The sequence below is a fragment of the Clostridium mucosae genome (assembly GCF_024622765.1).
In the GTDB taxonomy this organism is placed as follows: domain Bacteria; phylum Bacillota; class Clostridia; order Clostridiales; family Clostridiaceae; genus Clostridium.
The window spans coordinates 1-57,671 of record NZ_JANKAF010000004.1 but is presented as its reverse complement, the minus strand read 5'-3'; the positions used below and the strand labels follow the sequence as shown (position 1 = coordinate 57,671).

The window sequence follows — 57,671 nt, the reverse complement described above, 5'->3', positions numbered from 1 at the left end:
TCCACCAGATAAGTCAATTTCTTCATTATCAAACACTAATTTATAAGGTTTATCTGTTATAAAACCGCCTATAGCTGTATTGCTTATAACTCTTATGGATATAACATTTTTTCCTTCTTTAAGTACTTCATTATTTATTAAATATTTTCTTGGAGGATATCTGTACTCTGTTCTACCAACTAATACTCCATTTACATATGCTTGATCACTATCTATGATAGTTCCTAGATATAGTTTAGCATCATAATTGCTTAAATGCTTAGGTAAAAAGAATTCTTTTCTAAACCAAACTGCTCCATTTACTTTATCTAAAGAAGTATCTCTCCACATACCCGGAATAACAAACTCTTCCCATAATGAATCATCTATGTCTTTTGAATACCATTTATTTATTAATCCATTATCATTTAAATCTAAATCCTTATACCACTTATTAATTCTATCATCATCATCTTTTTGTTTACTTAATACATATTGTTTATTTTTGCAATTTGAAATTATCTCGTCAAATCTATTTAAATTTTTTAAGCTTTCTTCACTAATCCAAGATTCTATTGGTGTTCCACCAATTGCTGTTGCAATTAGACCTATAGGTACTTTGTATCTTTCATATAATTCTTTTGCAAAAAAATACCCAACAGCACTAAACTCTAGTGCTGTTTCTTGGTTCAAAGTTTTCCAAAAACCATATTCTAAATTCTCTTGTGGTCCTTCAAAATTATAATTTTTGCTTGCAAAGAATTGTCTTATATTGCTATTTGAATATTCCAAAACTTCATCTTCGTATAGTTCTAATATTCTTTCTATTTGCAATTCCATATTAGATTGTCCACTACATACCCAGACATCTCCAATTAAAATATCTTTAATTATTAATTCTTCATTTCCTCTTATCGTCATATTATAAGGTCCGCCAGCCTCCAAATGCCTTAATAAAACTGACCAATTTCCTTCATTATCTGAAATTGTTTCATATATTTCATTTAAAAACTCTATTTCTACTTTTATATTATTATCTGCTTTCCCACAAACTTTAGTTTTATCTCCACGTTGAAGAACCATTCCATCGCTTAATATGCTAGATAATCTAATACCATTCATATCTTTATATCCTTTCATAATTAAATATTATTATATTCAAACCATAAAAAATCAGCGTAGTTTTTACTTTTAACACCATTACTTGTAGCAAACATACCTATAGTACAGCCAACGAACCCACCTGCTACTTCTGTACTTAAATATCTAATATCAAAACCTTCTTCTAATAAATAATATTTAATGCCATCGTTGCTATAATAAAAATCTAATTTTAGGTCTCTACCAATGATTTTAAGAAACACATTCTCACTGTCTAAAAAAACTTGCTTAACTACTTCTTCTTTCCCATCTTTAAGTGCAATGATTCTAAGTACTTTATCTTTATTTACTATAGAATACTCAAATCTCAAATTATAATTATTACTTTGAATTATTGCTAACCCTGCACTTTCATGTTCATTTTTAGGTTCAAATTCAATCATCGTTGATGCTAAGAACTTATATTCTTCTTGCCTTAATCCTATATAAGCAGGATTTCCTAAGTCATTTAGATTTTCTTCTTTTAAATACAGTCTTAATGCACCTTTTCGTTCTGTTAAGGAATATAAATTATTGCTTGGATTTCTTAAAAATAAAAATCTATGGTCTAACCTATCTCCATAAAAATGATAACACTTTTCTTTATCTTCTATTTTAAATTCATTTGTTGGAATTTCTTGCTCTAATTGTAGTATACCTTTTCCTTTATTAATAATTGGCCATCCATCTTCCCAATCTACTTTAGCCAAAAATGTTTCTCTTCCCAAATTACAGTGCCCATCAACTTGTCGACTAGCAAGCATTACAATAAACCATTCATCATCTTTTGTTCTTACTAAATCCCCATGTCCAACATGTTTAATAGGATAGTCTTTTCCTAAATGTCTATGAGTAATTATTGGATTTCTAGGGTTATTTTCATATTCTCCATAGATAAATTTACTTCTTGCAATAGTAATACAATGATCTGGACCTGTTCCACCTTCTGCTATCATTAAATAATAATATCCATCTTTTTTATATAAGTGCGGTCCTTCAGGCCAAATAACATTTTTCATTGCCCCATTCCACACATCGTGGCTTTCTCCAACTAACTTCATATTTATTAAATCTATTTCTTGAATCCATATATACCAATCGCCATTGTATTTTACACCTTTTCTATTAGGTCTAGTTCCAATATAATAGGCTCTTCCATCTTCATCAAAAAATAAACTCGGATCGATCCCCTCTGCACCCTCGATTATATATGGATCTGACCATGGACCACTTGGATTTTGAGAAGTTACAATAAAATTTCCTCCACGAGTAACATTAGTTGTTATTAAATAATATGTTCCATTATTGTAACGTATAGTAGGAGCATAAATACCTTGTGAATGCTCTATATCATTTAAGTTTACTTGAGAATTTCTATCAAGAACATTACCTATTTGATTCCAATTGACTAAATCCTTGCTATGAAAAATTGGAACTCCAGGGAAATAAGCAAAAGTAGAATTAACAAGATAAAAATCCTCTTCAACTACGCATATTGATGGATCTGGATAAAATCCTTTTAGTATTGGATTTTTCATTAATGTGCTCATTTCATAACCTCACTTTTATTTATCACCAAATTTTATAATTTCCACTTAAAGCTAAAAAGGCAAATAAATATAGACAATTATCATAATATCTTCTTTCTCCCTTTCTTAATGGAGTATTCCAGAACTTATCTACACATTCTTTTTTATATTTACCTTTACTTGCTAAAGATGCCATTGCATTTGTTGCAATAATAGCAACTGGATGAAGCGCTTTTTCATTTATGATTGTTCCATCTATTTCATATATTAAGTCTTCTTTTCCTTTTACTGTTTCACAAAAAAATCTTTGAATATTATCAGCACAATCACTTTCCCACTCTGATGCTTTAAACCATTCATAATCTAGCCCTAAATTAGCAGCAACCCTATATGCATCACTATAATATCTTTCTCTATTATCTCTTCTAAATGGATCACCATTATAATGAGCATATTCTGGTGCTAAACCAGTAACAGGATGACATGCTTTTTTCAAATACTCTCTACTATTCTTTGCAGCTTCCTGCCAAAACTCTTTATCTTCTTCATAACACCAAAGGGAAAATAATTCATAAAAATGAGGTAAGTGATATGATGGATCAGTAAAATTACACCCTGGAACGAATTTTATTAATTTATTATTTGGCTCCCACATAGGATACCCATCATTATTTTCACCTTTATGAATACATGTATACAATAAATCTTTTGCTTCTTTTGAGTAATTATATATTCCTTCGCCATCTCCCCATCTATGAGAAGCAAAAAATAATGCCATTGCAAAATATTCTTCTCCATCTGGAGCTGGTCCGTCTGAATACTTAACTCCTTCTGGGCTTACTGACCATGCAAAGTACCCTGCATTAATACCCTCTTCAAGATACATATATTTTTTAGAGAAATTCCATAATGAATTAAATTCATTTTTCATATCTCTTTGGACACACATCATCATTGCATAGGACATTCCTTCTGTTCTTGCATCATTATTTCCAGTATCAATAAAACAAGCTGTATTCTCATCTAAAATATGATAAAATTTTTCTTCTTCATCATAAAAAATTGTTTGATATATTTCATCTAATCTTCTTTCTATTTCATTTGAAGAGTAACCATATTCTAAAAATAAATTTGTATATTCATTTTTAATACTCATTATTCCTTAACACCTCCAATAGTTAAACCAGATACAAAGTATTTTTGTAAAAATGGATATAAACATACTATTGGAAAGGCTGTAACAATTGTTATTGCAGCACGAAGAGATTTTGGAGTTACTAAATTACCTGCATTTTTCACCATTTCAGCTGTTCCAGTTCCACCTTGTTGTGTTGATGATGATAAAAGTTTCATTAATTCATATTGCAAGGTTGTAAGTTTAGGGTTTCCGGAAGCATATAACATAGCATCAAACCAAGAATTCCATTGACCTACTGCTATAAATAAAGCTACTGTTGCAAGAACTGGTTTACATAATGGAAGTATTATTTGCATAAAAATTCTAAGTTCTCCAGCTCCATCAATTTTGGCTGATTCTATTAAACTCTCAGGTAATCCGTTTATATATGTTCTAATTACTATCATATTAAAAGCACTAACTAGTCCAGGTAAAATATAAACTAAAAAGTTATTTAATAAACCTAATTCTTTAATTAAAATATAATTTGGAATCATTCCTCCATTAACATACATAGTTAACACATAAATAAATGATATTTGCTTTTTAAATACAAAATCCTTTCTACTTAAAACATAAGCTAACATAGCTGTTAAAAATACTTGTACAACAGTTGCAATTACTGTTCTTGAAACTGAAATAAATGCTGCTTGCATTAAGTTATTATTTCTAAAGACAGTTTGATAATTTTTTAATGTAAACATTCTAGGCCATAGATATACACCGCCTCTTACTGAGTCTATTCCATCATTAAAAGATATGGCTAGAGTATTTAATATTGGATATAAAGTTACTACTACGAAAAAAATCATAAATATGAATAAAATTATATTGAAAATTATATCACTCTTGCTTTTCCTCTTTAAATTTATATTTAACATAAATCCTCCCCCTTAGAATAATCTTTCTTCGCCCATTGATTTTGCAAACTTATTAGCTAAGAATATTAAGACTATACTTATTACACTTTTAAATATACCAGCTGCTGTTGCCAAAGAATAATTTCCTAGGCTTATTCCATACTTTAGAACAAAAATATCTATAGTTTGTGATACTTCTTGTATTAAACCATTTCCTAATAAATATTGAACTTCAAATCCAGCATTTAATATATTTCCTATATTTATCAGTAATAATATAAAAATCGTAGGTTTTATTCCTGGTAAGGTTACATGTAGCATCTTTTGAAATCTTCCTGCTCCATCTATTTCTGCTGCTTCATATAAGTCAGGGTTTATAGAAGTTATGGCAGATAAGTAAATTATACTTCCCCAACCTACTTCCTTCCATACATTAGCTGCGCCTACTATTCCCCAGAAATACTTAGTTTCTGCAAAGAAATTAATAGGTTTTTCTAATACATTAAACCAAACTAATAATTGATTAATTATTCCTGTTTCAGGTGATAAAACTTCAGCAACAATTCCTGTTACTATTATCCATGATAAGAAATGTGGTAAATATGATACTGTTTGCACAAATTTTTTGGCCAACATATTCTTCACTTCATTTAGTAGTAAAGCAAATCCTATGGAACAAACAAAACTTAACGTTAAGTTTATTAAGCTCATAGCTAAAGTATTTCTTATTACTTTTAAAAAAGTAGGGTCTGCAAATAAAAATTTAAATTGATCTAATCCAACCCATACTTGATTAAAAAGGCCTTTTGCAGGCTTAAAATTTTGAAATGCCATTACCCATCCGACAAGAGGAGCATAGCAAAAAATAAATACATATATTATAAATGGAATTGACATTAAAACTAGACTTTTCTGTTTCTTTATTGTATTCCATAAACTTTTGTTAGGTTTTTTTTCTACATTTAAAGTTGGTTTTTTAAGTTCTAATTGCATCCCAAAACTCTCCTTCTTAATTTTCTTAATTTCAAATAAGGGGGAAGCTTTTATACTTCCCCTATTTTTTATTTATTAAATAATTCTGCTCTTCTCTTAGCTTCTTTAGCTAATGCTTCTTCATAAGCTTTTACATCAGCTTGAGTTGTTAAAGTAGTTTGATATTCATTCCAAGTTGATTCAAAATCACTTGTTCCACTCATAACTACCTTTGGAAGCCATTGTTTCTTTATTTCATCCATTTTTTGCATTGCTATTCCAGCAGGTGTTTCCGCTGTTAAAGTACCTGCAAAGGAGTAAATTGGGAACCAAGGTTGATTCTTTTCAGCAGGTTCTGGCATAAAGTCTGTAAACTTTTTAAATCCATAAGCATCTAATATTTCTTTATCTACTGGTTTTAAAGAATCATAGAATTCTTTTGGTTGTTCGCTTGGTATTACTGAATTCTTTCCATCCTCTAATAATCCTTTAAATTGTGGCATATATGTGTACATGCATAAATTTTCATTAACCCAATCTTGATTTCTATTATTTTCTCTTTGTTCTTCTGTTCTGTAGAATAATCCGTCATCTCCAACCTTATAATCTACATCTTTTTCTCCCCAATATCTTAATATCATTACTTCATCACTTAGTAAATCATTAACTGCTTGTAAAGCACCTTCAACATCTTTACAGTTTACTGATATTCCAAGTCCACCACCAGCATTTATTGCTGATCTATTTCTGTAATTAGATGTTACGTTTGGATCTAAAGTTAATCCTAGAGGTACATAAGTTCTTTCGTCTAATCCTTGTTGTACTAATGATGCTTCAGCAGTTAGGAATTGCCATCCTTGATCTACCATTCCTAAAACTCTACCTGTTGAAAGTTTAGAAACATATTGGTCATAAGATGATGTAAATGTTTCTGGATCTATTATTCCTTTATTAAACATTTCATTAAGCTTTTCAAAATATTTTTTTGCTTCTGGTAAAGTATCATAACTCTTTACAGTTATTTTGTTTACATCTATAGATGTACCATCACCAGGTTTTGGATCTATAGCAGCTTTACCATCATTAGGATATCCTGCTAAGAATAGAGGTGGATTTTCTAAACAGAAATATCTCCAGTCGTCTGATAATATTTCAAATCCAATAGTAGGTTGTCCATTTATTTCTGGATTTGCTGCTTTATATTTTTCAATTAAATCAAAGTACTCATCAACAGTCTTAATTGTAGGATAATTAGCCCACTTTAGCACTGCTTTTTGAATCCAGAAGGCTTCATCATTGTGCTTAGTTTGCATATCCTTTCCTTTTATATTACCAAATTGAGGTATATAATAAATATGTCCATCTTCTTTTCTTACTTTATCCCAGTCACTTTCTGACCATAGATTCTTTATATTAGGATATTTATCTATATATTCATCTAGAGCTACTAAAGCACCTGCATCAACTAAAGCTTGTGTTCCATCTCCACCATCAATAAAATCTGGATACTCTCCACCAGCTATCATTACACCTATTCTTTCCTTTGCAGTTTGACCTGTAAGCCATGTTTCAGTAATTTTAGCTCCTATTTTCTCTGCTATAGCCTTTTTAAGCCTATTATCTGGAACTTCTTTACCTGCTGTTGCATAAAAAGCACTAAATTCTTTTATTCCATCCTTATTAACATTTGAATTTTCATCTGACCCTTTGCTAGAACATCCAGTAAAAATACTTAAAGCTACCATTGAAGTTAAAACCAAACTTAATAACTTTTTAGTTCTCATTATTCAAATCCCCTCACATTGTTTTCGTTTACATTGCGTGCACACAATTATTTTTAAGACTTAAATCTATTAATTAAATTTTATCATTTACCCTTTAAATAACAACCTTCCAAATTATAGTAAAAAATACCACAAATTATAGATTAATATATTTTTCTATTTTTATCATCACTTATTCCTGACATTCTATAAAAATAAGTATTAACTCTATCCCTCCATTCTCTAGCATTTTCTAATTGCTCATTAAACTTCAGTTTAAGATGTAAATATATATCTTCATTTATAAGTTCCTTTATTTCATCTAGTTTATCTATAAATTTTTCTACTAAATCATAACCTTCAAAATGTGAATCATATATATGCTGAATTACTGTTTTTCCACTTTTCAATAAATGAGTGTATTTAACATTATGGAAAAATAATAATAATTCATCTGGACATCTATTTATATCCTCATATATTTCTTTTAATGGTGATTTATATTGTTCTATATATCTTGTCCCATTTTTTATCGTTCTATCTATTCCTATACCATTACAATCTGCTCTATTATAGGTTCCCCATGGAGAATATTCATATCCATCAATATCAGGCCCATAATGATGCCCTGGTGAAACCATCCATCCAATTCCTAAAGGTGATGTATAATTCTCATAGCTTTTCCATGAATTTAATAGTATAAATTTAATATTCCTTAATACTATTTCATTATTTCCAAAAGTAAGATTAATCCATTCATTTACTATTTCTTCACTTGTTATTTTACTATTCCAGATTAATCTCCCATATCCATAAAGATTAGCTTGGGCTAAAAAATTTCCAGTCCAGTTTAAGTCATTACCAATATTAGATATAGCTGCCACACCTTTGATTCTTTCTTTAACACTTGAATCTCTATTGTTTGCATAAGTTTTAAAATCTAAAATTTCCTTCCACCATGGAACTAAAAAGCAAACATCTTTCTGTTGGCCTGTATATTCTTGAGTTATTTGAAGTTCCAATATTTTATTTGTATTATCCATTCCTCCAAATAAAGGTGAAATAGGCTCCCTTACTTGAAAATCCATAGGCCCATTTTTAATTTGTAAATATACATTATCTAAAAATTCTCCATCAAGTGGACCAAAACATTCAAAAGCTGCTTTAGCTCTATCTGTTGAATAATCACGCCAATCTTGCTTGCAGTTGTATACAAAACACCTCCAAATCAATATTCCTCCATATGACTTTAAAGGTTTTGCCAACATATTTGCACCATCAGCATGATTTCTTCCATAAGTAAAGGGTCCTGCTCTTCCTTCTGAATCAGCTTTCACCATAAACCCACCCAAGTTAGGTATATTGTCATAAACAAGTTTAACTCTTTCTTCCCACCATTTAATAACTTCCGTATCTAATGGATCTGAAGTATCTAATGCTTTCAAAGTTATAGGCGCAGCAAAATTAATACTAAGATATATTTTAATTCCCCATTTACTCATAATGTCACTAACTATTTTTATCATATCTATTTTATTATCAATAAAATAAGTTTCCTCTTTATGAACATTAGTATTATTTATAACTATTCCATTAACGCCTATAGATGCTAAAAGCCTAGCATAATCATTAATTCTATCTAAGTCGTCTGCAAGTTTATATTCATCATTAAATGCTTCTCTTATTAAATCACTACTAGCAGGTATACCTATAACCTTCATTATTTCCTTCATTTTATTTTTATTTCTTACGCTTTCATAAAATATAGAACTTCCAGCAAAGCCTCTTTCAACTGTTCCATCTATATTGTCCCATTGATTTATAAGCCTTAGTTCATTTTCTGGATTTTCTATTATAGGATCTTCAGTAAATTCCATGTTTTGTTCTAATAGTCTTAATAAATGAAATACTCCATATAAAATTCCACTTTCATCTGGTGATGAAACACTTATAAAGCTCTTATCTTCTAAAAAGTTTTGTTTAATTTCATAGCCATTTTTTCTTAATGTATTAATATTTTTAATTTCTAGTTTTATATACTTACTAGCTTGTATATCATTTTTATTTACATATAAACTTTGAGTTACCTTTTCATCATAAGCATGCTTTAATGCTTTTTCTAACTCTAATAAAGAATTTTTTATAATATCACTTGATTTGTAATCTACAAATATACATTTTAAATATTCCTTATAATTAGAATTTTTAATTTCTCTATGACTAAGCCAAGCTAAATACATATCATTATTTTTATCTATCATCTCAAATCCCCCTCATCAAAATATAATTGTTAAAATTGTATTTATATCAAAATATCCCCTTATAAACCAAAAAAATAAGCAAATAAATTTGCTTATTTAGTTTATACAATAAAATTTTATCATTTATAAATTTTCTTAACAACAATACATATTATAGAAAAAAATACTAATAATTTTAGTTTTAAGTAAAATTATTGGTATTTTTCATTTTATATTCTCATTTAATTTTATATTTCCTCGATATCAACTAACTTTGCTTTTTCTTCTTCCATTGTTATAGCAATCAATTTTCTTTTATATGAAAGCACTGCTAATATCATTATTCCAGATGAAATTAAAAATATAATTGGCACACTTATTTTATCAAAAAGGTATCCATACATCATATTACTTAATGGCATTGCAATCATACAGCCAGTTCCCATAACTGTCGATACCCTTCCCATAAAATCTAATGGAACAATATATTGAAAATTTGTATTTAAAAATGTATTTGCAAGTGCTATAAATAAACATATAGTAAAAGTTACTATTAACATTAATAAATATAAATATATTTTACTACCACTTATTGAAACTAAAGAATCAAAAGCTACAACAGCATATCCTGATAAAGCTATGGACGATATCATCAAACTGCTGTAAATGTTCTTTCCAACAGAATTCTTTTTAGAAAGCCATCCTACAAAAAAAGTTGCAACTATCATTCCTATTACTCCAATAGAATCTACTATCCCGTATTGAAAATCTGAAACTTTAAGGATACTTTTACTGATATAAATACTTCCTATAGTAAAAGCACCAAAAGAAAAATTTAAAATCATTGCTAAACTAATTATATTTATAATATCTTTTCTTTTTTTAATAAAGCCTATTCCTTCTTTAAATTCTCTAGTAAAGCTCTTTAAAGAAAGCTTACCTTTTTCCTTAATATTTTTAGGAATAACTAAAAAGATTTCTGAAATCGCTGAAATAAAAAATGAAATTGAATTTACTATAAAAACAGCCTCTAATCCAAAACCTCCATAAACTACTGCAGCAATAGCTGGTGATACTACATTTCCAATAGACATTAAAAGTGAGTTCAAAGCATTAGCTTCTACTAAATCTTCCTTTTTTGTTATGGTAGGAATTATTGTTTGAAGAGTTGGATTATCTATAGTAGAAATTAAAGAAAGTGTTATTACTAAAATATAAATATAACTTAATGGCATTTCCCCTGTAATAAAATACATGATAGCGAAAATTGTTACTACTGCTCCACTAACTAAATCTAAAATAATTAAAATTTTCTTTCTATCAAACCAATCAACTATTACTCCAGCAAATGGTGATAATATTAGCTCTGGAATTAAAGCAACAGAAAGTATAGATGCAAATTTAGATGCTGATCCCGTAGTGTTTAATACAAATAGTGATAATGCAAAACTTTGCATATATGACCCAATTAAAGATGTTATTTTTCCAAATATTAGAAGTGAAAAGTTTTTGTCTTTCAAAAGATTAATTTTCATTTTTCCCCCTTTTTATACTATAAAAATTCATAGTAGTATTGTTTCCCCAAATTTATTAGTTATTTTTATAGAACACTGGTATATTCAAAATATTATTTTAATATCTATACCAAATATATTTGCAAATAATAACTATAATACCATATTGCAGTAACATTATCTCGTTCGCAAACAACCTTTTCTAAATTTTAATACTTTTATATTCAAAAAGGTATAGAATACTTTTTCAATTCTATACCTTTCTACTATGTTTATAAATTCAATTAACTTAATGGCTTCGGTTTTTTATTTATAACTCTAAGTAATGTTAAAATAGCTCCAACTAAACAAATACATCCAATTCCAACAAATACAAATCTCATACCATATATAAAAGCATCTGCTCTTCCTTCTATGTACCCTGTAACTTTATATCCAATTTTACTACTCATTCTACTATATAAGAGGCTTGTTGAAAGAGCTATTCCAGTTGTTGTTCCTAAATTTCTTACTAATCCATTTATACTTCCAGCAATACCAAGCTTATTTTTGTCTACAGTTGACATTATCAATGAATTATTTGGTGATTGGAAAATTCCACTTCCAAAAGATAATAATCCTACAAATATTGCAACAACTATAAGTGATGTGAATTCTGTAAATATAGTTAAGCAAAATACACCTATTGTTAAAATACTTAATCCTAAAGCAGATATTTTTTCACTTCCAATTTTATCTGAAAGATGTCCACTTATAGGAGCTACAATAGCTAGTATTATTGGTGAAACTGTCATCATAAATCCTGCTGCACTTGGACTAAGCTTTAATACATCTTGATAATAAAATGGTAAAATTATATTTATTGCACCTATGGCTACAAAAGATGTAAATCCACAAAATATACTTAATGAAAATAACTTATTTTTAAATATACTTATATCTAACATAGGGCTTTGTATCTTTTGCTCTATCTTTATAAACATTAACAATAATATTAAAGAAAGTATAAGAACGCCTATAATCATAGGGTTAGTATATCCTAAACTTTGACCAAAGTTTATAGATGTAAATAATAATATTACTGCAAACATAAATAAAATAGTTCCTTTTATATCAAATGGAACTTTTTCTTTAACTTTTTCAAAGTTTAATACTTTTACTACACCAATATAAACTAAAATTCCTATAGGTATGTTTATTAAAAATATGTATTCCCAAGGTGCTACTGATACTATAAGTCCACCTAATGTTGGTCCTACCATAGTTCCTAAAGCTACTGCTGTTCCTGTCATTCCAAGAGCTCTTCCTCTTTCTGTAGGAGGAAATGTTTCTGTAATTATTCCTTGATTAGTTGCCATTGCTGCTGCTGCACCTATTGCTTGAATTATTCTAGATATAATAAGCATTATAAGGCTATTTGATAATCCACAAAGAAGTGAACCTAAAGTAAAAACTCCTATTCCAATTTTAAATACTTTACTTTTTCCAATTATATCTCCAAGTCTACCAAATAAAAGAATAGTTGCACATATTGTTATTAAATAACTTGTAACAACCCATTCAATACCAGCCATCGTTGTACCAAGATCTCTAGCCATTGTTGGTAGCGCTACATTTACAATACTACTATCAAGAGTAGTCATAAAAGTCATAGGTAATACTGTAAGAAGTATAGCCCACTCTTTTTTTATCTTCATATCGTTCATCTCCTAGTCTATCTATTACATTTAATCATTATATAATACTCCTATTTTTTTAAAATGAAAATCCATAAAAAAAAACGTAGGCTTAAACCTACGTTAATTCTCAAAAAATATCTTTAAAATCTTCATATTTTTATAAAAATTCTAATTAAATACAATTTTATTGTAATAAACCTTGAAATTCTCCTCTTTTTTTAAAATTTCTTGTGCTTCTATGTAAGGCTTCATTATTACTTCTTTACTTTCTTCTAAATAGAACTTAGCATAACCACCTTCACCATACTTTTCTACTAGATGTGAATAAACCCTTCTATATGTCTCTTCTTCATTCAAATCATTGTAATTCTTTCTTGAAAAGTTATAGCATCTTTCTATCATATCATATATATCTGTTGTTCTATCAGCATCTGAAACTATATATCCATATATACTTCTTGGCTTATGAGCATTTGATGCCCTATGATCTTCACATGCTTCCCCCATTAATATAAGTTCTTCTTTGGTAAACCATTTTTTTAGATTACTATCATTTATAAGCATATCCCTTGAATGTATTTGATGAGTTTTTCTATCTATACTCATTCCTAAATCATGATATATTGCAATAGTTAATACCATATTTTTATTTACTGGGAAATATTTTGACAATTTAATTGATGAATCTATTACAGTTGCTATATGATTTATACCATGTCCCTTATCAAAAGCTTTATAATTTTCTAAAATATCTTCTACTAGATATTTAAATAAATCCCTATCTATTTCATTATTTATTACTTCGTAACTTTCTTTGCTTATTCTTTCTTTTATTTCATTCAGATTTCTCATAAATACTTTAATAATAAATTTCAATATATATATGTTTCAATTAATTCTCTTCATCACTTTAGTGTTATATAATTAAAAGTTAATATTCTTATCTAAGTAAATTAGCAAAATTGAAAGCATATAATTATTTGAATTTTTATATAAGTTGGTAAAATAATTACTTTACTTAAATACCATCAATTATAAGTATAATTATATAAATGTCTGATATTTATTACAACTTATATATAATCTATTATTAATTCCTCCTCACTAAATGTATTTTTATTTCTGTTCAAAGCCAGTATCTTTAAATAATCACAAATTGCTATAATTATAACATAAAAAAGAGAAATCACAGAGAACTATTTACTCAAAAGTTAATAGCTTACTTTTATTAAGGACGTCGCGTAACGCGACTCCCTTTACACTTTCTTATTACTTTTCTAATGGGCTCGCGAAACGCGAGCCCATTTTAAGTTATTGATTTTCCTTACTTAAAAGAGTTTTTAATGAGATTTTTTTATCTATTATTTAAATATGCATAAAACTAAATATTTAATATTTTTAAAATCTTTACTATAAAAAAGCTACTTTAAATTAATATCTCTTTTATAAGCCTTATCTAAATATCCATAAGAATATGTCCTGTTAGTATATATCTTTCTAATTTCTTTACTTCGCATTTTTCCTTTTTATTAAATAATAAATAAATACACAACTAAAAATAGAAATTATAGTTCTTATGACACTACTAAATTTATCTAATCCATCTAATCCATACATTGGGCCAAAGCAAAGTAATATAAATGGTATAATTAATGAAAGATAAATATCTAACTTTGATATAATTATCATTAATACTATTAATATTAAATCAAGTATCCAAAATCCTAAAAATATTTTTAATAACTTCTTACTTTTCAACCAATTTGCTAGTAAAATAATTGCAGGCCAAAATAGTATATATACTATTGATACTATTATATTTTTAAACTTTACTGGTCCTCCCATTAAAAACTCATTAAAATTTAAGCATAAAGAGGTAATAATATTCAATATTCCTACAATGAGAATCCATACTTTTTTAATCTTTAGTTCCAATTTACTTTTAAGATTATCTTTCAAAATAACTCCTCTTATTAACTTTATCATTTTCTTATTTATTTCAATTCTATATCCTAATATTAATATCTTACATTTAAAAACTTACAAAAATCTCATTCTATTACTTAAATTTTTCTAACAAAATACATGTTATATATAGGTATTAGTTATTATCCTAAAAAAAGTAGAGCAACCTATTTTGTTGCTCTACTTTTCTATAAGCTACTACTATGCAATTTCTTCAATAGCTCTAACTTCTCTAAGTTTTTCTTCTACTAGCTCTATAAGCTTTTCTTTATCAGCTTCGTTATTTACTACATCCATATTATCCATATCTATTATTAAAACTTCTGATGCCTTGTAACAATTTTCTACCCACGCATCATAATCTTTCCATAGGAAGTGATAATATTCCTTTAAGCTTTCATCAATTTCAAATTCTCTTCCTCTTAATGCTATTCTATTTAAAACTGTTTCGAAAGAACCTTTTAAATATACCATTATATCTGGAGCTTTCTTAGGAAGTTCTTCTAATTCTTCTAGCATATTATGTAGAAGATCTTCATATATTTTCATTTCTAAGTCGTTAATTCTGCCAAGTTCCATGTTCTTCTTAGCAAAGTACCAATCTTCATAAATTGATCTATCTAAAACGTTATTATTATGTACTAATGCTTCTTTTATACTTTTAAATCTAGTGTTTAAAAAATAAAGTTGTAATAAAAATGGATATCTCTTCTTTTGGATTTCTTCTTCATTTTCACTATAAAACAAAGGTAAAATAGGGTTATCATCTACACTTTCATAAAATACATCTGATTTAAAGTGCTCCCCTAAAATTTCAGCTACAGAACTTTTCCCAAGACCTATCATACCACCAACAACTATCAACATGCTTCACCTATCCTTTACTTTTTGTCTTTCTCTATATTACATAATTTAAAATTCACTTTCAAGTCTTGACTTTTATTTTTATACCATATATAGTATTTATTCTATTCTTAAAACACCTTATATAGTAGTTATACTATTCTTAAAATCTATATATTCACATTTATTTGAATTATCAATAAGTTTTAATTTTATATGTAAATCATATTTAATTCAAGCTATTGGTTCATTAATGGACTATATTCAAGGCAAATATATTAAAATGTGCATTAAAAAAGCTGCTCTTACAAAGCAGCAAAAATAATCATCAAAACCATTAATAAAAATATTTATCGCATTATAATAAATATAGGCATATGAATTTTAATAAACAAAAAGTACTACATTACTTTATATTTTAATCCATCTATTATTCATAATTCCACTATTAATTAAACCAATATCACAATTAAATACATTCCTAATGGCATCTGCTAATAAATTGGTTATAGGATTTTTCTCTACTACATCATGCCAAATATCTCTATCTATGCTATAAAGAGATGCTCCAATTTTATAACAATTCTCTTCTTAATTCTTCTCCTGATTTTGGAGATAAATAGCTAAATGGGATATCTAGCACTGTACGTGCTCCTGTTTGCCCTTCTTTATGTAATCTATACACAGCTCTTGCATAAGATAATAGCACACAAGAAGTAAACTCTGGATTACTATCAAGCTTTAAACTAAATTCCATTCTTTGTTTTGTACCATCTCCTGTAATCCCTGTACGAATAACAAATCCCCCATGAGGCATACCCTTATGATTTTTATTCATTTCTTCTTCAGTTATAAAATTTACTGTTGTGTTATACTCTGAAAAATAATCAGGCATATTTATAATTTCATTTTTAATATAATCTAAATCTGCATCATCTTCTGGTACAACATAACAAATTCTTTCATGCTTTTCTCTAGCTGAAAAAACTTTATTATTTTCTGTACGAATCATTTCAATAGTACTTTCAATTGGTACAGTATATTGAACTCCATCCTTAACACCTTTAACTCTCCTAATAGCATTTGAATGTCCTTGACTTACACCCTTACCCCAAAAAGTATAATCTTTTCCATTTTTAAGTACTACCTGACCTAGAAGACGATTTAATGAAAATAAACCTGGATCCCAACCAACTGATATAAGTGAAATAGTACCAGCATTTTTAGTTACATTATCTAACACATTAAAATATTCTGGAATCTTTGCATGAGTATCAAAACTATCTACTGTATTAAACATTTTTGCTATCTCAGGTGTTTGCCTTGGTAAATCAGTAGCAGAACCCCCACAAAGAATCATAACATCTATTTTCCCCTTATAACTTTCAATCTCTGAAATATGTTCTACCTTTGAAGTAGTTACTAATTTCTTTGGATTTCTTCTTGTAAAAATAGCCTCTAATTGAATATCTGGATTTTGTTCTAAAGCTAATTCTACACCTTTACCAATATTTCCATAACCTACAATACCTATTCTAATCTTATTGCCCATATACTTCCTTGGCTCTAAAACCAAGCTCCCCCTTTTTATAGATTTTAAATTTACCTTTATAATAATATTACCATATCATTTAATTTTTTCCAAAAATTCTTTTCGTTTAATAATTTAGAATATTTGTAACATAAATTTCTTCTATGTACATTAATATCTACATTAATATCTACATTAATATCTACATTAATGATGATAATACTCTTTATATATAATTAGAGTATTTTAATAACCTAATAAAAAAAGATGCTGTATCATATCAATGTTACAAAATTTTAAATTAATAACATTAGTATAATACTGCATCTTTTTCTTTTTACATAAGCTTTAATATTTCTTTTTTTATAGCTACAAATTCATCACTAGTAACTATATCTTCATTTCTCTCTTTAGGTAAATTAACTTTTATTTCACCTTTTATACTTGCAGGTTTTTCTGATATTATATATATCCTGTTAGAAAGTAATATCGCTTCTTCTATATCATGAGTTATAAATAATATAGTTGAATTCATTTTTTTAGTTAAATCTAAAAGCCATTTTTGCATCTTTCTTCTCGTCATAGAATCTAATGCTCCAAAGGGTTCATCTAAAAGCATTATATCGTTAGATGTTAAATAAGTTTTTAAAAAGTTGGCTCTTTGCTTCATTCCACCTGATAATTGCAATGGATATTTATATTCAAATCCCTTAAGCCCAAATTCATCTATATGTTTTTTTACTTCTTCTCTTGCGCTCTTTTTGCTATTTCCCTTAAATATAAGTGGAATACCTATATTATCTATAACCTTTTTCCAAGGTACCATCATATCCTTTTGATACATGTAGCTTAATTTTCCATTTACCTCTACTTCTCCACTATCACTATTTATTATGTTAGTTAAAATATTAAATATTGTACTTTTACCACTACCTGATGGTCCTAGAATAGATATAAGTTCTCCCTCTTTAACATCTATATTAATATCTCTTAATATTTCCATTTCATCAAAGGACTTAGATACATTTTTTAACACAATTTTATTTTGATAAGAACTCATTTGTATAAGCCTCACTTGCTTTCATTTCCTTATTGATTAATTTATTATCATATAAGAATTTTGTATAGTTATCCCACACGCTATCTTTCATTTCTCCCCAAATCTTAGTATCTTCCATATATTTATCTGCAAGATACTTTTGGCTTTCTATTGCAAGCTCTTCACTAATTTCAGGTACTTTACTTACTAATAGCTTTGCACTTTCTTCAGGATTTGCTATAGCCTCTTCATATCCCTTAGTAGTTGCCTCCATAAACTTCTTAGCTAAATCTTTTTTGTTATTAACAGTATCTTCAGTTGCTGCAATAATTGGTGTGTAATAATCTAAAGCTGGATCTAAATCTCTAGCTGGTATATAGTTTATATCAAAACCTCTTAGCTTAGCTTCTGTATTAGTCCAAGCTTCAAATGTCCACTCAAAATCTAAATTATTCTTAGTTGCAATAAAGAAATCCTCTGTTCCCGCATCTACAATTTTTAATTTACTAAAATCTGCTCCATTTTTCTCCATTACAGCCTTTAATATAGCTTGTTCTGATGGACTTCCCCATCCACCATAAACTTTATTTTCAAAATCCTTAACTGTTTCAATGCCCTTTTCTTTTGGAGACGCAAAGCCTGATGTATTATGTTGAATTATTGCTGCTATAGCTTTAACTGGAAGTGGACTATCTGATGTTCTTGCATATGTTAAATCTTCTTGATAACTTACTGCAAAATCTCCCTTACCAGCAGCTAAAAGTTGAAGTGATGATCCTTCTGATGGTTGTATTATTTCAACATCTAAGCCAAGTTCTTTATAATATCCTTTTTCCTGTGCAACATATAATCCAGTATGATTAGTATTTGGTGTCCAATCTAAAATTACAGTTACCTTTTCTAAACCTTCAGAACTCTTTACCCCTTCATCTTTTTTGCTACATCCAGTAAATATTGTTAGTGCTGTTACTGACGCTAATACTACTGATATAATTTTCTTTTTTAACATTACTATTTCACCTCTAAATTCATTGTTCTTAATTTTATTTCTTCATACTTAGTTTTTTATTATTCCATGGAGTAAATACCTTCTCCATTAAAGAAACTAAAAGGAATATTCCCATGCTTATAGCAACTATAATTACTATTGATGCAAACATCTTATCTAATGCATATGCGCTTCTTGCTCTTGTCATATATACCCCAAGACCTCTATCGCCTCCAAGCCACTCTCCAATTACAGCTCCCATAATGCTGTATGTTGCTGCAATTCTCATACCTGAAAAGAAATTTATCATTCCATAAGGTAATTTCAAATGTAAAAATACATTAAATTTTGATGCTCCCATCAATTTAAAATGATTTATTAAATCCTTATCTACACCTTCAAGTCCATCAACTATACTTATTACTATAGGGAAAAAACACACTATAACTACAACTATTATTTTAGGTAACGCTCCAAAACCAAACCAAATTATAAATAATGGTGCAAGAGCAACTGTTGGTATAGTTTGAGAAATAACAAGAACTGGATATAAAGCTCTTTTAATTAATGGAACCATATCCATAATTATTGCTAATATAATAGATAATGCTATTGCAATTAAAAATCCTACTAGACCTTCATATAGAGTTGCAAAAATATGTGGTATCATATTTTTGAAATCTTTAATTAATACTTCTATAACATCAGTTGGAGCAGGTAATATATACTTTTCTATTCCTCCAACATTAACTATAAGTTCCCATATAATTAACAAAATTAAAATAAAAACTATAGGTGCTATCTTATTTCCTATACTTCTTAATCTTTTCATCCATCGTCACGCCTTCTTTTTTATAATCTATTTTAACCATAGATACTATTCTTGATGCACCTTCTTCGGTACAAATTTCTTGAGATTTCTTTACTATCTCTAATAGTTCTTCAAACTCACCTTCCATTGTTGTTTCCATAGCCCCTACTTCATACTTAACTCCAGTAGATGCTATATATTCAATAACCTTGTCCACAACAGGATAAATTCTATCCTCACTTACTGTTGGTATAACTTGAAGACTTACATTACAAAGTGACATAGCCCTCTCCTCCTTCTTAATATATTTAAAAGTAAACAAATCCTATTTTGTCCATAGCGTAAAAAAATACAGTATCTCTGATTAGAAATACTGTTTTATAGTTCAATTTGTATATTTTTATTCAATAACAAATAATCTCCCTACGTTGGCATTATCCAAATCAGGTTCATGGGTCAAAATAGTAACAATTTTATCTCAGGCAGTTCGCTGCCCCCCCAGATTTCTATTTACTTTTTATAATTCCATTTTATTCATCTTTACTATAAATGTCAAGTTAATCAATAATCCTTATCAATTAAAGAAGCCTATTATCTAATAAATTTAAGAAATAAATTAATTATTATATACTTATTCTAATTATTACTTTTATTTGCTCCATATAGCACAATTATAAGTCCTAAAATTCCTACTATTATTTTTATAGTTGCCATTGAAATTAAAATAGCAAATAATATTACTGATATTCCAATTATCATAATATTTAAAGACGATGATTGATTTTGAATAACTTTATAAACATACATACCTAATAAAATTAAAACTGCTATCATAATTAGCATTGGTATCCCAACAAACATAAGATTCATCATTTAACTTCCCCCCTTTCCAAATCTAATGTATATCTCAACACAAGACTTTATTTATACACAGGAGTTATCAAACAATTTAATTAAATGTCTTTGCGATATCTCCTATAATTAAATTATTCTAATTAATGATTTTTGAATAATTTTTCTCTATACTCTTCAGTAATTCATTAAGATCTATCTTCTTATAATCTGCAACTTTTTTAGCTACATCTATTATTGCACTTGGATAACCATACTCTCCATTTACCCATTCTAATGCTGTTGGTCCATCAGTTTCTATAAGTATTTTATTTAATGGTATTTTATCTAAAACTTCATTAGTTTTATCTGAATAACCTATATCTACACTTATTGTAAAATAACAACCAAGCTCAATATATTTCTCTAATGTACTTATTTCCCCACTATACCAGTGTATAATAGCCTTATTATAATTATACTTTTTAAGAGTATTATAAATTTCCTCTTCTGCACCTTTCGTATGAATACTTACAAACTTATTTCTTTTAATACTTTCGTTCAATATAAAATTAAAAATCCTTCTTTGTGCTTCATAAGTGCTTGTATCCTCTACCCAAACATAATCTAGGCCTATTTCACCTATTATTTCACATTCTTCTATATATGGTATAAGCTCTTCTAAACCTCCTTTATATTCTGCTGCTTTCCATGGGTGGATACCAAAGCATGGCTTAATAAATTTGCTTTGTTTGCTATATTCTTTATTCTTAATATAGCTTTCTACATCCATACTATTAGCTAAAGTTAATATTTCATTCTTATTTATATCTTCAATTGCTTTTTCTATATTTTCTTCAAAAAAATCTAAATGTGTGTGTGCATCTATATACATAATTCCCTCCAAAAGTTCTAATATAGAATATAATTAACTCATTAATTATATTCTATATTAGTAATTTCTTAATTATATCCTTTTCCTTTTAATATTAATGATATAATTGCACTTATATCTCTATCATCTTCTATAATTAATATATTTTCTCTCATATTTCTCTCCCCAATCTACTATCTAACTAAATTATATAGTATGAATATTAACATATATTAGCAACTTATTTCCAAGTTGTAAATTTTATAATTATATTAATTCTATTATACATATAAACATGCTTACAAATAAATACATTTGCCTTATTAAATAATATAAAAAAGATGATTCTCTTAAATCTAGAATCATCTTTTTTATATTATTATTTTAAATTTTCTCCATTGCTTTCTATTACTTCCTTATACCAATAGAAACTTTTCTTTTTATAACGTTCTAAACTACCTGTACCATCATCATTACGGTCAACATAGATAAATCCATATCTTTTCTTAAGCTCAGCTGTTGAGGCACTTACTAAATCTACACATCCCCAACTAGTATATCCCATAACTTCTACTCCGTCTTCAATAGCTTTACCTAGTTCTAAAAGATGGTCATTTAAATATTGAATTCTATAATCATCAAGTACAGTTTTTTCACCGTTAACTTCTACAAGTTTATCCATTGCTCCCAATCCATTTTCAACTACAAATAGTGGCTTTTGATATCTATCATAAAAGTAATTACAAATATATCTTAATCCTTGAGGATCTATTTGCCATCCCCATTCTGATTCCTTTAAATATGGATTTTTAACTCCTGAAGTTAAATTTCCTCTTCCTTTTTCATATTTATTTATATCTTTAGCTGTACATTTACTCATGTAATAGCTAAATGAAATAAAATCTACAGTATTTCTTAGGATTTCTTCATCTCCATCTTCCATATTTATGCTTATTCCAAGATCTTTAAATAGCTTTTTAGTATATGACGGATATTTTCCTCTTACATGAATATCTGTAAAGAACATTAAGTCTCTATCTCTTTCCATAGCTGCTATCATATCATCAGGATTTGGAGTCATAGGATAATTAACTACTCCAAGTACCATACACCCAACCTTTGCATCTGGCATAATTTCATGAGCTAATTTAACAGCTAAAGCACTTGCAACTAATTCATGATGAGCAGCTTGATACAAATCTTGCTTTGTTAACTTATCTTTAGGTGTTAAAATTCCTGCTCCCATTAAAGGAAAATGTAGTACTGAATTTATTTCATTAAATGTTAGCCAATACTTAACTTTTCCCTTGTAACGCTCGAATACTACTCTACAATAGTTTTCAAAGAATTTTATTAATCGTCTATCCCTCCAACCATCATAAACTTTAGCTAAATGAAGTGGTGTTTCATAATGAGAAAGTGTTATAAGTGGTTCGATTCCATATTTTAAACATTCATCAATTACATTTTCATAAAACTCTAAGCCTTTTTCATTTGGTTCTGATTCGTCACCTTTTGGGAATATTCTTGACCATGCAATAGAAAATCTTAAAACTTTAAATCCCATCTCTGCAAATAGCTTTATATCTTCTTTGTATCTATGGTAAAAATCTATACCTATTAACTTTAGATTGTCTTCTATCGGCTCTTCTGATATAGGCCCCATTATTCCATTTGGCATAATATCTTGAATTGATAATCCTTTTCCATCTTCTAAGTACGCACCTTCGCATTGATTTGCTGCAATGGCACCTCCCCATAGAAAGTTATCATTAAACATTGATCTCACTTTATATCCCTTCCTTATTTAAGAATTCTTATTAAAGTTTCTTTTTCATTTATGAATGTTTTTTCTGTTGGAAGAACATCCATATAATCTGCTGTATTTGTTATTATAACAGGAGTTATTATATCATAACCTTCATTTTTTATTCCTTCTTTATCGAATTCTAATAATAAATCTCCAACTTTTACATTACTTCCTTGTTCTATATGAGAAGTAAAATACTTTCCATTTAATTGAACTGTATCAATTCCTATATGAATTAAAACTTCAACTCCACTTTTACTTCTTAATCCTATAGCATGCTTCGTCTTAAATATAGATTCCACAGTTCCTTCAATTGGTGAATAAACCTTTCCTTCTGTTGGTAAAATTGCTATTCCTTTTCCCATAAGTTCCTGAGAAAAAACATCATCTTTAACTTCTGATAAAGGAAGAACCTCACCCTTTATTGGACTATTTACTACTAATTCACCTACTACTGAAGCTGCACTATTTTCTTTTTTGTCACTTTTTTCTGTCTTATTATCTTCACTTTGTGCATCTTTAAATCCAAGTATTAAAGAAGCAATTATTGTTGCTACAATTGATATAACTATTGTAATACATGCATTTCTAACATTTGCTAAGTCATCTGAAATATAAACTGGTATAGCTGCTAAACCTGCTGTTGCTGATGCATAAGTTCTTATTCCTGTTAATCCTGCATAAAGCCCTGCTATTCCGCCACCTATCATTGATGCATAAAGTGGTGTCTTTAATTTGAAGTTAACACCATAAAGTGCTGGTTCAGTAATTCCCATATAAGCAGTCATACTACTTGATAAACTTAATTGCTTTAAGTCCTTATTTTTAGTCTTTAATCCAACTACTAATGCTGATGTTGCTTGTGCGATATTAGATGCTAACATACCTGGTCCTAAAATAGTCCCATAACCTAATGTAGCATATTGAATTTGCTGTATTGGTGCAAAACAATAGTGCATTCCTGTCATTACAAAGAATGGAGTAAATGTTCCCATTATTACAGGTATAAGCCATCCTGCTCTATCATTAATAAAGTTCATTCCTACTGCTAAACCATTACCTACAATGTTTCCTAATGGCCCTAAAATTGAAAATCCAATTATAGAAGTTAATAAAATAGTAATAAGCGGTACTAAGAATACTTTCACTGAATTAGGTGATATTTTTTTAGCAAATCTTTCTATATATGATTGCGCATATATGATCAATAATATTGGTACAACACTAGATGCATAAGAAATCATAGTTATTGGAATTCCAAAAAACTTTACTGGATCTCCTGTATTTAGAGCAGAAAAACTTGGATGAAGTAACGCTGCTCCTAATATAGCTGCAAAGTATGGGCTACATTTAAATCTTTTAGCAGCTGAAAATGCTAATATTACTGGTAAAAAATAAAATACAGTATCACTTATAAATGTTAAGAATATATAAGTTTGAGTACCTGCATCTACAAATCCAAAGGCCTTTAATATAGCTAATACAGCTTTTATCATACCTGAACCTGCAAGTGCTGGTATAACCGGAGTAAATATAGCAGTTATTGTTCCTAATATCTTATTTATTATTCCTGTCTCATTATCTTCTGAAGAAGATTCATTCTCTCCAAAGTTACCAAGCTTATGAAATTCATCACAAACCTTACTTACATTAGTTCCTATTATAACTTGGAATTGTCCATTTTTATTTACTACACCTTGTACTCCTTGTAGTTTTTTAATTGCTTCAGCATCTGCCTTACTAATATCGTTTAAGTTAAATCTTAAACGTGTCATACAATTAGTAACACTTGCAACATTTTTTTCTCCTCCAACTAATTTCAATAAATCAGTTGCTAAATTCTTATAGTTCATATTTTCCTTCTCCTTTTCTATTATTTTTATTTATTAAAAAAGACCTAGAGTGTATGTAATAAATAATTAATAGTCCATTTATTACATACACTCTAGGTCTTGCCTGCTTAATCAGTAACAATCCTAGTAAAAATAATCTCATTTAATTTTCATTTATAGTTATTCTTTTTATATGAACAGTTAAATATACTAATTCATCACCTGATAATCTTCTATTATATTTGTTCTTTATTAAATCTGCAATTTTCAAACTACATCCATACTCCTTAGGATATCTAACCTTTACTATTTCTTCAAAATCTTTATCTACTTCTTTTACTTCTTCACTATTATTCAATACCCTATAAGCAAAAAACTTTAAATGAGTAATAAATCTTGTATAATATAAATCATCTTCCTTAAAGTCTATTTTGTATTGATATCTTATTATATTTAACACATTTTGTATTAACTCTGTAACCTTGATTGTATCTCTATTACTTTCAGAACCCAACTCTGAGTTCACAACATGCATAGCAATAGATGCTGCCTCATCTTCAGGTAATTCTACATCAAATTCTTCATTTATTAATTCTAAAGCCTTTAGTCCTATGTTAAATTCATCTGGATAAAATCTTTTTACTTCCCATAGAAGTGCATTACTAAATTGCAACCCAGATTTTTGTCTGGAAACAGCGAAACTAATATGATCTGTTAATGTAAGGTAAACATTTTCATTAAGCTCATGATCTAACTTTTGTTGTGCATATTTTATGATATTTTCAGTAACTCTCATGTACTCCATTGGAATTTGGGTTAAGAGAGAATATAGTTTTCCTGCTACATTTTTTGATTTTAAGAAGAATTCCTTCTCTATTTTCTTTTTATCTACTTCATCGCCTTTTTTCTTCTGAAATCCTATTCCTGATCCTAAAAGAATCCTTTCTTGATTTCTTTCATTAACAGCGCATATTACATTATTGTTTATTATACGTGTAATCCTCATAGATGCCTCCTACTGTAATATTACAGAAAATAAAAATAAACCTAAACATTAAGCAAATATACATAAATATATACTTACTTAATGTTTAGGTCTTGCCTGCTAACCAGTAACAATCCTAATTAAAACAAATAGAATATTATTTGTTTTAATTATATCATCACAATAACTTTTTATCAATATATTTTTTTAATTTTATTATATAGTTATTTAATAAATGTCATATTTCTATAACCAATAGAGCTCCAAACAATATGGTATTTATTATTTTATAATTTATATATCATTTATATCTAATGATATATTTATATTTTTGTTTTTAGGCTCTAATCTAGTCATCTTTACTCCTGCAGCATTCAATAATCTTTTAGATGCCTTAACATTATCTGAATCTGAATATTTATCTGAAAGGTATACTACTTCTTTTATTCCAGCTTGTATTATTGCTTTTGCACATTCATTGCATGGAAATAAAGCAACATATATTTTAGAGCCATAAAGGTTAGTTCCTCTACTATTTAAGATAGCATTAAGTTCGGCATGTACTACATATGGATATTTTGTCTCAAGAACATCACCTTCTCTATTCCATGGGAACTCATCATCTGAACATCCTCTTGGTAATCCATTATATCCTTGACTTAGAATCTTATTATCATCATCGACTATGCAAGCCCCAACTTGAGTACTCGGGTCTTTACTTCTCTTTCCAGCAAGAATTGCTACCCCCATAAAATATTCATCCCAAGATATGTAATCATTTCTTTTCATTTAAATCCCCCCCTAAGATAACTAAGAATTAAAATAAGACTTATTATGTATAAATATATTAACCTTGGAATTTAGTTAATTAATTTTTATTATAAATTATACATTTTTATTACTTTTAAAATATATTTTTATTATAGCATTAATTTTAAAAGATTCTATATTATCTAACAAAAATAAATAATTTAGAACCTATAATAATACTGTTTTTGACAGAATTACAAATATGTTAATTAAATTAGAATTAGTGTTATAATTAAATCATTCCATTTATAGAATAAATTATAAATGTAATAATTTTATCTATTTAAAAATAGTAAACTTTATTGTTATATATTATTAAAATATATATGTATATAAATTTAAAGGAGAGTACCAATGAAAATTAAAAAAATCGCTTTTATTATGGTAATTTTATTATCAGCTGCTCCACTTACATCATGCTCAAAAAATAATAAAAACCCAATTGAAGAAAAACAACAAATTGAAGAAAAGCAACAAATAAAAGATACTGCTAATGAATTTGATAATGCTAATAACGCTGATTCATATTCTTCAACAAACAGCGGTTCCTCGACAAATAATGGACAAACAAATGAAAATACTCAAGAATCTAATTCACCAATTCAAGTGACTAAACTAGAAGGAAGAAGAAAAGAATTTATAGAAAAATTAGATAATATCCAAAAAGAAATTGATTCCTTGCCTGAAAAGAAGGATTCAGATGCTGGAATAACTATTGCTATGAAAAGTTATTACGGAATATCCTATGATATGTATGATAAAGCATTAAATGAAATTTATGATTTACTAAAAGAAAATTTATCACCAGAAACAATGCAAAACTTACAAAATGAACAAATTAAATGGATAGAAGACAAAGAAGCTTTAGCAAATGAGGAAGCTGATAAATATAAAGGTGGGACATTTGAGCTTGTTGCATATAATATATCTTTATATGAATCAACAAAAAATAGATGTTATGAATTAGTTAATAACTATATGACAGATTAAAGTTTATAAATAAAGGAGATATCTCAAAATTAAAAATGTAAAGTTTAGAATGAAAGTAAAACTACTGAAAGTAGTTTTTAATATAAATTTAAGCATTTCAGTATTAAATACCACCTCAATTTTGCATTCTAAATTCTACATTCAATAATTTTCTAAGACATCTCCTTATATATTAAATCTACATTATAGTCATTTTTATTAATATTAAATTACTTATTTAAACTTTCTAAATCTTAAATAACGTTCTTCTAAAAGTGCCTCTTTAGATTTATTATTTAATATCTTAAATTCATTTATTAATTCTTCTTTTATAGAACTTGCAACTAACTCTATATTTTTGTGAGCTCCACCTCTAGGCTCCTTTATTATCTTTTCAATTATTCCTCTTTCTAAAAGCTCATATGAAGTTATTCCCATAATCTCCGAAACATCCTTTGATTTTGAAGGATCCTTTAAAAGTATAGAAGCAAATCCCTCTGGAGAAAGTATAGAATAAACTGAGTTTTCAAGCATCCAAACTCTATCTCCACAAGCTAAAGCTAACGCCCCACCGCTTCCACCTTCACCTATAATTATTGAAATTATAGGCACTTTAATTTGTGCTATTTCTATTAAATTTCTTGCTATTGCTTCTCCTTGCCCTCTTTCTTCTGCACCAACACCACAGTATGCACCAGATGTATTTATAAAACAAACTATAGGTCTATTAAATTTCTCGGCTTGCTTCATCAACCTTAGAGCTTTTCTATATCCTTCTGGATGCGGAGATCCAAAATTTCTTTCCATATTTTCTTTTAAATCTTTTCCTTTTTGAATTCCTATTATAGTAATTGGATTTCCATTTAAAAGCCCAATTCCTCCTACTATAGATTTATCATCTTTATAACATCTATCTCCATGTAATTCAAAAAAGTTAGTAAATATTTTATCTATATAATCAAGTGTAGTTGGTCTTTCTACCATTCTTGCTATTAATAATCTATCATAAGCCTTGATTTTTTTATTCACAACTACACCTCCTTATTCCTATGAAATTTCAAAAGAGTTGAAAGAGCCTTTTTTAAATCTTCTCTTTTTATAATATTATCTATAAATCCATTTTCTAATAAAAATTCTGCACTTTGGAAATCTTCAGGCAATTTCTCTTTTATAGTTCCTTCTATTACTCTTCTTCCTGCAAAACCTATTAATGCATTAGGCTCTGCTAGTATAATATCTCCAAGCATAGCAAAACTTGCTGTAACTCCACCTGTTGTTGGATCAGTTAAAACAGTTATATAAAGAAGTCCTTCTTCGCTATGTTTTGCAAGTGCACTACTTATTTTAGCCATTTGCATCAAAGAAAATATTCCTTCTTGCATTCTGGCTCCTCCAGAAGCTGTGAAGATTATAATAGGTAATTTTCTTTTAGTAGCCTCCTCTATTGCTAATGTTAATTTTTCTCCTACTACAGTTCCCATACTTCCCATTAGAAAGTTTGAATCCATAACTGCAATAATTGTTTTACTTCCACCAATTTGACATTCTCCTGTTACTACTGCTTCAGAATGACCACTCTTTTCTTCGTTAGCCTTTAATTTTTCTTCGTAATTTGGAAAATCCATTGGATTTTTAGACTTCATATATTTATTAAACTCTTTAAAAGTATCTTTATCACAAATATATGATAATCTTTCATAACTACCTAACCTAAAATAATGATTACAATTTGAACATATATTAAGATTTTCTTCTAAAGACTTTTTATATAAAATTTTGCCACATTTATTACATTTTACCCAAGTTCCATCTGGAACTATAGGTATATCTTTTTCATCTTCTTGTGGAGTTATGTTAATAACTCCGTATTGTCTCTTTTTAAAAATCCCCATAATTTTCACCAACTATAAATTATATTCTTTGCTTATAAAACTAGTATCAAAGTCCCCTAAGCGAAATTTCTCATTATTTAAAATATCCATTTGAAAATCTATATTATTATCAATACCTTCTATAACAAACTCATCTAGTGCTCTAAGCATTTTATTAATTGCTTCTTCTCTATTCTTTCCATAAGCTATAAGCTTAGCTATCATTGAGTCATAAGTTGGAGGAATAGTATATCCTGAATAAACTGCTGTATCTACTCTTATTCCATTACCTCCAGGTAAATTTAAAAATTCAATTTTTCCTGGTGAAGGTATAAATCCTTTTCTAGGATTTTCTGCATTTATTCTACACTCAATAGCATGCCCCTTTATCTCAACTTCACCTTGAGAAAAACTCAGTCTTTCTCCATTAGCAATCTTTATTTGCTCCTTTACAATATCAGTTGATGTTATCATTTCTGTTATTGGATGCTCTACTTGAATTCTTGTATTCATCTCCATAAAATAAAAATTACTGTATTTATCTACTAAAAATTCTATTGTTCCTGCATTAAAATAATTTACTGCTTTAGCTGCATTAATTGCTGCCCTTCCCATCTCTTCTCTTAAATTATCACTTAAAATTGATGATGGTGCTTCCTCTAACACCTTTTGATTTCTTCTTTGTATAGTACAATCTCTTTCCCCTAGGTGAATAATATTTCCATATTCATCACCTAAGATTTGAAATTCTATATGTCTAGGATTTTCTATAAACTTTTCAATATATATTGTATCATCGCCAAAATTCACTTTAGCTTCTGATTTAGCTGTAAAGTATGCATTTTCAAGTTCATCTTCTTTATGAACTATTCTAATTCCTTTACCGCCACCCCCTAAAGCTGCTTTTATCATTACTGGATATCCTATTTCTTTAGCCTCTATATATGCTTCGTCGATACTTTTAACTATTCCATTGCTTCCAGGTATTACTGGAACATCTGCATTTTTCATAATTTCTCTGGCTCTAGCTTTATCTCCCATAATGCTTATAGTCTTGCTACTTGGTCCTATAAACTTTATATTACACTCTTCACAAATAGATGCAAATTCAGCATTTTCTGATAAGAATCCAAAGCCTGGATGAATTGCATTGCACTTAGTTATAACTGCTGCACTAACAATGTTGCTTTCATTTAAATATGAGTCCTTTGATTTAGGTTTTCCAACACAAATAGCTTCATCTGCAAGCTGAGTATGCATAGCATCTTTATCAGCTTCTGAGTAAATAGCTACTGTTTGTATTCCAAGCTCCTTGCAAGCTCTAATTATTCTTACTGCTATTTCTCCTCTGTTAGCTATTAATACCTTTCTAATCATAAAAACACCTCTTTACTATCCTACCATAAAGGTTAATTCTGCTTCGCAAACCTTTTTATCATTTACATATGCAATTCCTTTTCCTATCCCTGCTGATCCTCTTATTTTAGTAAGCTCTACTTCTAACCTTAATGTATCTCCAGGAACAACCTTTTTTCTAAACTTTGCGTTATTTATCCCCCCGAAGTATGCTATTTTCCCTTTAAATTCATCTCTTTTCAAAAGTGCAACCGCTCCTGCTTGTGCAAGTGCTTCAACTATTAGCACTCCTGGCATAACTGGCTCTACTGGAAAATGTCCTTGAAAAAAGTACTCATTCATTGTTACATTTTTTATTGCAACTATTTTATTATCCTCTAAACTTTCAACTCTATCTAATAATAGAAATGGGTATCTATGAGGGATTATCTCCATAATTTCTTTTATATCCAAATATTTCACCTACTTTATCTTAAATAATTCCATTCCAAATTCTACAATATCTTCATCGTTTCTTAAAACTTCTACTATTTCACAATCTTCTTCTGCTGTTATTTCATTCATTATTTTCATTGCTTCAACTATACAAAGAACTTCACCTTTTTTCACCTTAGAACCTACTTCTACATAAGGTTTTCCACCAGGCGTTCCAGATGAATAAAATGTTCCAACTAAAGGTGACTTAATTGCCTTAAACTCATCTTTATTTAAATCGTCTCTCTCAATAGATTCTTCTTTTATTTCTGCTTTATTATTTATAACTATTGCATTATTTTCAGCTGAACTTATTGCCACACCATTTCTATTACCATCTTTTGATACTTCTTTAAAACTTTCTTCATTTTTACTAAGCTTTAATTTAATACCTTCACTTTCTAATTCAAATACTCTAAGAGAAGATGAATCTATTGACTTTATTAATTCTTTTATTTGTTCATAAGTTAACACTTCTATCTTCCCCTCCATTTTTTGAATATAACTGTTCCATTATGTCCGCCAAATCCTAATGAATTAGATAATGCATAATCTATTTCTTTATTTTTTCCAACATTAGCAACTAAATTTAAATCACATTCTTCATCTGAATTTAAGTAATTAATATTGGCAGGTATAAACCCATCCTCTAAAGCCTTTATAGATATTATTGCTTCAGCAGCTCCAGCAGCTCCAAGTAAATGTCCTGTCATAGATTTAGTTGAACTTACACAAACATCTTTTACTGAATCTTTAAAAGCCTTTTTTATTGCTAAAGTTTCTACTTTATCATTTATTTCAGTAGATGTACCATGAGCATTTATATATCCAATTTCATTTGGCATTACACCTGCATCATTCATAGCATCTCTCATTGCTCTATAAGCTCCATCTCCATCAAGTGTTGGTGAAGTTATGTGATAAGCATCACAAGTTGTTCCATATCCAACAACTTCTCCATAAATCTTTGCTCCTCTTTGAATTGCACTTTCTAATTCTTCTAGAATTAATGCTCCTGCTCCTTCTCCCATGACAAATCCATTTCTATCTTTATCAAATGGTATAGATGCCCTGTTTGGATCCTCACTTTTACTAAGTGCTGTTAAAGCTTGAAATCCTGCAATCCCAAACTCATTAATTGATGCTTCTGAACCACCAACTATTGCCCTATCTAAATATCCATCTTTTATACTTCTATAAGCTTCACCAATACAATGAGTTGAAGTTGCACATGCTGTAGTAACACTTAAACATGATCCTAAAAGTCCAAACTCTATTGCTATACTTCCAGCTGCAATATTAGATATTGATGTTGGAATAGTTAATGGTGAAACTCTATTTGGACCCTTTTCTACTAAAGTTCTTATTTGATTTTCTATAGTGATAAGTCCACCAATTCCTGAACCAAATATTACACCAAATCTTTCTCTATCTACATTATCTAAATCTATGTTACTATCTTTCATACACTCTTTTGCCGCAACTAACGCTAATTGTGTATATCTATCTAATCTTTTAGCATCTTTCTTTCCTAAATAGTCCTCTGCCTTAAAGTCCTTTACTTCTGCTGCTACCTTAACTTTAAAATCTGTTGTATCAAAGAATGTTATTTTATCTATACCATTTTTTCCTTCTTTAACAGCATTCCAAAAACTATCTATTGAATTTCCAATTGGTGTTATAGCTCCTAATCCTGTAACTACTACTCTTCTCTTCATAAACTACTCTCCTTTTAAAGCATAACCATTCCACCATCTACATTTATTACTTGACCAGTAATATAATCTGATGAATTAGATGATAAGAATAAAACTAAATTAGCTATTTCCTTAGGCTCTCCTATTTTTCTCATAGGAATTGTCTTTATTACTTCTTCTTTTACTCTATCTGGTAAAACACTTGTCATATCTGTATTTATATATCCAGGAGCAATAACATTAACATTTATATTTCTAGCTGCAAGCTCTCTTGCTACTGATTTTGAAAATCCTATTACACCAGCTTTAGATGCAGCATAATTGCATTGACCTGCATTCCCAGCTACTCCAACAACAGAAGATATATTTATTATCTTTCCGTATCTTTGCTTAACCATAATAGATGAAACTGCTTTAGTTGTATTGAAAGTCCCTTTCAAATTTACATCTATAACATCATCAAAATCTTTTTCACTCATTCTTATAATTAATCCATCTTTAGTTATTCCTGCGTTGTTAACTAAGATATCTATACTTTCAAATTTATCTTTTACTTCCTTTATAAAGTTAATCACTTCTTCTTCATTACTTACATCACATTTGCATGCTACTACTTTAACGCCAAAGCTCTTTAATTCTTCTATTAAACTTTCTACTTCTTCATTATATTTTCTATAATTTATAGCAATATTAGCTCCATTTTGCGCTAATGTCCTTGCTATTTCTCTACCTATACCTCTAGTTCCACCTGTAACTATTGCATTTTTATCCTTAACCATTTAAAATTCCTATCCCTTCTAATGTTTTATTTAAAGATTTCATATCTTCAACATTATAAATATTTACTTTTAAGCCTTTTTCTCTACTTATTTCCTTGATAAAGCTACTTAATACTCTGCCAGGTCCAAATTCAATAAATGTATCAACACCCATATTAAGCATTTTTTCTATGCTTTCACTCCATTTAACAGATGATTTTATTTGACTACAAAGTAATTCTTCTATATCTGCTTTATTATCTATAAATTCAGCCGTAACATTAGATATAATTTTTATGCTAGGATCATTAAATTCTATATTTTTAAGTTCTTCTTTAAGTTTTACTGATGCTTCTTCTAGTAAGGATGTATGAAAAGGTCCAGATACCTTTAATTCAATAGCTCTTTTTGCTCCAGCTTCTAAACATAATTCTTTAGCTTTTTCTACTGCCTCTTTTTCTCCACCAATTACAATTTGATTATTGGTATTATAATTAGCAATTTCTACTATGCCTTTATCTTTTGAATTTTCTATCGCTAACTTTATCTTCTCTAAAGGTAATCCAATTATAGCAGCCATAGATCCAATTCCAATAGGAACTGCTTCTTGCATATATCTTCCTCTCTTTTTCACTAAAGCAACTGCTTCTTCAAAGCTTAAAGCATTTGCACATACTAAAGCTGAATATTCGCCAAGACTTAGTCCTGCAACAACATCTGCTTTAATTCCACTTTCTTCAAATGCTTTTTTTGCTGCAATTGAGGTTATCAAAATAGCTGGTTGCGTATTTTCTGTAATATCTAAATCTTCTTTATTCCCATTAAATATTAGTTCTTTTATATCAAAACTTAATATATCATTTGCTTTATCAAAAATCTCTTTACATCTTGGAACATTTTCATATAAATCTTTTCCCATTCCTATATATTGAGATCCCTGACCTGCAAAAACAAAAGCTGTTTTCATACTACCTCCTCTTTAAAGGCTCTTTCTTATATTTTCATATTCATTAAACATTTCTTCTATAATTTCCTTAGCACTTTGCTTTTTTGTAATCATCCCTGAAATTTGACCTGCCATAAGAGATCCATTTTCTATATCTCCATCTTTTACAGCTTTTCTCAGTGCCCCTCTGCCTAATTCCTCTAACTCTTCTATTGAAGTATTTTTACCTTCAAGATTTAAATACTCTCTTGCAAGTTTATTCTTTATAACTTGAACTGGATGGCCTGTAACTCTACCAGTTACAACAGTATCTATATCTTTTGCTTTTACTACAGCATCCTTATAGTTTTCATGAATACTACATTCATTGGCAACTAGAAACCTCGTTCCAACTTGAACTCCACTTGCACCTAATATGAAAGCTGCACCTACACCTCTTCCATCACCTATTCCACCTGCTGCTATGACTGGAATATTTACTGCATCTACAACTTGAGGAAGCAAAACCATAGTAGTTAATTTACCAATATGTCCCCCAGCTTCACACCCTTCTGCTATAACAGCATCTGCTCCAGCTCTTTCCATTCTTTTTGCTAATGCAACTGATGCAACCACCGGAATAACCTTTACTCCAGCTTCCTTCCATTTTGCAATGTACTTTCCTGGATTTCCAGCTCCAGTTGTAACAACTTTTACCCCTTCTTCAATTACAATTTGTGCTATCTCATCTGCATTTTCAGAAAGTAACATTATATTAATACCAAAAGGTTTATCAGTTAGTTCTTTTGTCTTTCTAATTTCTTCCCTTATAAAACTTGCAGGAGCATTTGCTCCTGCTATTATTCCAAGTCCACCTGCATTAGAAACTGCAGCTGCTAAAGAACTATCTGAAACCCATGCCATCCCCCCTTGAAAAATAGGGTATTTAATATTTAACAATTTGCAAATATTATTGTTCATGAGATTTCCTCCACTCTCTACTCTATTTTTCTATAACACTTTCTATATACTTCACTGCATCTCCTACAGTCTTAATACTTTCAACATTATCAACCTTTACGTTAAATGCATCTTCAAGGTCCATTACAACTTGGAATAAATCAAGTGAATCTGCACCTAAATCTTCTATAAAATTAGTTTCTAATTTTACTTCATCTCCATTAACACCTAATTGTTCTACTACTATGTCCTTAATCTTTTCAAATACCATTTTAAAATCCTCCTAAAATTTAATTAATGCTCCTGCCCAGGTTAATCCTCCACCAAAGGCAGCTAAAATTATTTTATCTCCTCTTTTTATAAGGCCTTTTTCAAACATTTCACTTAAAGCTACTGGTACACTTGCTGATGAAGTGTTTCCATACTTATCTAAATTAGTATAAAATTTATCTTTATCTACTTTTAATCTTCTAGCAGCATCATCTATTATTCTTGAATTAGCTTGATGAGGAACTATATATTTTATGTTTTCTAAATCCTCATTTGCTTTTTCTAACAATTCATTAACTATTTGAGGTACTATTGATACTGCAAATTTATAAACTTCTGCACCTTTCATTTCTATATATCTTTTTTCTAATTTTTTTTCTTTTGCAAAAGGTGTATTTAACTCTAATTCACCAGCAACTAAGCTTTTTTCTCCACGATTTCCATCAGATGAAAAACAAGTACTTATAATTCCTTCTTCATCATTTGATATCTCAATTACTGCAGCTCCAGCTCCATCTCCAAATAATACACAAGTACTTCTATCACTCCAGTCTATTATTCTAGATAAGACTTCTGATCCAATTACTAATGCTCTTTTTTTATCAGTTCCTCTAATTAAACTAGATGCAACTATCAAAGAATAAACAAAACCAGAGCATGCTGCTGATATATCAAATGCAGCTGCATTATTACATCCTAAAAGTCCTTGAACACTGCAAGCTGTAGATGGCATAATTTTATCTGGTGAAGTGGTAGCTACAACAATTAAATCTATATCATCCTTATCACAATTACTATTTTTCAAAGCAGATAATGCTGCTTTATATGCTAGTTCAACTGTGCCTTCTCCACTAGATATTCTTCTTTCTTTTATTCCGGTTCTTTTTACTATCCATTCGTCTGTAGTCTCAACTATATTTTCTAAATCCTTATTGCTTACTATATTCTCTGGACAGTAATGACCAAATCCAACTACCTTTACTCCTTTCATTTAACGCCTCTTTCTAAAAATTCAACTTTTAAGTTACATTTAACTCAAATATCAAATATTTTTATTATCAAAATATTATTTTATATTAAGTTGTTATTTTGAATTTTTTAGTAGATGTACCTTTGACTTCTACATACTCAATCAATTACTTCGATGTCATACTATTTTATCAATAGATACTATTAAATAAATAAAAATACAGAAATATTGATTAAATTCCTCTTTTCAAATATTTTGACTATCAAAGCAATGTCATTATGATAATACCATTTTTTTAATTTGTCAACATTCGTAATATTTTTTTAATTATAAATTCAATCTATAATGTTCTTTTCATATATTTAATTTTATATTTTCCTTATGTACTACATAGCAAAACATCCTCAATTCATTTATTTTACAGCTTTCCCGTTCTCTTATTTTATTTTCTACAGCACAATTAATATCTATTAATATAAATTATTAATTAAACTATCTATTGTTTTTTTCAAAATTCTGAACTATACTATTAATAATATTTTGATTATCAAAGTATTATTCTTAAAATTTAAAGGAGTAAAATTATGAATATTAAACCATTAAAAATTGGTGATATAATAGCTAAAGTCCCTATAATTCAAGGGGGAATGGGTGTTGGAGTATCTCTATCAAATCTTGCAGGTAATGTTGCAAAGAATGGTGCTATTGGTGTTATTTCTGCTGCTCATGCAGGTTATATGGAGGAAGATTTTGAAACTAATACATTAAAAGCTAATCTAAGAGGATTAGCTAATCATATAAAGAAAGCTAAGGAAATAAGTTCAAATGGAATAATAGGTGTTAACGTGATGGTTGCAATGAACAATTATGTTGAGCATGTAAAAGCAGCCATTGAAGCTGGAGCTGATTTAATTATATCTGGCGCTGGACTTCCATTAAACTTACCTGAAATTGTAAAGGAAAGTTCAATAAAGATAGCTCCTATAGTATCATCTTCAAAAGCTGTAAAAGTGATTCTAGGCTATTGGAAAAAACATTTTAATAGAACTGCTGATGCCATAATTGTTGAAGGTCCAATGGCTGGTGGACATCTTGGGTTTAAAGCTAATAACCTAACTGATGAAATTAAGAATTTCGATAATAATGTTATAAACATAATTAAAGAAGTTAAAAACTTTGAAAATGAATTCAATACCGAAATCCCTGTTGTCGTTGCTGGTGGTGTATTTACTCATGATGATATGATTAAATACCTAAATCTTGGAGCTAATGGCGTACAAGTTGCAACAAGATTTGTAGCAACTCATGAATGTGATGCACATATTAATTTTAAAAATGCTTATGTTAATTGCAAAAAAGAAGATATTGAATTAACTATAAGCCCAGTAGGAATGCCAGGTAGAGCTATAAAAAACAAATTAACAGAAACATTAAAAAATCAAAAAGTAAAAATAACTAAATGTTATAATTGCTTGATTCCTTGTACCCCAGCAACAACACCATATTGTATAAGCTCAGCTTTAATCAACGCTGTAAAAGGCGATGTTGAAAATGGATTGGTTTTCTGTGGTGCAAATGCTCATCGAATAAATAAGATAATTTCCGTAAAGGAACTTATAGATGAATTAATAGGAAAGCTTTAATTTAAAATTTAAAATTTAAAATTAATGCAAAAACTCAGATAGTTTTATATTTAATTAAATAGTAAAAAAATTAAAAAGTGAAAGAATTATGGAATTAGGCTCCTTAGGAGTTTAAATAAATTGTTTTTTAATTTAGCTATGCTAAATTACTTCCTTAATTCTTTCATTTTACATTTAATGCTTTAGTATTGAATTAAATTTTAACTCTTTAATTTTTTCATTTCATAACCTTCATTTCTTTATTCTTCACTAAATATTACCTTAACCCCCAAAATAAAAGTAAATTTAAATAATCTACCTACTTGTATATACTTCACTAATATTTTACAATTAAACCATATAATTTTTTAGGAGCTGAATTTATGCCTTATATTGAAAAAAAGCCTATTAAGCGCAGTCAATTAAGATTATTTTTAGGACAAACATACTATAAGATGAGAAAATATTTTTACTGGTGGTTTTCTAAAAATATATATAGTAAAAATATTCTTAAAGAAGATTTAGAGCATGTAATTTTTACTCACAGTACACCTCTTTATAGAAAGTTAAAAGATGTTGATATGTATTTGCAACGTAATAAAGTTGATAATTTAAGGTTAGCAATAAAAAAGCTAGATGGTGTTACTATTATGCCTGGTGAATACTTTTCTTATTGGAAACTAATTGGTAAACCTACCTATAGAAAAGGTTATAAAGATGGGTTGGTTCTTTGCCCTAATGGTGATTTTAAACCTGGAGTTGGTGGGGGCTTATGCCAATTATCTAATTTAATTTATTGGATTACTTTACATACTCCTCTAATTGTTACTGAACGATATAGACATAGTCATGATGTTTTTCCTGATGTAAATAGGACTCAACCTTTCGGTTCTGGTGCTACATGTTTTTTTAATTATTTAGATTTAGAAATTAAAAATACTACAAATAAACCTTATCAACTTAAATTGTATCTTACAAATGAAAACCTTGTAGGTGAATGGCGTTCAATAGAACCATGTAATTATAGATATGAAGTTTATGAAAAAGAACACTCAATGACTCCTGGATTTTATGGTCATTATATTAGAAATAATATTATACATAGAAAGGTTTTTAATCTTGTTGGTGATAAAATTAATGATGAATATGTCGCTGAAAATCATGCATTTATGATGTATCACCCATACTTAGACAATGGAAAAGTGACAATTGATAATTGATAATTGATAATTGATGGTAGTTGATAATTATCAATTGAAAAACATTAAAGAGTTAAAGAATGAAATAGTGAAAGAGTTAAGGAAAAAATCCTTAAAAGATTTTTTAATGATTCCTGCTTTACAAAAATCTAATATAAGTTTTGCAGAGCAAAACAGCCTTAACTCTTTCAGCATTAACTATTCACTTTTCATTTTCAATTTAGCTATATGATTTTTTTAATGCTTTTAATAATACTTTTGGATCTTTCTTATAAGGTGTTACTGGTATTATCTTTTTATTTTTTACATTTAATAATGTGTAAACTGCTATTCTTGCTGCACGTACTGAGTATTCTTCTGTAAATACCATGTCTTCTGGAATTTCAACAAATTGACTTATCATTGCAAAGTTAGTTGAACCTTCTGGTACTACATTAGGTCTATCACTCATTTTACGTGGTTGGAATTGTGCATCAATGTATGGCATCATACATGGAATTACATTTACTACAGTTTCCATAATTTCATCTATTTTATCTTCAAAATGTAAGTGATGTAAAAGTTCAATTAATAACTCTTCACCAGTACATTCTCTCATAGGTTTCTTCACATAGTCTCCAATTTTATCTGTGTAAAGTCCATATCCCCAGAATATTGTCGTATCCATTGGTTGATTTTTAAAATGTGGTTGAGCTGCAACAACTATGCTCATTAACCAACTAGAGTCTTTAAATGTCATTAATGCTCCACTACCAGCTACATTACCTGAGAACTGTTCAATCAATTTTAATAATTTATTCCCTTTACATGTTACGGTAAAGCTTTCCCAGTTAGTTTCATCTGGATGGTTAAAAAATGGTTCTGGATTTCCAAGCCCAAATTTCTTTTTAGCAATCTTTGCCCAAAGTTCTCCTGAAATTGGTTTATTAGGATTATACTCAGGAGCTGTTTTAAAATCTCCTAATGTTGCACTATCAGTCATGCAAGCATTAGTAATTATACAAATATCTCCATCATTTAATTCTATTATTTTTTCACCCTCTTCATCTTCTATGTGCATTGCTGTTACTGTTATACCTTCACCTGGTTTAAAATCTAAATCTGTAACTGTTGCATTTATGCTAAAATCAACACCAAAACCATCTAAATAAGATTTTAATGGAAGTATAACTGATTCATATTGATTATATGGGGTACGTGTTACACCTTCCAATGTTTCAATACGTGAAAATTCAAATATCATACGTTCCATATAACGCTTAAATTCAAATAAACTTGACCATTTTTGGAATGCAAAAGTTGTTTGCCACATATACCAGAAGTTTGTTGTAAAGAAGTGTGGAGTATCTTTAAACCAATCTTCAATTGTTAAATCATCAAGCTTTTCTTCTGGAGTAATCATTAATTTTCCAAGAGCTGTACGGTCAGCATTATTAAATCCCATACTCTCTACATCTTGTATCACACCATATTTATCTACCAAACGTGCTTGTGCATGTGTTGGATGTAAGTGGTCAAAATTCAATATTTCTTCTGTAACACTCATACCTGGCATTTCTAATGATGGTACACTCCTTAAAAGCTCCCAAAAGTTTTCATATGTTTCTTCATTCAACATTCTTCCACCACGGCATACAAATCCATTTATAGCATCTCCAGCTCCATCATTACTTCCACCTAATATATGCATTCCTTCTATAACATGAATATTTTCACCTTTAAAATTACAATCCCTTACTAGGTATGCAGCGCCCGCTAAAGATGCTAAACCACCACCAACAAAATATACTTGTCGTTCATTATTTTCATTAAAATTTTGAGTGAATGTTTCAAATGATGATTCTTTTTCTTCATTCTTCTTCATCTTCTTCGCTGCCAAAGCAGCAACTGCTGCTGCTCCCGCAATTGCACCAACTGCTAATAATGGATTTATATTACTTTTTGATTTCTTACCCATAAATATCCCTCAACTTTCCTTATATTTGATTCATCTATATACTTAATATTATAGTTTACCCAAATAATAAAGTATTTAGACAATATTTAGTATGTGTCTAATTTTATTCAATCTTTATAATTTATACATCTTTCCTTAACATTTTGTTCATATTTCCAAATAATATTAGCCTTTTTCTTAAGATATTTTTACAAAAAAATATACAGTACTTAAAACTAAGTACTGTATACTTTAATTTATTTTTTTGAAATTGTATCTAAATATTGAACTGCGCTAAGGGCAGCTACATTACCTTCGCCTGCAGATTTTATATATTGATATGGCTTACCTACACAATCACCAGCTGCAAAACATCCTGGTATATTAGTTTTCATAAGTCTATCAACAAAGATATGATTTTCTTCTATTTTTAAACCTGGAACTAGTTGACCTGGTGAAATTGAATCTTTTAATATAAAGACAGCATCAGTTGATATTTCTGTATTCTTTAAAATTAATTTATTTACCTTTAATTCACCAACTATCTCCTGTGGTTTATCTTCAACTACTTTTATATTATCTCTTAAATTATATTTATCTTTATACATAGGAACATAATATACTTCTCCAGCTAGTTCTGAAACATAATTTGTTTCTTCCTCAGCTTCCTTATTATGACCTATTATAGTTACTACTTTGCCTTTATATAAAGGTGCATCACATGTTGCACAGTATCCTACACCCTTACCTAGGTACTCTTCTTCACCTTTTATAGGTCTTGTATATTCTATACCTGTTGCTAAAATAACAGATTTTGCTTCAAAGGTTTTATCATTTGCCATTAAAGCAAAGTACTCACCCATTGCATAAATACTATTAATTCTTTCCTCTGTTATTTCTATATCCATAGCCTGTAGATGTTCTTGAAATCTTTCCTTAACGCCTTCTCCCGTTATTCCATAAAAGCCTAAATAGTTATTGATCTTCGGCGCTTTAACAAGCTTATTAGTTAAGTTCTTATTTCCAAAGATAATAAATTTCTTATTTCTTATCTTTGCATTTAGAGCTGCTGATAAACCAGCTGGACCACTACCTACTATTGCAATATCATATCTTTCGCTCACTTTTCTACCTCTTTATTTTATAGATGCTTAACTACAGCTTCTTTTAAAGAATCTTTAGGCATAAAACCAACTAAAGTTTCTACTGGAGCACCATTCTTAAATATCATTAAAGTTGGAATACTTGCTATTTGATATTTATTAGCTAAATTTGGATTTGCATCTACATCAATTTTTACAAATCTTGCATTATTTATTTCATTAGATACTTCCTCTAATACAGGCGCTATCATTTTACAAGGACCACACCAAGTTGCCCAAAAGTCTACTAATACAACTCCTTCATGTTTTAGTACTACTTCATTAAAATCTGTTTCTGATACATGCTGAACCATATAAATTTACCTCCTAATATACCCCTAAGGGGTATCCTTTGTATTTATTTTACACAATTATTTATTTATAGTCAATAGATTATAGGGTTATTTTCCCTATTTATTCTCCCCAATAAAAACTATTTTATTTGCTATTTTTTTAAATGTAAAAACTGAGATTCATATAATTCTTTATATAATCCCTCTTCTTTTAGTAAGACTTCATGACTTCCTTTTTCTTCAATTCCCTTATCTGTTAATACTATGATTTCATCTGCATTTTTTATTGTTGATAATCTATGTGCTACAACTATTGTAGTTCTTCCTGCACATAATTCTTCTAAAGACTTCTGTATCATGTATTCTGTTGTATTATCTAATGCTGATGTTGCTTCATCTAAAATTAATATAGGTGGATTTTTCAAGAAGACTCTTGCAATTGAAATTCTTTGCTTTTGTCCACCAGAAAGTTTAACGCCTCTTTCTCCTACATAAGTATCATAACCCTCTGGTAATGACATAATAAATTCATGTATATTAGCTCTTTTAGCTGCTATTACTACTTCTTCATCAGTAGCATCATGCCTTCCATATAATATATTATCTTTTATTGTTCCAGTGAATAGGAAGACATCTTGTTGAACTATTCCTATATTTCTTCTTAAAGATTCTAATTTAGCATCATATATACTTATATTATCAATAGTTATATTCCCTTCAGTTACATCGTAAAATCTAGGAATCAAATTACAGAAAGTTGTTTTACCACCACCTGATGGTCCTACTAATGCAAGCATTTTTCCTTGTTCTATATCTAAATCTATTCCCTCTAAAATGCTTTTTTCATCATAGCTGAAGTGAACATTTTCAAATTTAATATGACCCTCAACATTCTTTAGTTCTATACTTCCATCTTTCTCAATCTTTTCGTCTACTATAGATATAAATCTCTTAAATCCAGTCATTCCATTTTGATATTGTTCCATAAAGTTAACTAACTTTTTAATTGGTTGCGTAAATAGTTTTATATATAAAAGATATGCAAAGAAATCTCCTATATTTATTATATCAAAATATGTGAATATTCCACCTGCTATTAGTACAACATAATCTAAAATATCTATTCCAAAGCCAACACCTGCAAAATATTCTGCCATTACCTTATATGCTCTTGATCTAGCATTCTTAAATTTATTATTTCCATTTTCAAATTTATCTATTTCATGATCATGTGATACAAATGCCTTTGTTATTCTTATGCCAGAAAGTGAGTTTTCCAAATTTGAATTTACAGCTGATGTTTCTACTCTAGTTTCCATAAAAGCATTCATCATTTTATTTTTTTGTTTCCAAGTAAATAACACAATGAAAGGTATAAATGCAAATATAATAAGAGTTAATGGTATATTAATTGTACATAATACAGTAAATGAACCAATTAACATAACAAGAGAAATAAATAAATCTTCCGGACCATGGTGAGCAAGCTCTGATACTTCCATAAGGTCATTTATCATTCTACTCATTAAATCACCAGTTTTATTATTATCAAAATATGAATTAGGTAGTTTTTGTAGATGTAAAAACATGTCCTTTCTCATATCTCCTTGCATATGTACACCCATAACATGTCCATAATATTGCATGAAATAGCCACAAGCTGCTTTTATTAAATATATAATTAATAAAGTAACTCCAAATACTACTAGCATTCTTAGATTTTTATTTGGAATGCTGTCATTTACTAATGTTCTTGTCATCATAGGATATACAAGATCACATGCTGCTGCTATAAATGCCGCAAACATATCTAAGAAAAATAATTTTTTGTATGGTTTATAGTAACTAATAAATCTTTTTACCATAACTAACCTCCTTTTATTAGTACATTTTATTTTGTTATTATTTAATAATAGACTTATTGATAATAATTTTCAAGGAATCTTTATTATTTCGAGATAATTTATCTATTTATTAAACAAATTAAATGCATATTAATTTATAAGTATAGTTATTTTTAATTATTTCTATCTATATATATCAACTATTAATCCTTGAATTTCATCAATTGAAGCAGCTATATTTAAATTATCTTCTTCCCCCACTAAAAGTGATTTAGTAAGCTCTTCAAGCTTTTGATCTATGGTATCTACTGTTATAAAATATTGTGTTTGCCAAAAGCTTATATCCTTTTTGGTATCATACATAAACTTTAAAATAGACTCTAAATATTCTTTTATTATTTTCTTATAAGCTATAACATCACCATATGTTTTAGTAATTACTAATCTATTACCTTTTTTATGTATTTCTTCAATCATTTGATTCAATTGCTCTTCAGACTTTCTTTCTCTAGCCTGATTAAAACTTTGTGAAAAATCTTTTTTTTCAGAGACAACTCTCTTATCTTGCTTAATTGGACTCTTCCTATTTATTCTACTAATTTCCATAATACCCACCTTTTTTTATACTATATAGTTTAAGTTTTCTATTTAGATTAAATATATATATATTAGCCCTTTACTTCAAATTTAATATAATTACATAAATTATTAATTAAAACATATATATTATATCATTAAAAAATATCTTTTCTCACTTTTTTTTCCATGTATTAATATTAATAAAAGTAAATATGCTATACTTATATAAAAAGTTTAATTTTACAAATATTAGAAAGTTTGGAGGTATTTTAATGTGGTTTAATAAAAGTCATGAGGAAATAGTTAAAGAGTTATCATCAAATGTAATTAATGGACTTTCCTCAAGTGAAGCAAAAGCAAGGTTAGAAAAAAATGGTCTAAATAAACTTCAATGGAAAAAGAAAAAATCAACTTTTCAGCTTTTTTTATCTCAAATTAATGATGCTATGATTTATATTTTAATAGTTGCGGCAATAATATCAGCAATTGTAGGTGAAGTAAGCGATGCAATCATTATTTTAATAGTAATATTTGTTAATGCAATCATTGGAGTCATCCAAGAGTCTAAAGCTGAAAAAGCTCTAGAAGCACTGAAAAATATGTCAACTCCCAAAGCTCTTGTTAAAAGGGATGGATCAATTATTGAAATTCCATCCGAAGAAGTCGTTGTTGGTGATATAGTAATAATAGATGCAGGAAGATATATTCCAGCTGATTTAAGACTAATTGAATCTGCTAACTTAAAAATTGAAGAATCTGCTTTTACAGGTGAATCTGTTCCTGCTGAAAAAAACTCAAATATCATAGAAGAAGAAAAAGATGTTCCTATTGGAGATCAACATAACATGGCATTCATGTCTACCCTTGCAACTTATGGTAGAGGAACAGGTATAGTAATAGCTACAGCAATGGATACTCAAATAGGTAAGATTGCTAAAATGCTAGATGAAGAAGACGAAAACACTACCCCTCTTCAAAAAAAATTAGCTCAATTAGGTAAGATTCTTGGATTTGCTGCTGTTGGAATTTCCATAATTATGTTTATAGTCTCCATGTTCCAAGGAAGAGATTTTTTAGAAATGTTTATGACTTCTATTAGTTTAGCTGTTGCAGCTATTCCTGAAGGCTTACCAGCTATAGTAGCAATAGTTCTAGCTCTTGGAGTTCAAAGAATGATAAAGGAAAATGCTATTATTAGAAAGCTTCCTTCAGTAGAAACCTTAGGCTCTGTTAATATAATTTGTTCAGATAAAACTGGTACTTTAACTATTAATAGAATGACAGTAAAAAAGTTCTATGTTAATGGAAATACTAAACCACTTGAAGAAATAGATATAAAAAATAATGAAAGTAAATTACTAATTGATGGTATGATTTTATGTAATGATGCCACCTCAAAAGATGGAGTTCAAACTGGTGATCCTACAGAAGTTGCATTAATTGATGTAGGTAATAAGATTAACATATTTAAGGAAGAACTTAATAATATCCATAGAAGAGTAAATGAAATTCCATTTGATTCTGACAGAAAACTTATGACCACTGTAAATGCTTATGATAAAAAATTTAATGTTTTTACTAAAGGTGCTATAGATAGTATTTTAAAAATATCAAATAAAATATTAATCAATGGAGAAATTAAAGAGTTTACCAAAGAAGAAAAGGAAAAAGTTCTAGATGCTTCAAATTTAATGTCTGATGATGCATTGAGAGTTTTAGCATTAGGATATAAAGTTATAGATAATGAACATGTTTCTATCGATGAACTTGAACAAGACTTAATTTTTGTTGGCCTTATGGGCATGATAGACCCTCCAAGAGAAGAAGTCAAAGGTTCAATTCAAAAGAGTAAAAATGCAGGAATTAGAACGATAATGATAACTGGTGATCATAAAAATACTGCTGTAGCTATTGCTAAAGAGCTTGGAATTGCAAGCGATATTTCAGAAGCTATGTCTGGTAGTGAAATAGATACTTATTCAGATGAAGAGTTTACTAAAATAGTTAATAATTATAGAGTTTTTGCCCGTGTATCACCTGAGCATAAAGTTAAAATTGTTAAAGCCTTTAAAGCTCATGGTAACATTGTGTCTATGACTGGTGATGGCGTTAATGATGCCCCATCATTAAAAGCAGCTGATATAGGAGTTGCTATGGGTATTACAGGAACAGATGTAGCAAAAGGAGCTGCAGATATGGTATTAACTGATGATAATTTTACAACTATAGTTAGTGCTGTAGAAGAAGGTAGGAATATCTTTAATAATATAAAGAAATCCATCTTATTCTTATTAAGTTGTAACTTAGGTGAAATTGTTGCCTTATTTGTGGCTATATTATTAAATTGGGCTGCACCACTACTACCAATACACATTCTTTGGGTGAATTTAATTACTGATAGCTTTCCTGCTCTTTCTCTTGGTGTTGATCCTGGAGATAAGGGAGTTATGGATCTTCCACCAAGAAATCCAAAAGAAAGCTTATTTGCAGGAAAAATGGGTAAATTATTAATATTAAATGGTATTTTAATAGGTGCAACTACACTATTTGCCTTTGTACTTGGAGAATATTTATATCCAGATTCACTAAGACATGCTCAAACTATGGCATTTGTTGTACTTAGTGTTTCACAATTATTCTATTCCTTAGCAATGAGAAATGAAACCAAATCCCTATTCCAAGTTGGAGTGTTTAAAAACAAATGGTTAATTGGATCAATAGTATTTGGTATCTTATTACAATTTGCTATAATAACTATACCATTTACTGCATCAGTCTTTAAGGTTTATAGATTAGCCTTTAAGGATTGGGGAATAGTAATATTAATATCTTTAATTCCATTTGTTATAAATGAAATAATAAAAATATTCTTTAGAATGAATGAAAGGAAAAAATAATTTAGAATCAAAAACTTAATATTTAATTTGATACTTTAGTATTAAATATAAAATGAAAGAATTAAGGAAATAATTTAGCATGCTAAATTAAGAAAATAAATTTTTCTAAACTTCTGAGAAGTTTATTCCACAATTCTTTCATTTTTTAATTCTTTCATTCTTTCATTAATTATCAATTATCCCTTGTCCATTATCCATTAAAATATGTTTCCTTCTTTAAGCTTTCCATTATCCATTGAATAAATTTTATCTGCTACTTTTTCTGCAAAAGCCATGTCATGTGTTATTATAAGCATACTCATCCCTTCTTTTGCAAGGCTTCTTATTAAGCTTGCTACTTCAACAGTTAGCCCTGGATCTAATGCAGAAGTAGGTTCATCAAAACACATTAACTTTGGATTGAGTGCCAATGCTCTTCCTATTGCAACTCTTTGCTTTTGTCCACCTGATAATTCATATGGATAGCTGTCTAATTTGTCTTTTAGTCCTAAAAACCCTAAAACTTCTGCTGCATTTTTCCTTGCTAATTCATCTGATTCTCCTAAAACTCTTTTTGGTGCTTCAATTAAATTTTCTAATACACTCATATGTGGAAATAGATTAAAGTTTTGAAATACTAAACCAATTTCTCTTCGTGCTTCATTAAATTCTTGCTTTTCTTTATAGTCCCCTTCTTTACATAAAAATTTATTATCTATTTCTATAGTCCCTTCATCACAAAACTCTAATCCATTTACACACCTTAACAAAGTTGTTTTACCACCACCTGAAGGTCCAACTATAACTGCTATTTCTCCATTTTTTACTTCTAAGTTTATTCCTTTTAAGACTTCAGATTTACCAAAGTTCTTCCTTAATCCTTGAATTTTTAGCATTAGCAATCCCTCCTATTGATAGTAACTAAATCTTTTTTCAATACTCTCTAACACTTTTGTTATTATCCCATTAAATAGTAAATAAACAACTGCTATTACTACAAATGGCATTATAGATGAAAGTCTATTTGAAGCTATCTTTGCTATTTTTAATAATTCATCTAACCCTACAACATAAACTAAAGCTGTATCTTTAACTAGAGTAACAATTTCATTTGCAACTGGTGGAAATATTCTTTTTAATGCTTGTGGCATTATAATTCTAAAGAAAGTATCTTTTTTGCTTAATCCTAATACCTCTGCTCCCTCAAATTGTCCTTTATCTATAGATATAATTCCTGCCCTAAATATCTCTCCAAAATATGCTCCATAATTTAATACCATTGCTAATATTGCTGCTGGAAATCTTGGAATGCTTATATTTATTAATGGTAATCCAAAAAATATAAATAGAATTTGTAATAAAAGAGGTGTTCCCCTTAAAATTAATACATATATTCCTGTTATTGATTTTAATATCTTTATTTTAGATATTCTTCCAAGTGCAATTATGGCACCTAATGGTATAGATAAAATCAAAGTAATTATAAATATTTCTATTGTAACTTTTAATCCTTCTAAAACTTGTGGAATAAAAGCTATTATTTCGTTCATTAATTCCAAAGAAAACACCTCGTCTTAAATTAATTTAGTTATTTATAAGTTTATTTAGCTATTATATCTTCTCCAAACCATTTTTCTGATATTTCTCCAGCTTTACCTTCATTTACTAGTTCATCAAAAGCGTTATTAAAGGCTTCAACTAATTCATTATCATCTTTTCTCATTCCTACTGCATATGATTCTTTACCAAAGTCTTCTTTTAAAACCTTATACTTTTCAGCACCTCTTTGATTTATATAATACTTAGCTAATATTTCATCGGCAACAACTGCATCTACTCTACCTGCCTCTAAGTCCATCAAAGCTTCATTATTAGTTTCAAATGTAACTATTTTTCCATCTTTAAAGCTATTAACTGTATCCTCCCCATCAGATTCTATTGCATCTACTGCACTTGATTGATTTTGTGCAGCAACTACTGCATTTTTTAAGTCTTTCTTTGAATTAATTTTTGAATTAGCTAATGTTATAATAACTTGTCTATTATTTAAATATTCTTTTGAAAATGCAACCTTTTCTTTTCTTTCTTCAGTTACGCTATATCCATTCCAAATAAAATCTATATTGCCATTGTTAAGTTCTGTTTCTTTCATACTCCAATCTATAGGTTGAAATATAATTTTTTTATTTAATTTTTTACTAATTTCTTTTGCAAGTTCTATATCAAATCCTGTATATTCACCATTATCGTCCTTAAATCCCATTGGAACAAAAGTATCATCAAACCCCAATACTAATTCTTCTTTATCCATAGAATTTTCAACTTTCTTTTCTCCGCAAGATACTAATGCTAATGCCATTACTCCTAATAATGAACTAATTAATAATCTTTTTAATATTTTCATGATTAAATCCCCCTTTATTTTGCTTATCTCTTTATTTATTTATTACTTTATCACAGTAAAGTAATAAAGTCAATAAAAAATACAATAATTTATTTCTATTACTGCATTTTTATTGCTAACTTTTAATTATTTTTCTTAAATTATATATAATAATAGTTGTAATTGGAATTATTAATATCCAATAAAAGGTACCTAATTGTAATTCTTCTAATTTTACTAAATGTCTGTATAAAATTATGCTTGAATAAATAAAATCTATGAAGATAATAAATATAATTGAACTTTCTATAGTTATAAAATAAGTTATTAAAGAAGTTAAATATATAACTCCAAGCATAATAAAATTTTCATATTTAAAATTAGTACTAATAATATTTGAAAAAATAGCTAAAAAGCAATTATATATTATAAATACCGAAATTATTATATCTATATTTTTATTTTTCTTAGTCATTAAAATCTAGCTCCTTTTTATATACATTACTAGTATTAACACTTTAAAAACTACCTATTCTTATTATTTTTAACTTTAGCATATATTTTATTTAGTTCTTATTTCTTTATTTTTATACTACTCACTATTATAGACGTTATAATAAACATAAGATAAATAATTATTCGTATAAGGCGCAGTCTCAGAAATCTATTTAATATCTTTTTCATTTTGTATATATTTTTTCCTGATAAATCAGCCTATAAAAAAAGACAGTACAAACTGTCTCTTTTAAAAATTATTTTAATCTTGTTCCTTCTTTTTCTTGAACTATTTTTCCACTCTTCATAAGACCACCTAAAGCCATCTTAAAGTAATTTTTACTTGTATTAAAAGTAGCCTTGATATCTTCTGGATTTGATTTATCATTAAATGGCATAAAACCACCATTTTTATTTAAATATTTAAGTATATCTTCTTGAATTTGTTCTCTTTCATTTAATCTTGTTTTTCTTGGAGTTAAACCTATAATTCCATCTTCATATATTCTTTTTATCCTTAACTTCATTTCAGTTCCCGGATAAATTTCAGTATAATATTCATTTGGTAATACTATCCCTTTATACTTTGAATCTATAGCCACATGGACAGTTCCACCTTCACTCTTAGAGTATACTTGAGCTATAACCTCGTCTCCAACTTTAAATTCTTTTTCTTCTTCTTGTGCATTTAATAAGTAATTTTCTACATCTGTAGTTGCTGCAAGTCTTCCTGTTTTATCTACATATATGTAAAATAAATATTTGCTTCCTGTATGTAATTTGAATCTTTGTTCTTTTATTGGAACAAAAATATCTCTATCTAGCCCAAAATCAACAAATGCCCCAAATTCTGTTTGGAATACTACTTTTAAATAAGCAACTTCTCCAACAGTAACCAAAGGTTTTTTAAAAGTTGCTATTGGTCTATCTTTTGAATCTCTATATACAAATACCTCTATTTTATCTCCTACTTGTATTTGTTTATCTTCTGTCATAGATTTAGGAAGTAAAACATCTATCTTCCCTTCATCTCCTAAATAAAATCCAAATTCTTTTTCTCTCTTAACTTCTAAAACATTATATTTTCCTATATTAATCATTTTTCCTCCTAATTTTATAAGTATTTTTTACTTAACTCAACATAATTATTAGCAGATTTTTTTATATTTTCAATTTCATCTTCTGTAAGTTTTCTTATAACCTTTGCTGGACTTCCAAGAATAAGAACTCCATCTTCATATTCTTTACCTTGAGGTACTAAAGAGCCAGCTCCTATTATAGTATTCTTCCCTATTTTAGCTCCATTTAATATTATTGAACCCATTCCAACTAAAACATTTTCAGAAATTGTACATCCATGAATTATAGCACCATGACCTACAGTTACATTTTTACCTATAATAGTTTCATAATCAAAATCAACATGAACAACTGAATTTTCTTGAATATTGGTATTTTCACCTATATATATTTTGTTCATATCACCTCTTAATCGTGTTCCAAACCAAATATTAACATTCTTCTCAATAACGACTTCTCCTATTATATCAACACTCTCAGATATATAGCAAGTCTTATCTATTACAGGTTTTATTCCATTAAATTCTTTTATCATTTTTACTTCCTCCAATCTAGTAAGTAATCCTTAAAGTTATTTTATCATTACTGAATATTGTTGTCATTATTTATAGTTATTCAATACTATATATAGATAAGTAATAATTTATTGAGGAGCTTATTTTGGGAAGAAAAAAACATAAACAATCAAAAGAATTTGATCAAAGTAACATAAAATTTTATTATGGTATTCCGCATTGTCATACTGAATTTTCAACTGGTAAAGGTTCTCCCATCGAAGCTTATGAGTACGGTTATAGATCTGGTCTAGATTTCATGTTTATAACAGATCATAACTCTTATTTATCTAATGAAATAACTATTAAAGATGATAAATACTCTAAGTTCCAAGGAACTAAGGTTTATGCCTCTAAAATAAAAAAGAAATATGATAGTTTTTTACCCCTAGTTGGTTTTGAATGTAAGACCTATCTCTATGGAGATTTGAATATAATGAATTCTTCAAACTTTTTTACTGGAGCCGTAAGAGATTTAAAAGTCTTGGCATTATGGATGCTAAATAATCCTGATTCATTTATTTCTATAAATCATCCACATAAAAATATAAAAGCTCTACCTTATAATTCAGTATTAAATAAATTAATAACATCTATAGAAGTTGGAAATGGAAATCCTGCTAGTAAATATACAAGGCATGATCGCTACTACTTTAGCCTACTAGATGATGGGTGGAAACTTGGTGCTATTAATGGTCAAGATAACCATAAAATTAATTTTGGTGATTCTGAAAACTTGACAGTTTGCATATGTAATAGTCTTTCCACTAATGATATTATATCTTCTTTTAGGGAAAGAAGGACATATTCTACTGAATCACGATATTTAAAATTATATTTTACTATAAATGATAGTTTTATGGGTGAAGAAATTACTATTTCTGATGATAAGCTTAGATTTATGATATTTACAGAAGATATCAAATATAAAATAAAAGAAATTCAAATAATAACTAATAAAGGTACTATAATAAGAACAATCGAAAATATTAATTTAAGTAGCATTAAGTATCTTTATGAGCATAAAAGAGAACCCCATGAAAATTGGTATATAATAAAAGTTATTGAGGAAAATAATAAAATTGCTTTTAGCTCTCCTATTTTCATAAATAATAATGATGATATAGTTTAATAAGTTTTAAAATAAATATAAAAATAAATATGGCATACATTATGTTTACTTCATAATTGTATGCCATATTTATATCCAAAATTTTAATTATCTTTTTGATTTTGCATATGTTTAACTCTATTAGGCTTAGCTTTAGGTCTTATTTCAATTTTCTTTTCTTTCTTCTTTGGTCCACCTGTACTTTGAATATCAAAGAACCATAAGAAGAACCAAACTATTACTAAAGTAAGCCCCATATTTATCCACATATTATTTGTTTTTATAAAAAATTGGGCTAAAAATAGAACTAGTGCTATGGCTAATGGAATCCATTTATTTATTCTTACCTTTGAAAATACATATTTTTTACCTAAAGTAAATAGCAGGATCATTAACCCGATAGTTACTGCAAAATATGCTATAGCAATTAATATCTGCATGGTATTATTCCTCCTTTAAAAAGCTTCTATATACTATATTAAAAGAAATAGTAGATATTTTCAAGATATATGCCTTTAAATATTTACAACATTATATATTTTTATACCATATTACAGCTAATAAAATCTTTGATACATTTTAAATACCTATGTTTTACTAATTATTACTAATATATTAATATTTTTAGTTAAATTTATTAAATTTATTATAATTCCCTTCTATTTTAATAAATTTTTTGATAGAATAAAGAAAGAAATTATAAAATGTTAATATGAGGTGATTCTATGAGTTTAAATTTGCCCTATCAATTAGATGAATTAGATCTACAAATACTAGATTTATTGATAAAAGATTGTAGAACTCCTTACTTAGAAATAGCAAGAATTTGCCATGTAAGTGGGGGAACGATACATGTTAGAATGAAAAAAATGGAGGAACTTGGAATAATAAAAGGAACTAGAATTCTTTTAAATTTACCTAAGTTAGGTTATGATGTATGTTGTTTCGTTGGAATATACGTTGATAAAACTTCTTCTTTTGATTCAGTTTTTGATGAATTATCTAGAATTAAAGAAGTTGTCGAGTTACACTTAACAACTGGAAATTATTCCATTTTTGCTAAGGTAGTTTGTAGAAATATTACTGACCTACAAGATATATTATTAAATAAAATTAATACTATCAATGGAATACAAAGAACAGATACAATAATTTCTTTAGACCAACCTATTGATAGAAATATATCTATATAAAAATACATAAAATAATTCCTTTTGGTTACACTATTTATTGTAAACCTATTTTAAAAGGAGTGTTTTTTATGAAAGTTTTAGATTCAATAGCACTTATTTTAGTTATAATTGGAGCTGTTAACTGGGGATTAATTGGATTCTTTCAATTTAACTTAGTTGATACACTATTTGGAACAATGACTGCATTTAGCAGAATAATTTATGCTTTAGTCGGAATAGCAGGTCTATATTCTCTATCATTCTTTGCTAAAGATAGATTTATGGGTTCTAACTAAGCAATTTAATTAAAGTTTATTTAATTAAAATTAAGAGAGTGTGGTTTTTCACACTCTCTTAACTTTTATAAATGTTTACATTTCAATAAATCTAATTTTTACAGTATGCTATTATATATTTTTAATATCTTCGAAATAGTAACCTAAATTATCTATATACTTAACTATTTGTTTTAAAATTGAATTTTCATTATAATTGCATTTTACATCTCCACTATCATCTATTGAAACATCTACACTTTCTATCTCTATACTTAGATGATAAAATAGACTAAGTTCTTCATCCTTTTTCTTATTCTTTATCCTATCAATCATGACTTTCCCATCATCATCATCTACATAGCTCATTGGTGTTGGAATATATTTTGTAACTCCATTGCTTTTGCTAGTAATTATATGTTTATTATATATTCCTATTTGTGGTTCATAAATTATTTTAAAATATTCTTCAAATATCTTTTGTTGATCCTTTGTTACCCTATAATGAGGTGTCTCCCAAAAGTCAATTGGTATATTGAGCTTATCTGATATCCTTATTGCCTCTTCTACTCTTCTTCTGACTTCTTCTTTATCATTATATCCATCAGCTCCAAATTCATATCCTGAAACACTATCACTATCTTTATATTGATGAGTATATCCATGAAGTCCTATTCTACCACCTCTATTTACAATATAATCTAATGTAAATATAAAATTTGAGTTTTGCATTGATTCATTTTTTGATATATCATTATCGATATTATTAGTATTATTTATATATCTTGGTATCCATCCTATACTAAAATCTTCTTGATTTTCATGCATATAATCCACTACTGCTCTTACTTTTTCAAGTGCTGATTTTGCAACATAAACATCTCCTGCAGTAAAGTCCTCAAATCTAATAAATGCCTCCTTCTTTTTATTGTTACTTTTAATCTTTGCATCATTAAATTTATTTATTATTCTGTTCGATATATATATATCATTTTCATCATAATCCCAATAAGTATTAAGCTTTAAAATTTCACATAAATCAAAAAATGATATATAATATTCATCATTTCTCTTGAATATGTCTCCTCGCAATTTTCTAACTTCATTATCTTCTGTGTATGTTCTATTACTTATATCTATATTAGCAATACTTTCTATTTTTAAAGTATCATCATTTAATTTAATGTTTTTTCCTAGGTATTTTAAAAACTCAGAAATCGGTATATATAATCTATTATTTTCATATAGCACATCATTATTGAAATTCATTTTTCTATTTAAGAAAATAAAGTATATGCTATACGGGACTTTTTTAGCATTCATCTCATCATTTAATCTTTTTTTATACCCCCCTTCACTTTCCAAAAAATTTGCTCCCCGAGTACTTGAATATTTTGAAATCACTTGATTTCTATTTAATTCAAAAAAACTAAATAAACATGAAATATGCATAATTAATAGTATTATAAAAGAAATTTTAAATCTTCTTTTCATAACTTTCTATCTCCTTATAGATAAATTAATAAGATTAATATATACTACTAATTTATATTCTACATATAAAAAGGGGCTGTTGCAAAATGATTTTTAATCATTTTGTAGCAACCTCTTTTTTTGCATTTTAAAATTGATATTTTAGGGGTTATAATAAAAACATACTATGAAATATCTGGTTAAATATTTATTTT

Annotated in this window: 54 protein-coding genes and 1 riboswitch (1 of these 55 running past the window's edge); of the genes, 7 read left to right on the top strand and 47 right to left on the bottom strand. The window is 28.2% G+C overall.

Features of this window, described 5'->3' with window-relative positions:
- The 23 genes from NSA50_RS06630 to NSA50_RS06520 form a co-directional block, all read right to left on the bottom strand.
- On the bottom strand, positions 1–1,101 hold the 5' portion of the coding sequence (locus NSA50_RS06630; RefSeq protein WP_257443935.1) for a sialate O-acetylesterase. It extends 768 nt beyond the left edge of the window; the window shows 1,101 of its 1,869 coding nt (coding positions 1–1,101); it begins with the start codon at positions 1,099–1,101; the stop codon falls past the left edge of the window.
- A gap of 20 nt (positions 1,102–1,121) precedes the next feature.
- Positions 1,122–2,669 carry a glycoside hydrolase family 43 protein gene (locus NSA50_RS06625; RefSeq protein ID WP_257443933.1) on the bottom strand — a complete coding sequence of 516 codons (1,548 nt, stop codon included), beginning with the start codon at positions 2,667–2,669 and terminating at the stop codon, positions 1,122–1,124.
- A 22-nt stretch (positions 2,670–2,691) separates the two neighbouring features.
- The gene (locus NSA50_RS06620) at positions 2,692–3,804 is read right to left on the bottom strand and encodes a glycosyl hydrolase family 8 (RefSeq protein ID WP_257443931.1); all 1,113 of its coding nucleotides are present in this window, start codon (positions 3,802–3,804) and stop codon (positions 2,692–2,694) included.
- Positions 3,804–4,706, bottom strand: a complete 903-nt coding sequence (locus NSA50_RS06615) for a carbohydrate ABC transporter permease (protein ID WP_195429517.1) — start codon at positions 4,704–4,706, stop codon at positions 3,804–3,806. The genes NSA50_RS06620 and NSA50_RS06615 overlap by 1 nt, the downstream gene beginning before the upstream one ends.
- Before the next feature lie 12 nt (positions 4,707–4,718).
- A complete protein-coding gene (locus NSA50_RS06610) occupies positions 4,719–5,678 on the bottom strand; it encodes an ABC transporter permease (protein WP_257443929.1) in 960 nt (319 codons plus the stop codon).
- A 68-nt stretch (positions 5,679–5,746) separates the two neighbouring features.
- Positions 5,747–7,441, bottom strand: a complete 1,695-nt coding sequence (locus NSA50_RS06605; protein ID WP_257443927.1) for a type 2 periplasmic-binding domain-containing protein — start codon at positions 7,439–7,441, stop codon at positions 5,747–5,749.
- A 143-nt stretch (positions 7,442–7,584) separates the two neighbouring features.
- Positions 7,585–9,681, bottom strand: coding sequence for an alpha-glucuronidase (locus tag NSA50_RS06600; RefSeq protein ID WP_257443924.1), 2,097 nt, complete (start codon positions 9,679–9,681; stop codon positions 7,585–7,587).
- 227 nt (positions 9,682–9,908) lie between these two features.
- On the bottom strand, positions 9,909–11,195 hold the full coding sequence (locus NSA50_RS06595) for an MFS transporter (RefSeq protein ID WP_257443921.1): 1,287 nt from the start codon (positions 11,193–11,195) through the stop codon (positions 9,909–9,911).
- 263 nt (positions 11,196–11,458) lie between these two features.
- Positions 11,459–12,871, bottom strand: a complete 1,413-nt coding sequence (locus tag NSA50_RS06590) for an MFS transporter (protein WP_257443919.1) — start codon at positions 12,869–12,871, stop codon at positions 11,459–11,461.
- A 150-nt stretch (positions 12,872–13,021) separates the two neighbouring features.
- A complete protein-coding gene (locus tag NSA50_RS06585) occupies positions 13,022–13,729 on the bottom strand; it encodes an HD domain-containing protein (RefSeq protein ID WP_257443917.1) in 708 nt (235 codons plus the stop codon).
- 630 nt (positions 13,730–14,359) lie between these two features.
- Positions 14,360–14,812, bottom strand: a complete 453-nt coding sequence (locus tag NSA50_RS06580) for a hypothetical protein (protein ID WP_257443915.1) — start codon at positions 14,810–14,812, stop codon at positions 14,360–14,362.
- A gap of 207 nt (positions 14,813–15,019) precedes the next feature.
- A complete protein-coding gene (locus tag NSA50_RS06575; RefSeq protein WP_195429504.1) occupies positions 15,020–15,685 on the bottom strand; it encodes a deoxynucleoside kinase in 666 nt (221 codons plus the stop codon).
- A gap of 550 nt (positions 15,686–16,235) precedes the next feature.
- A complete protein-coding gene (locus NSA50_RS06570; protein ID WP_195263367.1) occupies positions 16,236–17,213 on the bottom strand; it encodes a diaminopimelate dehydrogenase in 978 nt (325 codons plus the stop codon).
- Between the two features lie 316 nt (positions 17,214–17,529).
- Complete coding sequence (locus tag NSA50_RS06565; RefSeq protein WP_195263366.1) at positions 17,530–18,252, bottom strand: ABC transporter ATP-binding protein; 723 nt, start codon at positions 18,250–18,252, stop codon at positions 17,530–17,532.
- Positions 18,233–19,240, bottom strand: coding sequence for an ABC transporter substrate-binding protein (locus NSA50_RS06560; protein ID WP_195263365.1), 1,008 nt, complete (start codon positions 19,238–19,240; stop codon positions 18,233–18,235). Before NSA50_RS06560 ends, NSA50_RS06565 begins: the two co-directional genes overlap by 20 nt.
- Before the next feature lie 34 nt (positions 19,241–19,274).
- Positions 19,275–20,051 (bottom strand): ABC transporter permease, encoded by a 777-nt coding sequence (locus tag NSA50_RS06555; RefSeq protein WP_195263364.1) that lies wholly within the window; start codon positions 20,049–20,051, stop codon positions 19,275–19,277.
- Entirely contained in the window at positions 20,023–20,313 is a 291-nt protein-coding gene (locus tag NSA50_RS06550) for a thiamine-binding protein (protein ID WP_257443912.1), read from the bottom strand. The genes NSA50_RS06555 and NSA50_RS06550 overlap by 29 nt, the downstream gene beginning before the upstream one ends.
- A gap of 120 nt (positions 20,314–20,433) precedes the next feature.
- Positions 20,434–20,541, bottom strand: a riboswitch (TPP riboswitch).
- Between the two features lie 125 nt (positions 20,542–20,666).
- Entirely contained in the window at positions 20,667–20,903 is a 237-nt protein-coding gene (locus tag NSA50_RS06545; protein ID WP_257443903.1) for a hypothetical protein, read from the bottom strand.
- Between the two features lie 118 nt (positions 20,904–21,021).
- On the bottom strand, positions 21,022–21,756 hold the full coding sequence (locus NSA50_RS06540) for a TatD family hydrolase (RefSeq protein ID WP_257443902.1): 735 nt from the start codon (positions 21,754–21,756) through the stop codon (positions 21,022–21,024).
- A 358-nt stretch (positions 21,757–22,114) separates the two neighbouring features.
- A complete protein-coding gene (gene ascB / locus NSA50_RS06535) occupies positions 22,115–23,515 on the bottom strand; it encodes a 6-phospho-beta-glucosidase (RefSeq protein WP_257444198.1) in 1,401 nt (466 codons plus the stop codon).
- A gap of 23 nt (positions 23,516–23,538) precedes the next feature.
- Complete coding sequence (locus tag NSA50_RS06530; protein WP_257443900.1) at positions 23,539–25,398, bottom strand: beta-glucoside-specific PTS transporter subunit IIABC; 1,860 nt, start codon at positions 25,396–25,398, stop codon at positions 23,539–23,541.
- 142 nt (positions 25,399–25,540) lie between these two features.
- On the bottom strand, positions 25,541–26,383 hold the full coding sequence (gene licT / locus NSA50_RS06525) for a BglG family transcription antiterminator LicT (RefSeq protein ID WP_195263359.1): 843 nt from the start codon (positions 26,381–26,383) through the stop codon (positions 25,541–25,543).
- Positions 26,384–26,656: 273 nt separating this feature from the next.
- Complete coding sequence (locus NSA50_RS06520; RefSeq protein WP_195429485.1) at positions 26,657–27,151, bottom strand: deoxycytidylate deaminase; 495 nt, start codon at positions 27,149–27,151, stop codon at positions 26,657–26,659.
- Positions 27,152–27,526: 375 nt separating this feature from the next.
- Between NSA50_RS06520 and NSA50_RS06515 the strand changes: the two genes are divergently transcribed.
- A complete protein-coding gene (locus NSA50_RS06515; RefSeq protein ID WP_257443897.1) occupies positions 27,527–28,162 on the top strand; it encodes a lysozyme inhibitor LprI family protein in 636 nt (211 codons plus the stop codon).
- A gap of 213 nt (positions 28,163–28,375) precedes the next feature.
- Here NSA50_RS06515 and NSA50_RS06510 read toward each other — a convergent pair whose 3' ends face one another.
- Genes NSA50_RS06510 through NSA50_RS06460 form a run of 11 tightly spaced genes read right to left on the bottom strand, consistent with a single transcriptional unit; the run spans position 28,376 to position 37,443 of the window.
- A complete protein-coding gene (locus NSA50_RS06510; protein ID WP_195429481.1) occupies positions 28,376–29,170 on the bottom strand; it encodes an acetyl-CoA carboxylase carboxyltransferase subunit alpha in 795 nt (264 codons plus the stop codon).
- A gap of 2 nt (positions 29,171–29,172) precedes the next feature.
- Positions 29,173–30,033: an acetyl-CoA carboxylase, carboxyltransferase subunit beta gene (gene accD / locus NSA50_RS06505; RefSeq protein ID WP_257443896.1), complete on the bottom strand. Its 861-nt coding sequence runs from the start codon at positions 30,031–30,033 to the stop codon at positions 29,173–29,175.
- 12 nt (positions 30,034–30,045) lie between these two features.
- Positions 30,046–31,389, bottom strand: a complete 1,344-nt coding sequence (locus NSA50_RS06500; protein WP_195429479.1) for an acetyl-CoA carboxylase biotin carboxylase subunit — start codon at positions 31,387–31,389, stop codon at positions 30,046–30,048.
- Between the two features lie 15 nt (positions 31,390–31,404).
- Positions 31,405–31,821, bottom strand: a complete 417-nt coding sequence (fabZ, locus tag NSA50_RS06495) for a 3-hydroxyacyl-ACP dehydratase FabZ (RefSeq protein ID WP_195263353.1) — start codon at positions 31,819–31,821, stop codon at positions 31,405–31,407.
- A gap of 9 nt (positions 31,822–31,830) precedes the next feature.
- A complete protein-coding gene (accB, locus tag NSA50_RS06490; protein WP_257443895.1) occupies positions 31,831–32,316 on the bottom strand; it encodes an acetyl-CoA carboxylase biotin carboxyl carrier protein in 486 nt (161 codons plus the stop codon).
- A gap of 2 nt (positions 32,317–32,318) precedes the next feature.
- Positions 32,319–33,560 (bottom strand): beta-ketoacyl-ACP synthase II, encoded by a 1,242-nt coding sequence (fabF, locus tag NSA50_RS06485; protein ID WP_257443894.1) that lies wholly within the window; start codon positions 33,558–33,560, stop codon positions 32,319–32,321.
- A gap of 14 nt (positions 33,561–33,574) precedes the next feature.
- Positions 33,575–34,318, bottom strand: a complete 744-nt coding sequence (gene fabG, locus NSA50_RS06480; RefSeq protein ID WP_142691250.1) for a 3-oxoacyl-[acyl-carrier-protein] reductase — start codon at positions 34,316–34,318, stop codon at positions 33,575–33,577.
- Complete coding sequence (fabD, locus tag NSA50_RS06475) at positions 34,311–35,264, bottom strand: ACP S-malonyltransferase (protein ID WP_257443892.1); 954 nt, start codon at positions 35,262–35,264, stop codon at positions 34,311–34,313. Before fabD ends, fabG begins: the two co-directional genes overlap by 8 nt.
- Positions 35,265–35,276: 12 nt before the next feature.
- A complete protein-coding gene (gene fabK / locus NSA50_RS06470; protein WP_195263350.1) occupies positions 35,277–36,203 on the bottom strand; it encodes an enoyl-[acyl-carrier-protein] reductase FabK in 927 nt (308 codons plus the stop codon).
- A gap of 22 nt (positions 36,204–36,225) precedes the next feature.
- The gene (acpP, locus tag NSA50_RS06465; RefSeq protein WP_195263349.1) at positions 36,226–36,453 is read right to left on the bottom strand and encodes an acyl carrier protein; all 228 of its coding nucleotides are present in this window, start codon (positions 36,451–36,453) and stop codon (positions 36,226–36,228) included.
- Positions 36,454–36,465: 12 nt separating this feature from the next.
- Positions 36,466–37,443: a beta-ketoacyl-ACP synthase III gene (locus NSA50_RS06460; protein ID WP_257443890.1), complete on the bottom strand. Its 978-nt coding sequence runs from the start codon at positions 37,441–37,443 to the stop codon at positions 36,466–36,468.
- 563 nt (positions 37,444–38,006) lie between these two features.
- Here NSA50_RS06460 and NSA50_RS06455 point away from each other — a divergent pair.
- Positions 38,007–39,065, top strand: a complete 1,059-nt coding sequence (locus tag NSA50_RS06455) for an NAD(P)H-dependent flavin oxidoreductase (protein ID WP_257443888.1) — start codon at positions 38,007–38,009, stop codon at positions 39,063–39,065.
- Between the two features lie 362 nt (positions 39,066–39,427).
- Positions 39,428–40,264 (top strand): VanW family protein, encoded by an 837-nt coding sequence (locus NSA50_RS06450; protein ID WP_257443886.1) that lies wholly within the window; start codon positions 39,428–39,430, stop codon positions 40,262–40,264.
- A 199-nt stretch (positions 40,265–40,463) separates the two neighbouring features.
- Here the strand turns inward: NSA50_RS06450 and NSA50_RS06445 are convergent, their stop codons facing one another.
- The 5 genes from NSA50_RS06445 to NSA50_RS06425 form a co-directional block, all read right to left on the bottom strand.
- Positions 40,464–42,200 carry an oleate hydratase gene (locus tag NSA50_RS06445; RefSeq protein ID WP_257443883.1) on the bottom strand — a complete coding sequence of 579 codons (1,737 nt, stop codon included), beginning with the start codon at positions 42,198–42,200 and terminating at the stop codon, positions 40,464–40,466.
- Positions 42,201–42,436: 236 nt separating this feature from the next.
- Entirely contained in the window at positions 42,437–43,303 is an 867-nt protein-coding gene (locus NSA50_RS06440) for an FAD-dependent oxidoreductase (RefSeq protein WP_195263344.1), read from the bottom strand.
- Positions 43,304–43,320: 17 nt separating this feature from the next.
- Complete coding sequence (gene trxA, locus NSA50_RS06435; protein ID WP_195263343.1) at positions 43,321–43,635, bottom strand: thioredoxin; 315 nt, start codon at positions 43,633–43,635, stop codon at positions 43,321–43,323.
- Positions 43,636–43,766: 131 nt separating this feature from the next.
- Complete coding sequence (locus NSA50_RS06430; RefSeq protein WP_257443881.1) at positions 43,767–45,479, bottom strand: ABC transporter ATP-binding protein; 1,713 nt, start codon at positions 45,477–45,479, stop codon at positions 43,767–43,769.
- 162 nt (positions 45,480–45,641) lie between these two features.
- A complete protein-coding gene (locus NSA50_RS06425; RefSeq protein ID WP_195263341.1) occupies positions 45,642–46,064 on the bottom strand; it encodes a YaaR family protein in 423 nt (140 codons plus the stop codon).
- 245 nt (positions 46,065–46,309) lie between these two features.
- Here NSA50_RS06425 and NSA50_RS06420 point away from each other — a divergent pair, with 245 nt between their 5' ends.
- The gene (locus NSA50_RS06420) at positions 46,310–48,934 is read left to right on the top strand and encodes a calcium-translocating P-type ATPase, PMCA-type (protein ID WP_257443879.1); all 2,625 of its coding nucleotides are present in this window, start codon (positions 46,310–46,312) and stop codon (positions 48,932–48,934) included.
- Positions 48,935–49,131: 197 nt separating this feature from the next.
- Here NSA50_RS06420 and NSA50_RS06415 read toward each other — a convergent pair whose 3' ends face one another.
- From NSA50_RS06415 to NSA50_RS06390, 6 genes are all read right to left on the bottom strand, one after another.
- Entirely contained in the window at positions 49,132–49,809 is a 678-nt protein-coding gene (locus NSA50_RS06415; protein WP_195429468.1) for an amino acid ABC transporter ATP-binding protein, read from the bottom strand.
- A 12-nt stretch (positions 49,810–49,821) separates the two neighbouring features.
- On the bottom strand, positions 49,822–50,463 hold the full coding sequence (locus NSA50_RS06410) for an amino acid ABC transporter permease (protein WP_257444196.1): 642 nt from the start codon (positions 50,461–50,463) through the stop codon (positions 49,822–49,824).
- Between the two features lie 50 nt (positions 50,464–50,513).
- Positions 50,514–51,317 carry an amino acid ABC transporter substrate-binding protein gene (locus tag NSA50_RS06405; protein ID WP_257443876.1) on the bottom strand — a complete coding sequence of 268 codons (804 nt, stop codon included), beginning with the start codon at positions 51,315–51,317 and terminating at the stop codon, positions 50,514–50,516.
- A gap of 115 nt (positions 51,318–51,432) precedes the next feature.
- Positions 51,433–51,771, bottom strand: a complete 339-nt coding sequence (locus NSA50_RS06400) for a hypothetical protein (RefSeq protein WP_195263337.1) — start codon at positions 51,769–51,771, stop codon at positions 51,433–51,435.
- Between the two features lie 277 nt (positions 51,772–52,048).
- The gene (locus NSA50_RS06395) at positions 52,049–52,891 is read right to left on the bottom strand and encodes a CvfB family protein (protein ID WP_195263336.1); all 843 of its coding nucleotides are present in this window, start codon (positions 52,889–52,891) and stop codon (positions 52,049–52,051) included.
- 14 nt (positions 52,892–52,905) lie between these two features.
- The gene (locus NSA50_RS06390; protein ID WP_195263335.1) at positions 52,906–53,406 is read right to left on the bottom strand and encodes a gamma carbonic anhydrase family protein; all 501 of its coding nucleotides are present in this window, start codon (positions 53,404–53,406) and stop codon (positions 52,906–52,908) included.
- Positions 53,407–53,531: 125 nt separating this feature from the next.
- Between NSA50_RS06390 and NSA50_RS06385 the strand changes: the two genes are divergently transcribed.
- A complete protein-coding gene (locus NSA50_RS06385) occupies positions 53,532–54,557 on the top strand; it encodes a PHP domain-containing protein (protein WP_195263334.1) in 1,026 nt (341 codons plus the stop codon).
- An 83-nt stretch (positions 54,558–54,640) separates the two neighbouring features.
- Here the strand turns inward: NSA50_RS06385 and NSA50_RS06380 are convergent, their stop codons facing one another.
- Complete coding sequence (locus NSA50_RS06380) at positions 54,641–54,976, bottom strand: hypothetical protein (protein WP_257443870.1); 336 nt, start codon at positions 54,974–54,976, stop codon at positions 54,641–54,643.
- A 285-nt stretch (positions 54,977–55,261) separates the two neighbouring features.
- Between NSA50_RS06380 and NSA50_RS06375 the strand changes: the two genes are divergently transcribed.
- Positions 55,262–55,729 (top strand): Lrp/AsnC ligand binding domain-containing protein, encoded by a 468-nt coding sequence (locus NSA50_RS06375; protein WP_195263332.1) that lies wholly within the window; start codon positions 55,262–55,264, stop codon positions 55,727–55,729.
- A 68-nt stretch (positions 55,730–55,797) separates the two neighbouring features.
- Complete coding sequence (locus tag NSA50_RS06370; protein ID WP_195263331.1) at positions 55,798–56,004, top strand: DUF378 domain-containing protein; 207 nt, start codon at positions 55,798–55,800, stop codon at positions 56,002–56,004.
- Between the two features lie 111 nt (positions 56,005–56,115).
- Here the strand turns inward: NSA50_RS06370 and NSA50_RS06365 are convergent, their stop codons facing one another.
- Positions 56,116–57,348, bottom strand: coding sequence for a DUF2334 domain-containing protein (locus NSA50_RS06365; RefSeq protein ID WP_257443867.1), 1,233 nt, complete (start codon positions 57,346–57,348; stop codon positions 56,116–56,118).
- Positions 57,349–57,671 lie beyond the last annotated feature (323 nt).

Excerpts from the sequence above, each read along its gene's own strand:
- NSA50_RS06400 (WP_195263337.1), bottom strand. The coding sequence starts at position 51,771 with ATGACTAAGAAAAATAAAAATATAGATATAATAATTTCGGTATTTATA.
- NSA50_RS06415 (WP_195429468.1), bottom strand. The coding sequence starts at position 49,809 with ATGCTAAAAATTCAAGGATTAAGGAAGAACTTTGGTAAATCTGAAGTC.
- NSA50_RS06500 (WP_195429479.1), bottom strand. The coding sequence starts at position 31,389 with ATGATTAGAAAGGTATTAATAGCTAACAGAGGAGAAATAGCAGTAAGA.
- NSA50_RS06620 (WP_257443931.1), bottom strand. The coding sequence starts at position 3,804 with ATGAGTATTAAAAATGAATATACAAATTTATTTTTAGAATATGGTTAC.
- ascB (WP_257444198.1), bottom strand. The coding sequence starts at position 23,515 with ATGTTTAATGATAACTTTCTATGGGGAGGTGCCATTGCAGCAAATCAA.
- acpP (WP_195263349.1), bottom strand. The coding sequence starts at position 36,453 with ATGGTATTTGAAAAGATTAAGGACATAGTAGTAGAACAATTAGGTGTT.
- fabF (WP_257443894.1), bottom strand. The coding sequence starts at position 33,560 with ATGAAGAGAAGAGTAGTAGTTACAGGATTAGGAGCTATAACACCAATT.
- NSA50_RS06380 (WP_257443870.1), bottom strand. The coding sequence starts at position 54,976 with ATGCAGATATTAATTGCTATAGCATATTTTGCAGTAACTATCGGGTTA.
- NSA50_RS06570 (WP_195263367.1), bottom strand. The coding sequence starts at position 17,213 with ATGGGCAATAAGATTAGAATAGGTATTGTAGGTTATGGAAATATTGGT.
- accD (WP_257443896.1), bottom strand. The coding sequence starts at position 30,033 with ATGGGGATTTTTAAAAAGAGACAATACGGAGTTATTAACATAACTCCA.
- NSA50_RS06395 (WP_195263336.1), bottom strand. The coding sequence starts at position 52,891 with ATGATTAATATAGGAAAATATAATGTTTTAGAAGTTAAGAGAGAAAAA.
- NSA50_RS06595 (WP_257443921.1), bottom strand. The coding sequence starts at position 11,195 with ATGAAAATTAATCTTTTGAAAGACAAAAACTTTTCACTTCTAATATTT.
- NSA50_RS06605 (WP_257443927.1), bottom strand. The coding sequence starts at position 7,441 with ATGAGAACTAAAAAGTTATTAAGTTTGGTTTTAACTTCAATGGTAGCT.
- NSA50_RS06590 (WP_257443919.1), bottom strand. The coding sequence starts at position 12,871 with ATGAAGATAAAAAAAGAGTGGGCTATACTTCTTACAGTATTACCTATG.
- NSA50_RS06600 (WP_257443924.1), bottom strand. The coding sequence starts at position 9,681 with ATGATAGATAAAAATAATGATATGTATTTAGCTTGGCTTAGTCATAGA.
- NSA50_RS06520 (WP_195429485.1), bottom strand. The coding sequence starts at position 27,151 with ATGAAAAGAAATGATTACATATCTTGGGATGAATATTTTATGGGGGTA.
- NSA50_RS06390 (WP_195263335.1), bottom strand. The coding sequence starts at position 53,406 with ATGATAAAAGAATTTAATGGAATAAAACCTGTAATAGATAAGACTTGC.
- NSA50_RS06615 (WP_195429517.1), bottom strand. The coding sequence starts at position 4,706 with ATGTTAAATATAAATTTAAAGAGGAAAAGCAAGAGTGATATAATTTTC.
- NSA50_RS06560 (WP_195263365.1), bottom strand. The coding sequence starts at position 19,240 with ATGTTAAAAAAGAAAATTATATCAGTAGTATTAGCGTCAGTAACAGCA.
- NSA50_RS06450 (WP_257443886.1), top strand. The coding sequence starts at position 39,428 with ATGCCTTATATTGAAAAAAAGCCTATTAAGCGCAGTCAATTAAGATTA.
- NSA50_RS06405 (WP_257443876.1), bottom strand. The coding sequence starts at position 51,317 with ATGAAAATATTAAAAAGATTATTAATTAGTTCATTATTAGGAGTAATG.
- NSA50_RS06550 (WP_257443912.1), bottom strand. The coding sequence starts at position 20,313 with ATGTCACTTTGTAATGTAAGTCTTCAAGTTATACCAACAGTAAGTGAG.
- fabK (WP_195263350.1), bottom strand. The coding sequence starts at position 36,203 with ATGAACAATAATATTTGCAAATTGTTAAATATTAAATACCCTATTTTT.
- NSA50_RS06420 (WP_257443879.1), top strand. The coding sequence starts at position 46,310 with ATGTGGTTTAATAAAAGTCATGAGGAAATAGTTAAAGAGTTATCATCA.
- NSA50_RS06545 (WP_257443903.1), bottom strand. The coding sequence starts at position 20,903 with ATGATGAATCTTATGTTTGTTGGGATACCAATGCTAATTATGATAGCA.
- NSA50_RS06565 (WP_195263366.1), bottom strand. The coding sequence starts at position 18,252 with ATGAGTTCTTATCAAAATAAAATTGTGTTAAAAAATGTATCTAAGTCC.
- NSA50_RS06430 (WP_257443881.1), bottom strand. The coding sequence starts at position 45,479 with ATGGTAAAAAGATTTATTAGTTACTATAAACCATACAAAAAATTATTT.
- fabD (WP_257443892.1), bottom strand. The coding sequence starts at position 35,264 with ATGAAAACAGCTTTTGTTTTTGCAGGTCAGGGATCTCAATATATAGGA.
- NSA50_RS06445 (WP_257443883.1), bottom strand. The coding sequence starts at position 42,200 with ATGGGTAAGAAATCAAAAAGTAATATAAATCCATTATTAGCAGTTGGT.
- NSA50_RS06610 (WP_257443929.1), bottom strand. The coding sequence starts at position 5,678 with ATGCAATTAGAACTTAAAAAACCAACTTTAAATGTAGAAAAAAAACCT.
- fabG (WP_142691250.1), bottom strand. The coding sequence starts at position 34,318 with ATGGTTAAGGATAAAAATGCAATAGTTACAGGTGGAACTAGAGGTATA.
- NSA50_RS06575 (WP_195429504.1), bottom strand. The coding sequence starts at position 15,685 with ATGTTGATAGTTGTTGGTGGTATGATAGGTCTTGGGAAAAGTTCTGTA.
- NSA50_RS06425 (WP_195263341.1), bottom strand. The coding sequence starts at position 46,064 with ATGGAAATTAGTAGAATAAATAGGAAGAGTCCAATTAAGCAAGATAAG.
- NSA50_RS06515 (WP_257443897.1), top strand. The coding sequence starts at position 27,527 with ATGAAAATTAAAAAAATCGCTTTTATTATGGTAATTTTATTATCAGCT.
- NSA50_RS06410 (WP_257444196.1), bottom strand. The coding sequence starts at position 50,463 with ATGAACGAAATAATAGCTTTTATTCCACAAGTTTTAGAAGGATTAAAA.
- NSA50_RS06530 (WP_257443900.1), bottom strand. The coding sequence starts at position 25,398 with ATGAACTATAAGAATTTAGCAACTGATTTATTGAAATTAGTTGGAGGA.
- NSA50_RS06625 (WP_257443933.1), bottom strand. The coding sequence starts at position 2,669 with ATGAGCACATTAATGAAAAATCCAATACTAAAAGGATTTTATCCAGAT.
- NSA50_RS06375 (WP_195263332.1), top strand. The coding sequence starts at position 55,262 with ATGAGTTTAAATTTGCCCTATCAATTAGATGAATTAGATCTACAAATA.
- NSA50_RS06370 (WP_195263331.1), top strand. The coding sequence starts at position 55,798 with ATGAAAGTTTTAGATTCAATAGCACTTATTTTAGTTATAATTGGAGCT.
- NSA50_RS06455 (WP_257443888.1), top strand. The coding sequence starts at position 38,007 with ATGAATATTAAACCATTAAAAATTGGTGATATAATAGCTAAAGTCCCT.
- NSA50_RS06540 (WP_257443902.1), bottom strand. The coding sequence starts at position 21,756 with ATGTATATAGATGCACACACACATTTAGATTTTTTTGAAGAAAATATA.
- NSA50_RS06555 (WP_195263364.1), bottom strand. The coding sequence starts at position 20,051 with ATGAAAAGATTAAGAAGTATAGGAAATAAGATAGCACCTATAGTTTTT.
- trxA (WP_195263343.1), bottom strand. The coding sequence starts at position 43,635 with ATGGTTCAGCATGTATCAGAAACAGATTTTAATGAAGTAGTACTAAAA.
- licT (WP_195263359.1), bottom strand. The coding sequence starts at position 26,383 with ATGAGGATTACACGTATAATAAACAATAATGTAATATGCGCTGTTAAT.
- NSA50_RS06460 (WP_257443890.1), bottom strand. The coding sequence starts at position 37,443 with ATGAAAGGAGTAAAGGTAGTTGGATTTGGTCATTACTGTCCAGAGAAT.